This window comes from Bacillus sp. B19-2 (genome assembly GCF_022832475.1).
GTDB lineage: Bacteria > Bacillota > Bacilli > Bacillales > Bacillaceae > Bacillus > Bacillus paralicheniformis.
On the sequence record NZ_JALHKQ010000006.1, the window covers coordinates 57672 to 113688 of the forward strand.

At 42.7% G+C, this 56017-nt stretch carries 45 protein-coding genes, 9 tRNA genes, 1 rRNA gene and 1 pseudogene (1 of these 56 running past the window's edge); 39 read left to right on the forward strand and 17 right to left on the reverse strand.

All coding sequences use genetic code 11. The features are described from left to right. On the reverse strand, positions 1-215 hold the 5' end (the start) of the coding sequence (locus MST20_RS19270; protein ID WP_165426112.1) for a TetR/AcrR family transcriptional regulator. Its footprint begins 343 nt before the window's first position; the window shows 215 of its 558 coding nt (coding positions 1-215); its start codon is at positions 213-215; its stop codon lies beyond the left edge, outside the window. Between the two features lie 153 nt (positions 216-368). Between MST20_RS19270 and MST20_RS19275 the strand changes: the two genes are divergently transcribed. Then, positions 369-992: a GNAT family N-acetyltransferase gene (locus MST20_RS19275; protein ID WP_243944269.1), complete on the forward strand. Its 624-nt coding sequence runs from the start codon at positions 369-371 to the stop codon at positions 990-992. A gap of 130 nt (positions 993-1122) precedes the next feature. Then, a complete protein-coding gene (locus MST20_RS19280; RefSeq protein ID WP_243944271.1) occupies positions 1123-4242 on the forward strand; it encodes an MMPL family transporter in 3120 nt (1039 codons plus the stop codon). A gap of 166 nt (positions 4243-4408) precedes the next feature. Here MST20_RS19280 and cmpA read toward each other — a convergent pair whose 3' ends face one another. After that, positions 4409-4519: a cortex morphogenetic protein CmpA gene (gene cmpA / locus MST20_RS19285; protein WP_023857852.1), complete on the reverse strand. Its 111-nt coding sequence runs from the start codon at positions 4517-4519 to the stop codon at positions 4409-4411. 111 nt (positions 4520-4630) lie between these two features. Between cmpA and MST20_RS19290 the strand changes: the two genes are divergently transcribed. From MST20_RS19290 to MST20_RS19330, 9 genes are all read left to right on the forward strand, one after another. Beyond that, positions 4631-5092, forward strand: a complete 462-nt coding sequence (locus tag MST20_RS19290) for a SprT family protein (RefSeq protein ID WP_165426114.1) — start codon at positions 4631-4633, stop codon at positions 5090-5092. 116 nt (positions 5093-5208) lie between these two features. Next, positions 5209-5283, forward strand: a tRNA-Asn gene (locus tag MST20_RS19295). A gap of 2 nt (positions 5284-5285) precedes the next feature. Then, positions 5286-5376: transfer RNA gene (locus MST20_RS19300), tRNA-Ser, on the forward strand. 28 nt (positions 5377-5404) lie between these two features. Beyond that, positions 5405-5476: transfer RNA gene (locus tag MST20_RS19305), tRNA-Glu, on the forward strand. 13 nt (positions 5477-5489) lie between these two features. Next, a tRNA-Gln gene (locus MST20_RS19310) sits at positions 5490-5564 on the forward strand. Positions 5565-5572: 8 nt separating this feature from the next. Further along, positions 5573-5648: transfer RNA gene (locus MST20_RS19315), tRNA-Lys, on the forward strand. A gap of 12 nt (positions 5649-5660) precedes the next feature. After that, positions 5661-5743, forward strand: a tRNA-Leu gene (locus tag MST20_RS19320). 20 nt (positions 5744-5763) lie between these two features. Then, positions 5764-5847 (forward strand) — tRNA-Leu (locus tag MST20_RS19325). Between the two features lie 470 nt (positions 5848-6317). Further along, positions 6318-6959: a glycoside hydrolase family 11 protein gene (locus tag MST20_RS19330; protein ID WP_243944272.1), complete on the forward strand. Its 642-nt coding sequence runs from the start codon at positions 6318-6320 to the stop codon at positions 6957-6959. A gap of 881 nt (positions 6960-7840) precedes the next feature. On the opposite strand, the gene desA is transcribed toward MST20_RS19330, so the two are convergent. Continuing rightward, positions 7841-8869, reverse strand: coding sequence for a Delta(5) desaturase DesA (desA, locus tag MST20_RS19335; RefSeq protein WP_243944273.1), 1029 nt, complete (start codon positions 8867-8869; stop codon positions 7841-7843). Between the two features lie 590 nt (positions 8870-9459). On the opposite strand from desA, the gene cspC reads away from it, so the two are divergent. Then, the gene (gene cspC, locus MST20_RS19340; protein WP_065643234.1) at positions 9460-9663 is read left to right on the forward strand and encodes a cold shock protein CspC; all 204 of its coding nucleotides are present in this window, start codon (positions 9460-9462) and stop codon (positions 9661-9663) included. A 254-nt stretch (positions 9664-9917) separates the two neighbouring features. Here the strand turns inward: cspC and MST20_RS19345 are convergent, their stop codons facing one another. Further along, the gene (locus MST20_RS19345) at positions 9918-10904 is read right to left on the reverse strand and encodes a zinc-dependent alcohol dehydrogenase family protein (RefSeq protein WP_243944274.1); all 987 of its coding nucleotides are present in this window, start codon (positions 10902-10904) and stop codon (positions 9918-9920) included. Between the two features lie 486 nt (positions 10905-11390). Here MST20_RS19345 and MST20_RS19350 point away from each other — a divergent pair, with 486 nt between their 5' ends. From MST20_RS19350 to MST20_RS19375, 6 genes are all read left to right on the forward strand, one after another. Beyond that, positions 11391-12776, forward strand: a complete 1386-nt coding sequence (locus MST20_RS19350; RefSeq protein ID WP_243944275.1) for an aminotransferase-like domain-containing protein — start codon at positions 11391-11393, stop codon at positions 12774-12776. A gap of 96 nt (positions 12777-12872) precedes the next feature. After that, the gene (locus MST20_RS19355) at positions 12873-14171 is read left to right on the forward strand and encodes an MFS transporter (RefSeq protein ID WP_243944321.1); all 1299 of its coding nucleotides are present in this window, start codon (positions 12873-12875) and stop codon (positions 14169-14171) included. Between the two features lie 694 nt (positions 14172-14865). Continuing rightward, positions 14866-15540, forward strand: coding sequence for a response regulator transcription factor (locus tag MST20_RS19360; RefSeq protein ID WP_243944276.1), 675 nt, complete (start codon positions 14866-14868; stop codon positions 15538-15540). Next, complete coding sequence (locus MST20_RS19365) at positions 15537-16916, forward strand: sensor histidine kinase (protein WP_243944277.1); 1380 nt, start codon at positions 15537-15539, stop codon at positions 16914-16916. The genes MST20_RS19360 and MST20_RS19365 overlap by 4 nt, the downstream gene beginning before the upstream one ends. Before the next feature lie 100 nt (positions 16917-17016). Then, on the forward strand, positions 17017-18120 hold the full coding sequence (locus tag MST20_RS19370; RefSeq protein WP_243944278.1) for an ABC transporter permease: 1104 nt from the start codon (positions 17017-17019) through the stop codon (positions 18118-18120). Further along, positions 18117-18797, forward strand: coding sequence for an ABC transporter ATP-binding protein (locus MST20_RS19375; protein WP_243944279.1), 681 nt, complete (start codon positions 18117-18119; stop codon positions 18795-18797). The genes MST20_RS19370 and MST20_RS19375 overlap by 4 nt, the downstream gene beginning before the upstream one ends. 169 nt (positions 18798-18966) lie before the next feature. On the opposite strand, the gene MST20_RS19380 is transcribed toward MST20_RS19375, so the two are convergent. After that, the gene (locus MST20_RS19380; RefSeq protein ID WP_243944280.1) at positions 18967-19611 is read right to left on the reverse strand and encodes a YczE/YyaS/YitT family protein; all 645 of its coding nucleotides are present in this window, start codon (positions 19609-19611) and stop codon (positions 18967-18969) included. Between the two features lie 109 nt (positions 19612-19720). Between MST20_RS19380 and MST20_RS19385 the strand changes: the two genes are divergently transcribed. Genes MST20_RS19385 through MST20_RS19395 form a run of 3 tightly spaced genes read left to right on the forward strand, consistent with a single transcriptional unit; the run spans position 19721 to position 21363 of the window. Further along, a complete protein-coding gene (locus MST20_RS19385) occupies positions 19721-20173 on the forward strand; it encodes a MarR family winged helix-turn-helix transcriptional regulator (RefSeq protein WP_243944282.1) in 453 nt (150 codons plus the stop codon). 25 nt (positions 20174-20198) lie between these two features. Then, positions 20199-20717, forward strand: coding sequence for a spermidine/spermine N(1)-acetyltransferase (gene paiA, locus MST20_RS19390; protein ID WP_243944283.1), 519 nt, complete (start codon positions 20199-20201; stop codon positions 20715-20717). Positions 20718-20739: 22 nt separating this feature from the next. Beyond that, positions 20740-21363 (forward strand): FMN-binding negative transcriptional regulator, encoded by a 624-nt coding sequence (locus tag MST20_RS19395; protein ID WP_243944284.1) that lies wholly within the window; start codon positions 20740-20742, stop codon positions 21361-21363. 298 nt (positions 21364-21661) lie between these two features. Here MST20_RS19395 and MST20_RS19400 read toward each other — a convergent pair whose 3' ends face one another. Next, positions 21662-22576, reverse strand: coding sequence for an arginase family protein (locus MST20_RS19400; protein WP_243944285.1), 915 nt, complete (start codon positions 22574-22576; stop codon positions 21662-21664). Between the two features lie 105 nt (positions 22577-22681). Here MST20_RS19400 and MST20_RS19405 point away from each other — a divergent pair, with 105 nt between their 5' ends. Further along, entirely contained in the window at positions 22682-23017 is a 336-nt protein-coding gene (locus MST20_RS19405) for a winged helix-turn-helix transcriptional regulator (RefSeq protein ID WP_065643224.1), read from the forward strand. Between the two features lie 294 nt (positions 23018-23311). Continuing rightward, entirely contained in the window at positions 23312-24184 is an 873-nt protein-coding gene (locus MST20_RS19410; protein ID WP_025810048.1) for a YitT family protein, read from the forward strand. 121 nt (positions 24185-24305) lie between these two features. On the opposite strand, the gene MST20_RS19415 is transcribed toward MST20_RS19410, so the two are convergent. Continuing rightward, entirely contained in the window at positions 24306-25418 is a 1113-nt protein-coding gene (locus MST20_RS19415) for a Gfo/Idh/MocA family protein (RefSeq protein WP_243944286.1), read from the reverse strand. A 110-nt stretch (positions 25419-25528) separates the two neighbouring features. On the opposite strand from MST20_RS19415, the gene MST20_RS19420 reads away from it, so the two are divergent. Beyond that, complete coding sequence (locus MST20_RS19420) at positions 25529-26395, forward strand: LysR family transcriptional regulator (RefSeq protein WP_243944287.1); 867 nt, start codon at positions 25529-25531, stop codon at positions 26393-26395. Positions 26396-26473: 78 nt separating this feature from the next. Here the strand turns inward: MST20_RS19420 and MST20_RS19425 are convergent, their stop codons facing one another. Then, the gene (locus MST20_RS19425) at positions 26474-27184 is read right to left on the reverse strand and encodes a MerR family DNA-binding transcriptional regulator (RefSeq protein ID WP_243944288.1); all 711 of its coding nucleotides are present in this window, start codon (positions 27182-27184) and stop codon (positions 26474-26476) included. Positions 27185-27336: 152 nt separating this feature from the next. Here MST20_RS19425 and MST20_RS19430 point away from each other — a divergent pair, with 152 nt between their 5' ends. Beyond that, the gene (locus tag MST20_RS19430; protein ID WP_243944290.1) at positions 27337-28215 is read left to right on the forward strand and encodes an alpha/beta fold hydrolase; all 879 of its coding nucleotides are present in this window, start codon (positions 27337-27339) and stop codon (positions 28213-28215) included. A 122-nt stretch (positions 28216-28337) separates the two neighbouring features. Here MST20_RS19430 and MST20_RS19435 read toward each other — a convergent pair whose 3' ends face one another. From MST20_RS19435 to MST20_RS19450, 4 genes are all read right to left on the reverse strand, one after another. Continuing rightward, positions 28338-28910, reverse strand: coding sequence for an RBBP9/YdeN family alpha/beta hydrolase (locus MST20_RS19435; RefSeq protein WP_243944292.1), 573 nt, complete (start codon positions 28908-28910; stop codon positions 28338-28340). A gap of 83 nt (positions 28911-28993) precedes the next feature. Then, positions 28994-29323 (reverse strand): winged helix-turn-helix transcriptional regulator, encoded by a 330-nt coding sequence (locus MST20_RS19440; protein ID WP_243944293.1) that lies wholly within the window; start codon positions 29321-29323, stop codon positions 28994-28996. 483 nt (positions 29324-29806) lie between these two features. Next, the gene (locus tag MST20_RS19445) at positions 29807-30595 is read right to left on the reverse strand and encodes a cyclase family protein (protein WP_243944295.1); all 789 of its coding nucleotides are present in this window, start codon (positions 30593-30595) and stop codon (positions 29807-29809) included. 129 nt (positions 30596-30724) lie between these two features. Continuing rightward, the gene (locus MST20_RS19450; protein WP_243944296.1) at positions 30725-32107 is read right to left on the reverse strand and encodes an amino acid permease; all 1383 of its coding nucleotides are present in this window, start codon (positions 32105-32107) and stop codon (positions 30725-30727) included. A 98-nt stretch (positions 32108-32205) separates the two neighbouring features. On the opposite strand from MST20_RS19450, the gene MST20_RS19455 reads away from it, so the two are divergent. From MST20_RS19455 to MST20_RS19465, 3 genes are all read left to right on the forward strand, one after another. Beyond that, positions 32206-32406, forward strand: coding sequence for a glycosyltransferase (locus MST20_RS19455; protein ID WP_243944298.1), 201 nt, complete (start codon positions 32206-32208; stop codon positions 32404-32406). Positions 32407-32533: 127 nt separating this feature from the next. Next, complete coding sequence (locus MST20_RS19460; RefSeq protein ID WP_243944300.1) at positions 32534-33166, forward strand: DUF2306 domain-containing protein; 633 nt, start codon at positions 32534-32536, stop codon at positions 33164-33166. 203 nt (positions 33167-33369) lie between these two features. Next, entirely contained in the window at positions 33370-33729 is a 360-nt protein-coding gene (locus MST20_RS19465) for a putative zinc-binding protein (protein ID WP_243944302.1), read from the forward strand. Positions 33730-33862: 133 nt separating this feature from the next. Here the strand turns inward: MST20_RS19465 and MST20_RS19470 are convergent, their stop codons facing one another. Next, a complete protein-coding gene (locus tag MST20_RS19470; protein ID WP_243944304.1) occupies positions 33863-34687 on the reverse strand; it encodes an alpha/beta fold hydrolase in 825 nt (274 codons plus the stop codon). Positions 34688-34819: 132 nt separating this feature from the next. Then, positions 34820-35083, reverse strand: coding sequence for a CD3324 family protein (locus tag MST20_RS19475; protein ID WP_243944306.1), 264 nt, complete (start codon positions 35081-35083; stop codon positions 34820-34822). A 346-nt stretch (positions 35084-35429) separates the two neighbouring features. On the opposite strand from MST20_RS19475, the gene MST20_RS19480 reads away from it, so the two are divergent. From MST20_RS19480 to MST20_RS19495, 4 genes are all read left to right on the forward strand, one after another. After that, on the forward strand, positions 35430-35927 hold the full coding sequence (locus MST20_RS19480) for an RNA polymerase sigma factor (RefSeq protein WP_243944307.1): 498 nt from the start codon (positions 35430-35432) through the stop codon (positions 35925-35927). After that, positions 35927-36787, forward strand: a complete 861-nt coding sequence (rsiV, locus tag MST20_RS19485) for an anti-sigma-V factor RsiV (protein WP_243944309.1) — start codon at positions 35927-35929, stop codon at positions 36785-36787. Before MST20_RS19480 ends, rsiV begins: the two co-directional genes overlap by 1 nt. A 228-nt stretch (positions 36788-37015) precedes the next feature. After that, positions 37016-38914, forward strand: a complete 1899-nt coding sequence (locus MST20_RS19490) for an acyltransferase family protein (protein WP_243944311.1) — start codon at positions 37016-37018, stop codon at positions 38912-38914. A gap of 184 nt (positions 38915-39098) precedes the next feature. After that, positions 39099-40304: a Bcr/CflA family efflux MFS transporter gene (locus tag MST20_RS19495; RefSeq protein WP_243944323.1), complete on the forward strand. Its 1206-nt coding sequence runs from the start codon at positions 39099-39101 to the stop codon at positions 40302-40304. 40 nt (positions 40305-40344) lie between these two features. Here MST20_RS19495 and MST20_RS19500 read toward each other — a convergent pair whose 3' ends face one another. From MST20_RS19500 to MST20_RS19510, 3 genes and pseudogenes are all read right to left on the reverse strand, one after another. Then, positions 40345-41517, reverse strand: a complete 1173-nt coding sequence (locus tag MST20_RS19500) for an iron-containing alcohol dehydrogenase (RefSeq protein WP_243944312.1) — start codon at positions 41515-41517, stop codon at positions 40345-40347. Between the two features lie 200 nt (positions 41518-41717). Then, positions 41718-42803: a response regulator gene (locus MST20_RS19505; RefSeq protein ID WP_347880876.1), complete on the reverse strand. Its 1086-nt coding sequence runs from the start codon at positions 42801-42803 to the stop codon at positions 41718-41720. 93 nt (positions 42804-42896) lie between these two features. Then, positions 42897-44444 (reverse strand): annotated as a pseudogene (locus tag MST20_RS19510) (sensor histidine kinase); the annotation flags it as partial. A gap of 521 nt (positions 44445-44965) precedes the next feature. On the opposite strand from MST20_RS19510, the gene MST20_RS19515 reads away from it, so the two are divergent. The 7 genes from MST20_RS19515 to MST20_RS19545 form a co-directional block, all read left to right on the forward strand. After that, positions 44966-46042 carry a response regulator gene (locus tag MST20_RS19515; RefSeq protein ID WP_243944313.1) on the forward strand — a complete coding sequence of 359 codons (1077 nt, stop codon included), beginning with the start codon at positions 44966-44968 and terminating at the stop codon, positions 46040-46042. 278 nt (positions 46043-46320) lie between these two features. After that, positions 46321-52224: a SpaA isopeptide-forming pilin-related protein gene (locus MST20_RS19520; RefSeq protein ID WP_243944314.1), complete on the forward strand. Its 5904-nt coding sequence runs from the start codon at positions 46321-46323 to the stop codon at positions 52222-52224. A gap of 98 nt (positions 52225-52322) precedes the next feature. Further along, positions 52323-52955, forward strand: a complete 633-nt coding sequence (locus tag MST20_RS19525; RefSeq protein WP_243944315.1) for a class A sortase — start codon at positions 52323-52325, stop codon at positions 52953-52955. 570 nt (positions 52956-53525) lie between these two features. Further along, positions 53526-54947, forward strand: coding sequence for a sugar porter family MFS transporter (locus tag MST20_RS19530; RefSeq protein ID WP_243944316.1), 1422 nt, complete (start codon positions 53526-53528; stop codon positions 54945-54947). Positions 54948-55543: 596 nt separating this feature from the next. Continuing rightward, positions 55544-55620 (forward strand) — tRNA-Arg (locus tag MST20_RS19535). Positions 55621-55632: 12 nt separating this feature from the next. Continuing rightward, positions 55633-55706 (forward strand) — tRNA-Gly (locus MST20_RS19540). Between the two features lie 94 nt (positions 55707-55800). Then, positions 55801-56017 (forward strand): 16S ribosomal RNA (locus MST20_RS19545); the annotation flags it as partial.

Here is a 56017-nt window from a genome sequence, read left to right on the forward strand (position 1 = left end):
TCGTAAAATCTCCCCAGCTGATCAAACAATTCATTTTCTATTTGTTCATACAAGTCAAAAATATCTTTATAATGAAGATAAAAGGTTCCGCGTCCTAAATCCGCGCGCCTCGATAAATCGGAAACGGTGATTTTATTGATTTCTTTCTCATGGAGCAGCTTTAAAAAAGCCTCTTTTATCGCTCTTTTCGTCTTGATTGATCTTCTGTCCTCCATCGTTTTGCCCTCCGTTTATAGACAAATTTTCATGTGTTGTTCATTAATGAACAGCTCAATCACGATTGCCGATTGAACATCGCTTTTGCTTCAAATTATAATGAACATGTGTTTATTAATCAATAGCTGTTCATATTTTTGAGGAGGTTTTCAATGATTCAATATCGTCTGGCTTCAGCTGATCATTTGGACGAGGTGGCACAATTGTTTCATGAGTCTTTTGACAACTATCCGTTTATGGAGTTGCTTGTAAGACCCGAAAAGAAAAACCCCGAATTCTTTTATGAACTGCATAAAGTCATCACTCAGGCATATATCAATAGGCAGGGGTGTTTTATCGGTGTTGTAAAAGGTGAAATCGTCACCGCGGCCCTCTTAAAACATCGGGATGATCCAGACGTTGGGGTGATGGATTATATATCAGCCGGAGGAATAAAGTTATTCATAAAAGGGGGTCTTTCCGCGGTATGGAATATGGTGAATGTGGCGGAAGAGGCCAAAAGATCGTACAAGGCCATCAAAGAGCAGAAATGGTATTTGGAGGTGTTAGGGGTCTCCCGCTTCCATCAGGGCAAAAGTTTCGGCAGCAAGATGATCAATGACTGCCTGATCCCTTTCATACGAAGAAACGGAGGCGGAATCCTGACTTTAATCACCAACACGAATTTAAATCGATCGTTTTACAAAAAGAACGGATTCGATGAATTTAGTGCATTTCCCCTTAAGCGATTCGGCCGTGAAATAGGAAATTGGAGTTTTAAAAGAACGATTTACTAATGTATTAGAAAGCCGCGACGGCTTTCTTGTTGATCAGCAAAACACGATGGTTTTGTCTGACGGCAGCAATCAGCCGTCTTTTTTTAAAATGAAAAACCCGCACAGCTCATAGAGGAGGAATAAAACGTCAATGAGAAAGATTATAAAGGCGAGATGGATCATTGCGGCGCTCTGGCTTGCAATGGCCGCCGTCTTATTCATCACGGCGCCCGATATGGGCCAATTAACAAAGGAGAAGGGCCAGATAGCGGTCCCTGAAGGCTATCCGTCTTCTTACGCGAACAAGCTTCTCGAACAAATGTCAAAAGACGGGGATACGGACAAAGCGATTGTCGTCGTATTTCAGGACAAACAGCTCCTGCCGAATCGGGAAGCAGCTTTAAAAAAAGCGATCACCATTTTAGAAAAGGATTCCTCCCTCCACGTCTCAGATATCACATCATACTTTGACGCGGATGAGGATATTCAAAAGCAGCTGTTGTCAAAGGATCGAACGACGCTGCTTGTACCTGTCACATTTGATGCAAACAAAATCAGTGCGGCTGATTTTAAAGCAAAGGTAAATGAAAAGCTCAAAACTTTAAACCTTGACTACGAGATGACCGGACAGCCGCTCATTGATGATGATGTTATAACAAGCTCGCAGGAAGGCCTGAAGAAAACCGAATATATTACGGTCGGTTTTATTTTAATCGTATTGATTCTCGTCTTCCGTTCTGCGGTTGCGCCTTTTGTACCGCTTTTGGCGGTCGCGCTTTCCTACCTTGTGAGCCAGTCCGTCGTCGCCTATCTTGTCGAATACGCTGATTTTCCGCTGTCCACGTTTACGCAAATCTTCATGGTGGCGATCATGTTCGGAATCGGGACGGATTACTGCATTCTTCTTTTGAGCCGTTTTAAGGAAGAGCTTGCCCACGGGAAAGACAAGATTAAAGCTATCCTGACAACGTATAAAACGGCGGGAAAAACCGTTCTGTTCAGCGGATTCGCCGTTTTGATCGGTTTTACTTGCATCGGCTTTGCTGAATTCCAGCTTTACAAGTCTGCGGTCGCAGTAGCGGTTGGTGTCGCGGTCTTGATTTTGGCGCTTTTGACGATCGTGCCGTTTTTCATGGCTGTTTTGGGAAAAGTGCTGTTTTGGCCCGTCAGAGGAAATATCGGGCATCCGCAGTCAAAGCTATGGGAAACCGCCGGCCGTTTCGCTTTCAGTAAGCCGCTGATCAGCCTGTTGATCGTAGCGGCCGTAGCCGTGCCGCCAATCTTGATGTATAAAGGAACACTTTCCTATAACAGCCTTGACGAAATCGGAGATCAATACGAATCCGTCAGCGCTTTTAACACCATCTCCGACAAGTTCGGGCCCGGGGAATCATTGCCGGTCACGGTCGTGCTCAAAACATCGGATGCGCTCGATACCAATGACGGGCTGATCGCGATTGAAAAAATCAGCCGCGCCATTGAACAGACAAACGGCGTCAGCAAAGTCCGCAGTGCGACCCGTCCGGTCGGAAAAGGGCTGAGCGACCTGTACGTCAAAACACAGGCGAATGAGCTGAATAAAGGGCTTGAGAGCGGCAATAAAGGTCTGAAAAAGATCAAAGACGGGCTCGCCGAAGCGAGCAAGTCGATCGCGGATCAGAAGCCGCAAATCGAAGCGTCCGGAAAAGGAATCAACCAGCTGATCAAAGGAACCGAATCGATCCAAGCCGGCATCAGCGACGTTGAAGCCAATATGAGAAAGCTGAAGGACGGTACAGACAAAAGCAAACAAGGCGTCGCTCAGGCGAAAAAAGAAATTCAAACTGCGAAAAAACAGCTGACGGCGCAGGTCGATCAATTAAATGAACAAATCGAAAGTTACAAAGAAATATCGAAAATCTTGAAAGCGGCATTGTCTCAAGCCGAAAATGCCCAAGGCATAACGGCTGACGTGCAAAAGATGATCAAGCAGACAAATCAACATTTCAAAAATCTTGAAAGTGAAATTCCCGAAGTGAAGGAGAATCCTTCTTATTTAGCGATTAAAGGCTCTTACACGGAGCTTGCATCGGCAATCAAGCAGGGATCACAGAAAGCGGCCGTTTACACGAAGCAGGCGGCAAACGCGAAAAAGCAGCTTGAAGCAGCAGACGCATTTATCGCAAAAGCGCAGGAAGAGCAAAAAGTGTACACAAGCAAAATCGATGCTCTGATCAACGGCCTCGGCCAAATCGAAAAAGGGCTTGAAGAGACATCGAAGGGGCAGGGACAGCTCGCCGATTCGCTGCCTAAGCTCGAATCAGGCGCGGGTGATGTCGCCGAAGGCCAAAGGCAGATGAAGGAAAAAGTCGGAGAATTCGCCGGACAGCTCGATCAATTAACAAAAGGTTTGAATTCAAGCGTGGACGGCCTCGAAAAAATTTCAAGCGGTCTGATGGGGGCAGGCGACTACCTGGATCAGCTGAAAAACGCATCAGATCAAGAAATGTCCGGCTGGTTTGTCCCTAAAGAAGTCCTGAAAAACAAGCAATTTCAGCAGGTGTTTAATTCCTATATGTCAGACGATCGCCATATCACGACGATCGATGTGATATTGGAAGACAATCCGTACGGAAACGGAGCGATTGTCAATGTCAAAGACATTGAAGCGTCCGTAAAACGGGCTCTTCCCGACACGCATTTGAAAGATACATCGTTTGGCGTCGGCGGCGTTTCCAGCATCAACGCCGATCTGAAGCAGCTGTCAGACCAGGATTTCAGCAATACGGTGATCTATATGATGATCGGTATCTTCCTGATCCTCGTCCTGCTGTTCCGTTCTATTGTCATGCCGGTGTATTTGGTCGGATCGTTGATCTTGACGTACTTTGCGTCCATCGGTGTAACCGAGTTCATTTTCACGGCGTTTTTCGGCTATCCCGGCCTCAACTGGGCGGTGCCTTTCTTTGGATTCGTGATTTTAATGGCGCTTGGTGTGGACTATTCGATCTTCCTGATGGAACGCTTTAACGAGTATCGCGGAACGGATATTAAAACGGCGATGACGGAATCGATGAAAAATATGGGGTCCGTTATTATTTCAGCCGCTGTCATCTTGGCGGGAACCTTTGCGGCGATGCTGCCGTCCGGCGTTTTATCGCTTCTGCAAATCGCCACCCTTGTATTGACGGGGCTCTTGCTGTACGCATTCGTCATGCTGCCGCTGTTCGTCCCTGTGATGGTTCGGATCTTCGGCTCAGCCAACTGGTTTCCGTTTAAAAGAAAAGGATAAACGGCTCGTCCTTCCGCGGAAGAATCATTCGCCCATGCTCCCCGAAATCGGGCGGTCAGCTCCATTTGGGGAGTAACGGGCGCCATTGTGTGAGATGATAAAAGGACCGGTGAAGATGATGAGGAAACAGAAGAATGACCATTCGGGCTCCGATGAACACTGTCTATCAGCAGTGTTTTTTTCTGTAAAAATACCAGCACTGATTCAGCAATTTAATCTGGTAATGATCTTTTTCATAAAAAGCTCTCTGCATCTGGCTTTTGAGCCAATTCGGCATTGCTCATCCCTCCTCAGGCTCTTATCATAAGAGTATGGGTGTCGTGTATTAGTTTATGCCGCCCGGAATTTGTCCTGTTCAATGTTTTTAAAAATGAGGTGGACCGAAGCAATGGACGAACAACAACTGCAGCAGCTGACAGAACAGCTTTCGCTCACATACTTTAAAAAACCGTTCCGGCACCGCGCTTACTTCAACAGCCGCCTGAAAACGACCGGAGGCAGGTATTTGCTGAATTCCCACAATATCGAGCTGAATAAAAAATACCTGACAGAGCACGGGCAAAAAGAGCTTGAAGGCATCATCAAGCATGAATTGTGCCATTACCACCTCCATCTGGAAGGGAAAGGCTACAAGCACCGCGACAAGGATTTTAGAACGCTATTAAAGGAAGTCGGTGCGCCGCGATTCTGCACGCCGCTCGCAGGAGAGAAAAAGCCGCAAAGAAAAGTACGCACATACAAGTGCGACGCATGCGGACAAACGTTTCTCAGAAAGCGGAAAATGGATACAAGCCGTTATGTTTGCGGTAAGTGCGGAGGGAAAATAAAAGAAATCATAAAAAAGGGTTGACTGATCAGGCTTGTCTATGATAAATTATAAAAGCCGTCGCAAGACGAGCCATAAAGACAAATTGTTCTTCTTGACACATTTTGTCGACATATTTATAATAAAATGAGTCTGATCATTCCACAGTAGCTCAGTGGTAGAGCTATCGGCTGTTAACCGATCGGTCGCAGGTTCGAATCCTGCCTGTGGAGCCAATGGAGAAGTACTCAAGTGGCTGAAGAGGCGCCCCTGCTAAGGGTGTAGGTCGCGTAAGCGGCGCGAGGGTTCAAATCCCTCCTTCTCCGCCATTAGGAAAATATGATGCTGACTTCATATGGCCCGTTGGTCAAGTGGTTAAGACACCGCCCTTTCACGGCGGTAACACGGGTTCGAATCCCGTACGGGTCATTTCTCATATCTTTGGGCTATAGCCAAGCGGTAAGGCAACGGACTTTGACTCCGTCATGCGTTGGTTCGAATCCAGCTAGCCCAGCCATTATATTTGAGCCATTAGCTCAGTTGGTAGAGCATCTGACTTTTAATCAGAGGGTCGAAGGTTCGAGTCCTTCATGGCTCACCATTGTTTTTTTACGCGGGTGTGGCGGAATTGGCAGACGCGCTAGACTTAGGATCTAGTGTCTTTACGGCGTGGGGGTTCGAGTCCCTTCACCCGCACTTTAAAAACAACATATCATGCGGTCGTGGCGGAATGGCAGACGCGCTAGGTTGAGGGCCTAGTGGGTGAATAACCCGTGGAGGTTCAAGTCCTCTCGGCCGCATCATAGGAATACCAAGGGTTTTGACGCCCTTGGTATTTTTTTGTTTCTTTTTCATTTATTTTTTTACTCCACATTTACTCCAGTTACTGTAAGTCATCTAAACGGTCAGCAGTCTCTTTTTGTTTGTTTGGGAAAAGGCGCCCGTAACTTCACAATCCCTAATGTATATCTCCTTCATACGAAATGGTTCGAATGGGAATTAACCGCAGATATTACTCCATCAGATTTAGAAACAAGAATTGTGATTCCGCGAAAAGAGGATAAGGCTATGGTGTTACAAGAACACTTTTAATGTGAATTTTTAGGCCTTTGTAATTATTTTACAGATATTATTAATATTCACTCATCAATTCGTGATATTATATTGAAGGGGACGATCAAAGGCTTTGGCGTTGCAATTAATAATGTTTTAAATATATAGGAGTGCTACCTCATGTCAAAGTCAGAAAAATATTAATAGGAGGTAACATATGTTTAAGTTTAAAAGGAATTTCTTAGTTGGATTAACGGCAGCTTTAATGAGTATTAGCTTGTTTTCGGTAACCGCCTCTGCAGCTAGCCCAGACTACTGGCAAAATTGGACTGATGGCGGCGGAACAGTCAACGCTGTCAATGGGCCTGGAGGGAATTACAGTGTTAATTGGTCTAATACCGGAAATTTCGTTGTTGGTAAAGGTTGGACTACAGGTTCGCCATCTAGGACAATAAACTATAATGCCGGAGTTTGGGCGCCGAATGGCAATGGATATTTGGCTTTATATGGTTGGACCAGATCACCTCTCATAGAATATTATGTAGTGGATTCATGGGGTACTTATAGACCTACTGGAACGTATAAAGGTACTGTATACAGTGATGGGGGTACATATGACATATATACAACTACACGTTATAACGCACCTTCCATTGATGGCGACAAAACTACTTTCACGCAGTACTGGAGTGTTCGCCAGACGAAGAGACCAACTGGAAGCAACGCTAAAATCACTTTCAGCAATCATGTTAAAGCATGGAAGAGTCATGGAATGAATCTGGGTAGTAATTGGTCTTACCAAGTTTTAGCGACAGAGGGTTATCAAAGTAGTGGAAGTTCTAACGTAACAGTGTGGTAACAGATCATCTTTAATCAGGGGTAGCGGCTGCTGAACGTTTCCTTGAGAGATTTTATCATCATTGTTATTGTGATTTACTAAGAGGCGACGGTCTTTTAGATGGAATTCCAATATATTCCTCATGGTGAGGAGAACGATCGTTTAGGCCTTGATAGGAAAACACCCGATGATGAAAAGGATAAAGGGAAAGAAACAAAGTCAAAGAATTTGAACGGATTTAAATTTTAAAGCAGGCATAGGCCTGCTTTATTTTAATGCGTGATTTTTGGGTATATTCCATCAGATTTGTACCCTAAAATTATTTCCTCAGTTGCTTCATTCGTAAAGTGAAGTATTCCTTTTATTTCGGCTAATTATCTGAAATCTTCTTTAGATGGGTTTAATTTTTTCATAGGAACATCAAGTTTGTCGAATTTTGAAATTTGTTCTTCTGGAAAACCATGTGTTAAGAGAACTAAATCTCTTGTTTTGAAGTCAGGTGCTAGGTGTTCGTGTAAAGAAGTAATAGCATTTCTCATTAAGGTTACGCGCGGTACTGTTTTTTATTCCGGTATTAAGCGCGCTGGCAATTTGCCCTTCTAAAGTTCCCCAAGCCAATTCTTCATATGTCAGAAGATCATTTAAAGCAGGTTTTACATACTTATCAAATCTTAGTTCAAGAGATTTTCTTGCCCGTTTTCCTTAAATACCTTCTATCATTCATAAAAAACAATGAAATTTTTTTAAGTGGTGTAAAGAGATACAACGAAAACAAGCTTTCAAAATCGTGATAAGCTTCCACTTTATTGAGGGTCTAGTGGATGAATAACCCGTGGAGGTTTAAGTCCTCTCGGCCGCATACCAATAATATCAAGGCTTATCATCGATGATGGGAAGTTTATTTAATCCGTTCTTAGGTGCGCTGATATTTGGCTTTTAGAAGCTTTTTTTAAGTGGCTAAAACCGACAAATTTTTTGCTGTCTTCATCCCATAGACGGAACTTTAACGACTTTAGACTTGTTGCCAGTGTAATGGTCGGTACGTTTTGCAATGGTTTAATGTTGTTATGCACTTCTTCAAGCTTATAGTTTGGGACTCTCGGGCTTAAATGATGAACATGATGGAAACCGATGTTGCCTGTTAGCCATTGCATGACTTTTGGAAGCTTATAAAAAGAGCTTCCTTCAACTGCTGCTTTTACATATTCCCAATGCTCATCTTTTTCAAAATAAGAATCCTCAAACGTATGCTGAATATAAAACATCCAAATTCCGAGAGATCCCGATATCATAAAAATTGGCGCTTGAACCAGCAGGAAGTTTTGCCAGCCGATAGCCCAGCATAAAAGTGCTGTCAACGCGACGATTCCCAGGTTCGTTACATACGTATTTATCCGTTCTTTGCGTTTTGCCCCTTTACGATTAAAACGATTGGTAATCCCGAAGACGTAAATCGGCCCAATCATAAACATAACAAACGGATTTCTGTACAAACGGTACATGATTTTTGTCTTAGTTGAGGCTTCCTTATATTCTTCAACGGTCAGTACCCAAATATCGCCTGTACCGCGTTTGTCCAGGTTGCTGCTTGTCGCATGGTGGATAGAATGGTCGCGTCCCCAATGATCAAAAGGATGCAAAGTCAGAATTCCTGTAATTGTTCCAAGGATTCGATTCGCCTTTCTGTTCTTAAAAAAGGAATAGTGGCAGCAATCATGAAAGATGATGAAGGTTCTCACTAAAAAACCTGCCGCAACGAAAGAAATCGCTAATGTAAGGAAATAAGAAATCGACAAGCTTTTATATGCCAAACACCATAACAGGAAAAATGGTACCAATGTGTTAATGATTTGATAAACACTTTTTTGTAAATCGGACTTTTCATAAGGTGTAACCAGTTTTCTCAAAGTCCTTAGGTTTTGCTCATTCATTTTTTAATGTTTCCCCTCCTATGATGATCTAGAGAACGTTTTATTGCCTTTGAAGTCCCTGCGTCATCCACCATATATAACAAGTATCTTTCCTATTCTTCTGTAAAATTATTGGGAATGAGAAGCTGATTTCCAGCTCGATTAAATGTTTATTAGCAGAGCCAGCCGGGATACAAAGGCGTATGAAAATTATACCCGGCTCTTTATCGGGCCAAACGCTCTCCGTGCTCCCCTAGAGAATCGGTTTATTTAGTCCGTGAGCATTGATTGTTTGAGGACAAACATTACAAGTAAGGTTTGAAGACACTCTGATTCATTCACGGTGTTTTTAAACGATGGTTATTAGACATGTTATAAATTCAATGCAGAATGATTGAGACTCCGCTTCTGCATTAATATCCATATTTAGTCAATAATGCCATGAATAAAACAAAAATATGAATTGCAATTATTTCCGTTTCCTGTTATGATAAAGAAGAATTATTTTTGTTCGGTGTAAAGGATAGTATGAAGATTGACTTTTCGTCTTGATGATACTTTGGGCAAGGATAGTAATACAATGTGCGGTAACGCACTAGGAGGCAACAAAAATGGAACAAGGTACAGTGAAATGGTTTAATGCAGAAAAAGGTTTTGGATTTATCGAACGTGAAGATGGAGACGATGTATTCGTACACTTTTCTGCAATCCAAAGTGACGGATTCAAATCATTAGACGAAGGTCAAAAAGTAACATTTGACGTTGAGCAAGGTCCTCGCGGAGCTCAAGCTGCTAACGTTCAAAAAACTGCTTAATCTTCAATCGTTTATACAAACAGGCTCTTTATATAGGGCCTGTTTTTTTATGTTCTCTGTATAATGCTTAACAAAAAACCCTACTCAACGTTCGAGTAGGGAGGTGGTAAAAGGTAATAGAAAAAGATTTAACGCTTCAAAGGTTGTTTACAGTATAACATACTGGATTGACAATATGCGGAATGTATCTCAATTATTTATTTTTCTTTTCGAATACAACGACTTCCTATTCTTTCTTTTTGGTTACATCTCCTTCATGCAAAGTTCAACAGTATTTTTCCATTCAAACCCGGCTGTTCATAATGCTTCAAGGCATCATAAAAATCTTCAAAATGATATATTTTTTCTGGGGCATTGATGACCATTCTTCCGCTCTCAACAAGCTTAAATACCTCCGAGAAGCGATTGCGATATTCAGAAACGGAATGTCTCTCGTTCCAAAGTCTTAAGGCGAATAATTGCGGTGACACATGGTATACTTCGTGAAGCTTTCTCCAATCGTTTGGTATACCTGACAACAGACCATAACTGACAAACGTCCCTTCAGGTTTTAACGCTCTCGCCAGCAGTTCGCCGCTTTCTCCTCCCACAGAGTCAATTGCATGGTCAACACCGATGTCGCAAGCATCAGAAATCTGTTCATATATAGAACCGTTGGAAGCGTCGATAACTCTCCATGCCCCAAGTTTTTGAAGTTTCTCTATCTTGCGGCTGTTTCTTGTAATGACAATTAAACGGAATCCCAGTATAGTAGAAATTTGCGCAAACAAACCTGCAATAGATGTACCTCCGCCATTCATTAACACAATTTCATTCGGTTGAACACGCAATGATTCCGTACAAATTAGCCAGGCTGTTAATGGATTAATATACAGTTGACTGGCGTCGTGATCACTTATTGATGGAGGCAGCTCTATTGCATAATCAGCTTTTGTGGTTACATATTGTTGCCAAGTTCCCTCTCCTCTTACAGGGAGAACCCTTTTTCCAATCAGTGATGGTGATACATCTTTGCCCTGATCGATAACAATTCCCACACCATCATATCCTGCAACCGCCGGCAGCTTAATTCTATGAGAATAGGCTCCTCTAATTGGAAGCAAATCTGAAGGATTAATTGGACTGGCAATCATTTTGACAAGAATTTCATTTGGCTGAAGAGGAAGCTTTTCTCCGGTATATAGCTGTAATTTTTGAAGCGGATCTCCAAATTCCTTATATATTAATGAAACATTATTCATGATTTGTTATTGGCTCCTTAGGTTAATACTTCTATAAATAAACTTGCACTCTTTTGAGATTATGTCAATATTGTCTTTGTTTTTAGCTCCTAGTGTAAGTGCAGCTTCTACTACAGCGCAGACACAACAAAGAAATATCACCCAGACTGTTAGCTATCCATCTGTAGGACAACTATCTTCCATACTCAGCTATTGAAGAAACAATTGATACCTTGGAAAAAATAAAAAGTCTGGGGAAAATGAAGTCATAGGTGTTTCTAATTTGGATGTTGAAGACTTAGAAAAAATAATGAGATTACCTGATGGAATAAAATGTGCAACAAATCAAGTATGTTATAATCTGCCTATGCCCCATAATGTTTTACTCCAACTTACTTCAAGTCGTCGTCTAACTAGTCCGCCATTTCTTTCCGATTCAGAATATAAATGATAATTGTTTTATAAACACCACAACCATATAATAGAGTGAAAAAAGGATGGCGTATCATGCCGATCAATTCTTTTGAAAACTATCCGATGAGTTGGAAGCCATCGATTGATAAAACTGAAAAGCCCATTTACAAAGCACTTGCAAGGCAATTGGAGCAGGATATCGTAAACGGAGTTTTATTGCCTGGAACAAAACTTCCTCCTCAGCGGGAACTGGCTGATTATTTGGATTTAAATTTGAGTACCATTTCAAAGGCGTTTAAAGTCTGTGAGTTAAAGGGATTGTTAAGTGCAACTGTTGGGAGCGGCACATTTGTATCGTATGATGCGTTATCGAATGCGTATTTACTTGAGGATACAAAGCCAAAGCTCATTGAAATGGGCGCAACACTGCCGGATCATGCTTCTTACGAGCCGCTCATGCTCCATTTGAGCAGTATGCTGCAAGAGACAGATTATGAAAAATGGTTTGGTTATGGCCGGGCGGGCGAAAGCCTTTGGCAAAAGGACGCGGCTGTAAAGCTAATCCGAAGAGGCGGTTTTGAAACTACTGTTGATCACATTTTATTTGCAAATGGGGGACAAAATGCGATCGCTGCCGCGTTGGCGGGTCTTTGTAAGCCTGGAGACCGCATTGGTGTTGATCATCATACATATCCCGGATTAAAAACCGTTGCATCAATGCTAAGTGTGCAGATCGTACCGATAAAATCCGAGAACGGTGAAATGAAGCCGGAGTCACTTGAATATGCTTATAAAAATGAAAACATTGCAGGCATTTATTTGATCCCGGATTATCATAATCCGACAGCGTCCTTTATGTCTGTAGAGAATCGAAAGATCATTGCAGAAATTGCAATGAAGTATAATCTGTTTGTTATTGAAGATGCATCGTACCATCTTCTTGGTAAAAATCCACTTCCAGCACTGGCATCATTCGCGCCGGAACAGGTTATCCATATCGCAAGTTTATCTAAATCATTGGCACCGGGGCTGCGACTGGCGTATGTTGCAGTGCCGTGTCAATTTAAGGAGCCGGTTTCGAGGGCGCTTTATAATTTAAATATAACCGTTTCTCCGCTATTAGCAGAACTTGCTGCGCGCACGATTGTATCAAATCAATTTGAAGTCTTAATTGAGGGGCATCGTGAACAAACGATTCGCAGAAACCAAATCGTAAATCGATATTTTGCGGACTATACGTGTTTAGGTGTTGAAACAGGCATCTTTCGGTGGTTGTTGTTACCGGGGGGAATTACAGGTGCTGAATTTGAAAAATTAGCTGCGGAACATGGTGTGCAAGTGTATGCGGCTGAACGCTTCGTCGTTGGAAATAGTTGTCCAGAAAAGGCGGTAAGGGTTTCCGTATGTGCACCAGAAACGCTCGAAGAGCTTGAAAAAGGATTAATCATCCTTAGGCGCTTGCTAAATGATCTTGCCTAATATTGTTCGCCATACAATTGCAATATTGTATGGTTTTTTTGCGCGTGTTATGATGATTCAAATCTAGTTGGAGGTTTACTAAGAAAGGCAGGTTAGATCATGCTGCACAAAGAAAGTGTAAAACCGTCAGACGTTCAATCAGCTTCATTGCAAAGCTACATTGGTTCCCCGGAAAAACAAAAAACGTTATACAAGCGTACATTATTCGTTGTAAGTGTTTCACAAATTTTTGGCGGTGCAGGGCTGGCGGCAGGAATCACAGTCGGTGCTCTTATTGCTCAGCAAATGCTCGGAACGGATGCTTACGCAGGGGTCCCGACAGCTTTATTTACTTTAGGATCAGCGGGGGCGGCCTTATTTGTAGGCAGACTTTCTCAACGCTATGGTCGTCGTGCAGGTCTTTCAGCCGGTTTTATGATTGGCGGACTTGGAGCAATAGGCGTCATCATTGCAGCAATCATAAATAGTATTTTCTTGTTATTTGCTTCATTGCTTATTTACGGTGCCGGGACAGCGACAAATTTACAAGCTCGTTATGCAGGTACAGACTTGGCAAATCGTAAGCAGCGGGCGACTGCTGTCAGTGTGACGATGGTTATGACAACATTTGGCGCGGTGGCAGGTCCGAATTTAGTGAATGTGATGGGGGATTTCGCCCATTCTATTGGTGTTCCGTCACTAGCGGGCCCTTTCATTTTAGCCGCGGCGGCATATATCTTAGCAAGCGTTGTCCTTTTCATCATGCTTCGTCCAGATCCATTAGTTATAGCAAGAACAATCGAATCGAGCAAGCAAGAGCCAAGTGATGAAGGCCATTTGACAACAACTGAACACATAGAAAACAAAAGAGGCGTAATCGTTGGTGCAGCCGTTATGGTTCTTACCCAAATTGTAATGGTCGCTATTATGACAATGACACCGGTTCATATGAGACATCATGGACATGACTTGGGTGCAGTTGGTCTTGTTATTGGTTTTCATATAGGCGCCATGTATCTTCCTTCACTGGTTACAGGTGTTCTTGTTGATAAGTTGGGACGTACTGCAATGGCGATTGCATCTGGAACTACGCTGCTTCTGGCAGGCTTAATAGCAGCATTTGCACCAGGAGATTCTATGGTTCTTATTGTAATTGCTCTTTCTTTACTTGGATTGGGGTGGAATTTTGGTTTGATAAGCGGGACTGCGCTGATTGTTGATTCAACTGAAACGGCCACACGGGCGAAAACACAAGGTACGGTGGATGTTCTGATTGCGTTGTCAGGAGCTGCCGGCGGAGCATTGTCCGGAATGATTGTGGCAGGCTCAAGTTATCTAACATTATCACTTATCGGAGGGGTTTTATCCTTATTACTCATTCCTGTGGTAGCATGGTCTCGTGAAGGTAAAAGATAAGCCAGGTTGTTTTATGAAAACCAATTCGGGAGTCCAAGACAAAATGGCTTACATGTGGTATGGCATGTACATCAATAGAGATCGATTGAATAACGGAAGATAAACATTGAGGCTGAATCAGGCGTTTATTTCCAAAATGACGGCTATTTTTCGCGGCCATTTAGCACCCAAAGTGTACATGAAATGATACAAATGAGTCTAATGCACAGCAATGCCTGAAATGAGGGGGCTGGAAATATGGCTCCGCTTTATTGAGGGAAACCCAGTGAAGGTTTAAGACTTATCGGCCGCATCATAGGAATACCAAGGGTTTATGAACCCTTGGTGTTTTTTGATTTATTGCGCGTGTGTTGTATCTCGCCCCCCCCCCCCCTCTTGCAGCTTTAGCTTCTGGTATCAGCTCTCTTTATGAATATGATGTAACCTAATGTTCATACTCCGTTCATATTTCATTTCTATACTTTTTGGGGATTCCTAATTCGTAACAGGCCCTTTTTTCGAAAAAACAAGCACCCCTTAATTTGCCATCAACAAATTTTTAAAGCGCTGTTTTACTAACGGTTATTTACGTATATGATGGATTTACTATCGAAAATAAAAACAACAGTGACTGCGATATCATATGGTTAGCTCCCGTAAGAGCTTTTGAAGCTTCACTGTTAAATCAACATTCTTACTGGATAGGAGTCTCCAAATGATTAACATACTCATTGTCGATGATGATGAACATATTCTTGAATTGCTCAGGCATTACCTTCAAGTCGAAGGCTACGGTGTTTTTGAAGCTTTTGATGGTGAACAAGCTTCTTCCATTCTTGCGAAAAAGCAAGTTCATTTAGCTGTGGTCGATGTGATGATGCCCAATAAGGATGGATTTCAACTATGTGAAGAAATCAGAAAATATTATGATTTTCCTGTTATTCTGCTGACAGCAAAAGACCAGTTGCCAGATAAGGAAAAAGGCTTTTCTGCCGGAACGGATGACTATTTAACTAAACCTTTCGAGCCGACGGAATTAATATTTCGCATAAAAGCATTACTGCGTCGATATAAAATGGTGAATTCCGAAAAAATTCGCCTCAATGATACTGTAATAGACCGGAAAAGTTATGAAGTGCATTGTAACGATAAATTGTTGATGCTGCCGATGAAAGAATTTGAACTATTGTCACAGCTTGCAAGCTATCCAGACAGAATTTTTACACGGGATGAATTAATCCAGTTGATTTGGGGAGCGGACTTTGATGGAGATGATCGAACAGTAGATGTTCATATTAAACGGCTGCGCAGCCGTTTTTCCACTACCGATGATTTTAATATTAGAACGATCCGCGGTGTCGGTTATAAATTGGAGGTGGCAAAAAAGTGAGGACACTCTATTTAAAAATTGTGTTGACTACTATTGTTGTCATGATGTTCAGCAGTGTGGCCGCTTTTTTCATTTCCAATGCATATTATCAATACAACCTTAAACCTTACAATGACAAAAAATTAACCCGTATGGCTGAAGATGTAAAGACATTTTATGAAAGCAGTCCAAATGTCAGACTTGATCACTATTTAAGGAATATCGGTGATTTAGGTTATCAAATTTATTTAGTCGATGAACAGGGGCGGGGTTCTTTTTTTGGCGGATCATTTAGAGAAAAAGAGTTAAGCGATAAAGTGATTCAATCTGTATTAGATGGTCATGTATATCACGGTATTTCCCAATTTTCTTCAAAAGGTTTTATTACAGGATTTTTTGATAACGTACTCATCAATACGATTGGAATTCCAATTACGGACAATGGTCATCAATACGCCCTTTTTTTCCGTCCTAATACGGAACTTCAATTTGGAGAGTTACGGATTTTTTTTGCGTTGATCCTTCTTCTCACCATTTTCATCAGCATTCTTTTAGTTTTGGTTAGCACCCGTTACATTGTGAAGCCAATCACTAAGTTAACTCAAGCTACAAAACAAATCGCCGAAGGAAAATACAATATTCAATTAAACACAACATTGCGCGATGAAATCGGTGAATTGACCAACCATTTTTCGCGCATGGCAAAAAATTTGGAGCAGCTGGAAGCCATGCGTCAAGAATTTGTTTCTAACGTTTCTCATGAAATTCAATCACCGCTTGCTTCTATACAAGGCTTCTCACAGACATTGCAATCGAAGAAATTATCTGAAGACCAGCGTCAACATTACTTGTCCATTATCGAAAAAGAGAGCCGACGCATGTCGCAATTAAGTAAGCAATTATTAACACTTGCTTCCTTGGATAAAGAGAAGGAAATATTGAGTAAAAACACCTTTGATGTTGCTGCTCAAATTAAACAAGTGTTATTTATGACGGAATGGAGCTGGAATGAAAAAGACTTAGCTTTGGAATTGGAACTTCCTGCTGCTTTCATTTATGCGGATGAACAATTGCTCCATCAAGTTTGGACGAACCTTCTTGTGAATAGTATCAAATTTACTGAAAACGGCGGCTCCATTTCCATCAAGCTGATGCAAAAAGATGATGAATATCACATAGAATTCAAGGATACAGGCATTGGTATTTCCCAAAACGATTTGCCTTATATATTTAATCGCTTTTATAAAGCGGATAAGGCAAGGGGCCGTAAAGAAGCCAGCAGCGGTTTAGGGCTTGCTATTACTAAAAAAATTATTGAGCTGCACGACGGGCAAATTTATGTTGAAAGCCAAATAGGAAAAGGAACAATTTTTCATATTTGCTTGCCTAAAGAGTAATGTAATTTGCCGTTCATGTTCTGTTCATATTCCCCGTCTATATTTTATCTAAGGCAATAAAGCTGTTAAGAATAAAGGATATCGATTGGAGGAATAGACGGTGTTTCTTGCTTTACGAGAAATTAAATACGCAAAGTTGCGTTACTTTCTAATTGGGTTCATCATGGTGCTTATCGCATGGCTTGTTCTTTTTGTTTCAGGACTTGCAAAAGGGTTATCTTCTGATAATGCGTCTTCAATTCAAAAGATGGATGCGGACTATCTTGTGATTCAAAAAGAAGCGGATAATCGCTTGGTCCGTTCAATATTGTCTGAGGATAAACTGAAAGACATTCGAAACAATACCAACAATAAATCGGCTGCGCCTTTAGGCATACAGATGACCACATTTACTCAGAACGGGTCTTCTAAGAAGGTTGATGCAACATTTTTTGCCGTAGATATGAAAGGGTTTTTGGCTCCTGATGTTGTCGAAGGCCGTATGATTAACAACAAGACCAAAAATGAAGTCATTGCAGATCGCTCGTTAAAAGAAGATGGATTGAAATTGGGGGACTATATAAAAGAGCCGTTCTCTGGTAAAACGTTTAAAATCGTGGGGTTTACTAAAGGAGAATCATTCAGCCACGCACCTGTGATTCACATCAACTTCACAGAGTGGGGAGATATTCATCAACGTTCTGCGAATCAACAATTGTTTTTTAATGCAATCGCATTAAAGACAAGTCAAGATACCGCAGAGCAAATTGGCGAGAATGTAACAGGGGTTGATATCATTGACAAAAGCCAGGCTCTAAAAGGTATTCCCGGTTATGCTGAAGAGCAAGGCTCACTTATCATGATGATTGCATTTCTCTTTATTATTGCAGCTTTTGTGTTAGCCGTATTCTTTTATGTGATGACCATACAGAAAATCAATCAATTTGGAATATTAAAAGCCATTGGTGCAACGACCGGTTATTTAGCGCTTCATATTGTTTTACAAGTTTTATTGTTAACATTGATCAGTCTCTTGATCAGTATTGCATTAACATATGGTGTAGCAGCTATATTACCAACCAACATGCCATTTGATCTTACACCGCAATTGGTTTTAAGTTGTTCAGGTCTATTTCTGGTTGTTTCTCTGATAGGATCATTACTTTCTCTATATAAGGTTTCAAAAATTGATGCTATTGAAGCGATTGGGAGTGCTGCACAATGAGTCAAAAACTGATTTTTGATCATGTCGATAAAGTATTCGGAGATGGCGATTCATCTGTAAAAGTTCTTGATAAAGTGTCTTTAGAAGTGAAAGCCGGGGAATTTGTTGCTGTGGTCGGACCTTCTGGGTCTGGTAAAAGTACGTTCCTCTCAATTGCCGGTGCATTGCTTTCTCCGACAACAGGCCGCATTCTGATTGATGAAAACGACATAAGCCAGTTAACTGAAAAAAAGTTGAATCGTATTAGATTGGAAAAAATCGGATTTGTATTCCAATCATCTCATTTAATCCCTTATTTAACAGTTCACGATCAGTTGTTGCTTATTTCAAAGCTGGCCGGAAATGATCATAAAGAAGCGAAACAAAGAGCAGTTGATCTGCTTGAAAAACTTGGATTGAAACATCGTATTCATCGTTATCCGCAAAGTTTATCCGGTGGAGAACGTCAACGAGTTGCAATCGCTCGTGCCTGGATGAATGACCCGGAGATTATTCTTGCGGATGAACCGACAGCGAGTCTTGATTCAGAGCGGGGCCGGCAAATTGTAAAAATGTTAGCAGATGAAGTGAAATCCAGAGAAAAAGCCGCTGTAATGGTGACTCATGATAAAAGAATGTTAGATTTATGTGACCGTGTGGTGTATATCGAAGATGGCAAACTTTCAGAACTAGCATAAGACATTTAGATCAAAAGGTTGAAACAATGGGATTTTACAGCTGATCAAAAGCATTCGCTAAGGGACCGAGTGGTTGAAGTCTCTCGGCCGTACCAGAGGAAAACCAAGGGTTTTGAGGCCCTTGGTATTTTTTTATTCATTTACTTGTGCCCCTTACTTAAAATAGATTTTATATTGAATACGTATTATCTTGATCATCATTTGGTGATGTACTGGAAATTGTTATTAAGCGCCCCAATACTCTTCCAGCAAACGGCATAAAAAAATGAAGGATCAGTCCGCCTAAACAAACGGTTAATAAAGTTCCGATGCCAATCGGTCCTTTTAAGATGACGGCCGCTGTCAAAAAGAGGAGGTAAATGATGGTTCTCGAAACAAATATGTTGGTTCTCGTTAATTCTTTTATGATGAATGTGAATCGATCAATTGGCATCGGTGCAAAATTTGTGTATAAGTATGTCGCGGTTCCTAATCCTGTAACAACCAAGCCGATTCCAAAACAAATCATTTTGCTCCACCATTGTTCTGGTGTTACAAAAAAGTGCAGCATAAAAAGCCACATATCAATACCGATACCCGTTATAAACGCCGTTAGCATCCCCGAAACTTCCGGTCTTTGTCTTTTTAAAAAAGAATTGCAGCCTATCAATAGCAAAGCAATGATGACTTCCCAACTTCCCACAGTAAGACCCGCATGTATGGACAGCCCCACCAAAAGTGCGTCAAAAGGTGAAACGCCAAGATCTGATTGAATCGTGAAAGCAATCCCAAAGGTTAAGATTAAAATTCCGAATACATAAAAAGCATATTTCACTTTAATCGACCTCTTTATTTTTATTGCAAATACAACAAAAATCCGATATATTTAATGTACGGCATTTATATTGCATTTGCAACAAAAACATATTCGAAAGGAGTTTATGATGAAGGATATTCTTCGTGAAATTGGAATGATTGCCCGGGCATTGGATTCTATAAGCAATATCGAATTTAAAGAACATGACCTGACAAAAGGGCAATATTTGTACCTTGTCAGAATATGCGAAAACCCGGGAATCATTCAGGAGAAATTAGCTGAGATGATTAAAGTAGACCGGACCACCGCAGCCCGCGCTATAAAAAAACTTGAAATGAAGGGCTTTATTGAACGGAGAGATGATGAATATAACAAAAAAATAAAAAAACTCTTTCCGACGGAAAAGGGGAATGAGGTATTCCCTTTTATAAAAAGAGAAAATGATCATTCGAATCGCGTGGCATTAGAGGGGTTTTCCGAGGGGGAAGCGGAGACCATCTTCAATCTTCTTCAAAGAGTAAGAAAAAATGTAGAAAAAGACTGGGAGTTCGTGAAAAAGGGGAACAAGAGAAATTATTGACGGCATAAAGGAGCGGCAGATTGAAATGACAGTACAGATAAAAAAGTGCACCCTTGAAGACTTACTCAAACTTCAAGAAATGAGTTATGAAACGTTTAATGAGACATTTAAGGATCAGAATTCTCCAGAAAATATGAAAGCCTATTTGGAAAAGGCGTTTCACTTAAAACAATTAGAAAAAGAACTGTCCAACAGCGATTCGCAATTCTTTTTTGTTTATTATAACAATGAAGCCGCTGGATATTTAAAGGTCAATACTGATGAGGCCCAAACTGAAAAAATGGGTGATGAATCACTTGAAATTGAGAGAATTTATATCAAGAACGAGTTTCAAAAACATGGGCTTGGCAAATATCTGTTCAATAAAGCTTTGGAAATGGCAAAGGAACTGAATAAAAAGAAAATCTGGCTTGGCGTATGGGAAAAAAATGAAAATGCGATTGCTTTTTATAAGAAAATGGGGTTTGTGCAAACTGGGGCCCACTCTTTTTATATGGGTGATGAAGAGCAAACGGACTTTATCATGACCAAAACACTCCTATAACTTTTTTAAAAGGAGGATGATGATGTATATTCCAAAATATTTTAAAGTCGAAAATGTTGATGAAATTTTGGGTTTTGTCCAAAAAAACTCTTTTGGTACGATCGTTACGACAGAACAGGGGAAACCAATTGCCACTCATTTGCCCTTGGGGTTCAATAAAAAAGGTGATGATTACTATATCACCGGCCATGTCGCTTATGGAAATCCGCAATGGAGAACTTTTGAAACCTGTCAAGATGTACTTGTTATGTTTCAGGGACCGCACGCATACATTTCTTCTTCCTGGTATGGGCATGAAGAGGTTCCAACATGGAATTATCAAGCCGTCCATATATACGGTCAAGCAAGCATTTTAGAGAGAGATGAATTAATAGAAGAATTAACAATCATGATGGAAAAATACGAAAAGCATCGGGAACATCCAATTTTATGGGATAACCTTTCTCCTCAACTATTAGAAAATCAACTGAAAGCGATTGTCGGGTTTAAGATTCGGGTGGAAGACATTCAGGCTGCATATAAATTAAGTCAGAACCGAAATGATACAGACTATATGAACATCATTGGTCAATTGCAAAATGAAGGAGATCCCAATGCGGAGCAATTGGCGGCAGTGATGAAAAAGAGGCTTGAAAATGAAATATAGACCTTCAACCCCATGCAGAAATTAAAGGTCGAAATCAGAGCCGTCTTTTATGCAGCAACTTAAAGATCGAGCGGCGGGAAATAAAAAGGCAGGCCGAATGGTTTGCTTTTTTGATGTCGTGCAGAGTTGTCTATTGTGAAAAGGTCGAATCATCTTTGTCGAGGACGCAATAGGGCGCAGCCCTGCGGAAGTTCAAGTCTCTTGGCCGATCATAGGAATACCAAGGGTTTATGAGCCCTTGGTATTTATTTATGGAGAGTTTCGACTGCATGATTTTGTTGTTGTCCCGTTTATGAAATTATTGGTTTAAAATGGGGATCTCACTAAGCAATTTCTTCAAATGAATAGAATCCCACGGCAAATGCTCGGTTATACCTAATCCAACTACATCCGTTTCGGAAGAGAGTTCTTTCAGAAGATGAAGCAGGTGCGGCATTTGCATTGTTCCCTCAGGAGAAAAATATACAGGTGCTTCAGGATTGGCGAATAATAAAGAACGAAACGCCTTCGGATCAAGTACGTCTAAATCAAGGTGTATTGCCAGATACTTGATGTTGCTTTCGTTTATCCATTCTTTTATAGATTCGGTACTGGTCATTAACTCTTTAGTTCCGGCAGTTCTAATCCCAAGTCTTTGAATCACTTCAGTGTCTGATTCTGTGAAAACTATACCCTGTCTTTGAAGTTCTTTTGATATCACGTTTGTTTCTTCTTCTGTAGGAGCTGCTAATCCCGCAATAAAGACATTTTCAGGTTTAAGAGGAATTTTCACATGTTTTGCGAACTCCTCATCTCCTTCCCCCAAAAGATTTCCGAGCGGTAATGTATGACCGTTATCGTATCCGACATATCTAACTAAATCGCTATGAGCGTCAATCCAAATTAAACCCAAGTCCCCGCCGTATCGTTCGTTTAAATAAGCAAATGGTGCTTGTTCGACTAAGCAGTCACCGCCAAACATGACAATGCGATCCGGCTGATGAGCATGAATGAGATGCTGAGCAGCCTCCAATTGTTCCAGCAGTTGTTTTCTCCCGTTTATCCCGTTTTCGTTTTCAAGCGGAGTCCCATCATAAGCTTGAACCGGAACATGAATAAGGGGCTGATCATTTTCAGGAGCCAGCCAAGCAAGCAGTTCCGCTCCAAAAGAATAGTTGGGATTGTTTCCCCCTTGCCATTGCGGCATCAACAGACGTATCGTTTTTTTAGCCATGTTATCGTCTCCTTTACTTCAAAGTAAGGTTAGTATAAAATGAGCGCAAACAAAAAAATAGTACGCACTTTAATGACAGGTACTATCCAAAAGGAGAGCGTAAATATGAGTATGGCTGAATATAAAGGCAAAGTTAAAAATATTCAAGATACACCTTTTGGCTACACATTGTCCGTGATCGGCGGCAAATGGAAAATGGTTATTATTTACCTCCTCGCGGAAAATCAACCGGTTCGCTTTAATGAGCTGAAAAGACAAATAGGGGCTATTACTTATAAAACATTGAGTTCACAACTTAAAGAATTGGAAGCAGATGGTCTGGTGAAACGGAAAGAGTACCCTCAAGTTCCCCCTAAGGTCGAGTACAGTCTCACTGGTAAAGCGGAATCATTATTGCCGGTTTTAGAAGGATTATGTGAATGGGGTTTAAAAAACCAATAAAGTTAAGGTTTTATTCATCTTGAAGAGGGAGAATCCAAAAGCTTCGTTCGATTGCTGACAATCCTTTTGCCTGGCTGGAAATGTCCATAAATATTAGGGCCTTTATTTGTTATTCACCAGTTGCTAAAACGGGGTGTAACCGAATGTTCCAAGTCTAAAAGGGTTACCTTAATTCAAGGCAAAGAGCGGTTTTGCAGCAGCCGGAATTACCAAAATGACATGACTGAACTTTTTAACTGAAAAATTTATTATGGTATATTTAAATATAACGTAAAATTTGAAATGAGGAATGGCATGAATAAAATCGAAAAACATAAGAAATTTAAAGCGAAAATGATTTTCAAAGTTATAATGGTCATGATCGGAGGAATCATAGCGGCATATGGATTGGAAACAGTGCTGATTCCAAACAATGTATCTGATGGCGGAGTGACAGGACTCAGCATTGTTGGTTCACAACTGTTTGACTTGCCGCTTGGCATACTTATCGCGGCTTTAAACATCCCGTTTGTCTGGCTGGGATATAAGCAAATCGGGAAAAGCTTTGCGTTATTATCGATTATCGGAATCGCATCACTTGCAGCAGGGACAAGTTTTATGCACCACACTCCGGCTATAATCGAAGGGGACACCTTGTTAGTCACTGTTGTCGGAGGGATCATCCTTGGTTTTGGAATGGGGCTGGCGCTGCGTAATGGCGGAGCATTGGACGGAATTGATATGCTTGCTGTGCTGTTATCGCGCAAATTGCCATTTGGAACGAGCGATCTCATTCTATTCTTTAACCTTTTTGTGTTTATTTTTGTTTCTGCTGTATTTGGCTTGCAAGGGGCATTGCTATCAGTCATCGCCTACTACATTGCGTCCAAAGTCATTCATGTTGTCGAGGAAGGGTTAAGCGGTTCTAAAACCTTTCAAATTATTACAACAGAACCTGAGTTGATGGTGGAGACAATTCGCGATCAATTGGGCCGAAGTGCTACATATAAAGAAGCTTACGGTGGTTTTTCCCACGAAAAGTTCAAAGAAATCACATGTGTCATCAATCGCTTAGAAGACACCAAATTAAAGGAAATCATTAATGAAGTTGATAAAAATGCTTTTGTCACTGTGTATGACGTAGCTGAAGTTAAGGGCAGTAATTTTAGAAAACCTAATATTCATTAATTAGGGATTTCCTCAGAAAAAACATACCAAATTTTGTTGGTATGTTTTTTTATATCATGTGGGTTTCCGGACCATTTGCTAATGCTGGATAGGCATGTGCCAGGGCAAAGATATACGGTTCCTACTCATTTTTTAAGAGTACTTTTTTACCGGTCTTTGCCGATTTCCGAACGGCGTCCAACAAGCGGTGCAGTTTGACAGCGTCATGAAAGTTTGGGATTTGCCTTTTATGTTCAAATATATCTTCCGCTAAAATATTATATGCAGTTTCAAGATAGCCTCTTGCACCATTATCCGTCACTGGGGATATTTTTACTTCTTCAGAATATACATCTTCAGTATTTAACAAATCATGAGGATGTGTAATCTTTTTGACTTTGAGATTGCCGAATTGTACGTGTCCTGAGGAATTATGCTGTGTTAAACGCAAAACACCTTTTTCCCCTCTAATCTCCAATTGAAAAGCTGGATAAACTCCGCCCTGAATATGGACAGAGGCCGAAGCGCCATTAACGAGCGTCCCCTGTATTAAAATTTGGTCAGCTGTGTTTTTTGGTATCTTTATCCCTGTTTCTTGTATGACGGCTTCTGTATAATGGCTGTTCATTGCAGCTGATAATTCTTTAAAATCACCCAGGATATAACAAAGAACATCAAGCGAGTGACCCCCGTTGATTGTAAGAAGGTTCGCCCCATTTTCTCTTTTTAAAAGGTAACTGCTTTTTTCATCTGTTATTCTTCCCTTTCCTTGTGTTGCTACCTGCATCGTGCACGAGATGACTCTGCCGATCTCCCCCTCGTTGATTGCCCGCTTTAAATAATTAACTTCTGGAGATTGCCTTCCCTGTAATCCAATCGCATGATGAATGTTCGCGTCATCTGCCAATTTTGCCAGTTTTTCAGCCTGCACAGTATCTATGCCTAAAGGCCATTCACAATATATATGTTTATGTTCTTCTATGGCTGCAAGCGAAGCTTCATAATGGAAAGGAACCTTTATACTAACGACTACCAAATCAACATCTTTTGATTGTGCTAATTCCTTATAATCTGTAAAAGCAGAGGAAGCCTTAAGCATCAAAGCACTTTTTTTTGCGGTTTCCATTTTTGATGTTCCAATCGCCGTTATTTGATAAAAAGGATTTTTCTTCAATACCGGAATATGTGTTTGACTTGCCCATTGATTATTCAAAGATCCGCCTATAATCCCTGCTTTTATCACGTCGTTCTTCATTAGCTATCCCTCCCAAACTCTTTAAACCGAGTATAATTAAAATTAGAGATCATTTTAAATGTTAAGTTATGATGGTTATATCACTTTTTTTGATGGGGGTTGAAATATGAATGGATATTGAAAACATGAAAGCTTTTGTTTCAGTGGCGGAATTAAGAAGCATATCTGCTGCTGCAATTAAATTGAATCACCTTCAATCCAATATGACTGCAAAAATAAAAAAAATCGAAACTCATTATCATCAACAACTGTTTATCAGAAATTCAAAAGGCGTAAAACTAACGAAAGAGGGAGAAAAATTATATCATCAATACAAGAAAATATTGTTCGTTTGGGAAGAAACCGAAAACATCATGAAAAAACAAGATGAAAAACTTCGTATTGGGACGATGATATCTGTCGGTGGAACTCAATTCTCAAGCGCTTTAAATAAACTTTATCATACATATCCTGATTTATCGGTAACATTAAAAACAGGTTCAACAGAATATATTGAAAATCAAGTTCTTCTTGGGAAAATTGATGTTGCTTATACGATTGGATCGCTAAACAATAAAAAAATAAGTTATAAAAAAGTGGGATATGAAGAATTGGTTATCATAGGCCAAGGTATAGATCAATATACGAGATTTGATGATTATATAAGCGGAAAAAACGTACTTGTATTATCAGATAAGTGCTTGTATCTCTCATTATTACGTAATATTTTTAAAGATTTGAACATTCAACAGGGAGAAATCATTGAAGTGGGCGATCCAGAATCCTTAGTGCAATTTGCAATGATGGGTATGGGGATTTCCTTAGTGTCAAAGCGCATAGCAAGCCGCTACAATATCCATCATTATTTAGAAGTTCCATCACCTTATAGATACGTCGATTTATATTTCATTACACGACTAAATCATAAATTTACGCCTATAGAAAAACAGTTTATTGAATTAAATAACTCGTTTAGCGACATTATTGAAGGAATGTAATGTTGATAAAAAAGTTACGCTCTCTTCAAAGCCGATTTTCCTTGCACTAAGGAATCGGCTTATTTGCTTATCACATTTTCAGGTATTGGTTTCTTGGTAAAATTGTATATATTTGATCAGTTCTGCGATGCCTTTTAATTGATTTAATAGTTGGTTATTCAAATTTTGTAAAGCCAACTGAAAGGAATGTTCGATTTTGCCATAGTTTTGTGTGTCCAATTCATATAATAAACTCTTCATATTTTCTATATAATAAACGGTTTTTCTCAAGCTGCTGATAACCAGTATTTTACGCAGTTCAGATATTGAAAACATTCTATAGCCGTTTTCTTTATTTCTTTCTGAATGGACTAAACCTTCATGTTCCCAATGACGGATCGCTGAAGTATTCACGCCCGCTATTTTTGCAGCCTCTCCAATATTCATGTATTCTTTTAATTTTACATTTTTATATTTAGTAAAATCGGCATTTTGTATCATTGTTAGTATTTCTTCGACCCTCTGTTTCTCCGCTTGAATATGAAATTGCTGTTCATTAACCAGCCAAAGGGCTTCTTCAAATTTTGCATTTTTACTCATTCTCATGACTTCGTAAACAATGGGTATGTCATATCCTTTTAATAAAGCTCTAATGGTGGTAAAAGCTTGGAAGTGTATCGGTGTATAGAAACGGTGATTACTTTTTGTTCTTGGGACAACAGGAATAAGACCTTGTTCTTCATATCTTCTCAAAGTTGTGGTGCTAACCTTTAAGATATTTGCCATTTGTTTAGGGGTGTATGTCTTCATTTACTGTTAGCTCCTTTTTAAAGTAAAACTTTCAAGTGCTACAATAACATACTTCAAACGAATCCCCCATATGTAAAGGGCGGGAAGCAGAAATCCGAAAGATTGCATGAATGTTATATGATGATTGTATAAACTGTTCAGGAGTGGTGAAAATGGAAAAAAACATAAAACTGACCGATCAATCAGAGATAAACGTTGGCTTAGTCGGGAACACCGACTCTCCAACAATCATGCTTCCTGTTGCTAAAGAATCTGTATATGGACAAGAAGCTGAAAACTTAAAGTTATGGGGAGTAGACCCTGAATCAGGAAAACATTTTGTTGAGGGACTCACGGACAAGTTTCAGGTTTTATATTTCGACTACGAAGGACATCGTCTGCAACAGCCGAATCCAGAGAGCCTCACACCTGAAAGCATAGTGAAAGATCTACTCACTATTGCTAATGAAATGAACGTTAAAAAGTTTAGCTATTATGGATACTCTTGGTTGGCTGTAGTAGGGTTGCAATTAGCCCTTCGGACAGACAGGTTAGAAAGCTTGATCATGGGTGGGTTTCCGCCAATAGATGGTCCATATCAAGAAATGATGGTAGTGACAAATCAAACATACGATCAAACTTTAAGTAAACAACATTCTTCTGTTATTGATGAACAAAACCTTATCAGTCCAGAAAAGGTTGATTGGGATAACATACAGGTAAGAATCGGCACGAATCAAACAAAACAGTTTGTTACAATGTACGAAAATTTGATGGAATTTGATGATCGGAGCATTCAACATAAATTAGAGATTCCGAGATTGGCGTTTGCTGGGGAAAAAGACACAATTGTTTATGGAGAAAACTTTGGTAATGTAACAGTTGATATTATCGGTATACTTCAAAAAAACAAACAAGAATTAGAACGCCTTGGATGGGATATAAAAATCTTAAGCGGGAATGATATGGATCACACCAAAGCTATGCAGCCTGTAACCGTTCTGTCATTGATAAAACCCTGGTTGGTTGAAAATTTGAATATAACCCGTTAAATGACAGACCTCTTCAAGATAGGGAACTTTGGAGCTGATTTTTTCAAGACTTATTAAGAAATTGGAGAAGGGCGGCTTCTAAGCTCTTTGCCGCCACAAAATCCGAATATCCTTTACTGTTTTTAGCAAGTTTCTTTTGAGAAATAGGAGTTTAAAACATCATAAACAATCGGCAAAGAAGTAAATCCGTCAGTTTCTAAAAAGTGACCCCCGTGTTGAACTTCGTAAAGCTTAGCGTCAATTTGTTGCGCCAGATCGTTGCTCCATGCAAATGGCACAATTTGATCGTTTCTAGAGGCAATGACAGCACGATGCTTAGCTGACTGAATGATGTTTTGAAAATCAAACGATTCCTCGGTAAATTCATCTAACATCTTTAAATTGGGCAGTGACTTGGCAAAGCCGGAAACGAGCAGGATTCCGCCAAGTGGTTGCTGCAATTGCGTTTGTTCCAAAAACTTCAAAACGGCGGCGCACCCAAGGCTGTGGGCAACCAGATAAGTATGTTCATTTAATGTGTGCTTATTTAAAGAGAGCGTATCAAGCCAATCTTTAAGCCTTGGCTGGTGAGGATCAGGCATATCTAAAACTTCTGCGTGTATTCCATCTGCAAGCAGACGTTTTTTCAGCCAAGGAAACCAGTGGTTGGTTGAGGAAGCTCTGTAGCCATGAATGATATAAATTTGTTTTGTCATCCTGTTCTCCTTATCAATGATTTTTATTCAGTATAAAATCTCTCCCGTCGGGAAACAAGTACGCACTTTTTTGTAAGTATTTTTTACTCATAAGGCAAGCCTTCTCTTTGTCCCCACCTGCACATTTCTTCTATGAGAGGGTACAAAGACAGTCCTCTGTCTGATAACGAATACTCCACTCTGAGGGGATTTTGAGAAATCTCCGCCCGGTTAATCAGACCGTCAGTTTGCAACTCCTTCAGCTGGGAGCTTAACATTTTATGGGTGATTAACGGCATAGCCCGTCTAAGTTCCCCGTATCTCATCGTTTTTTCACACGCCAGCTCATAGAGGATTCTCATTTTCCATTTACCTCCTATAAGAGATAAGGTGTATTCAAACGGAGCTTGTTTGCTGCGGCATAAGGTATTCATGGGAATCAAACCTCCTTTTTTAAGATCATAACAAAAATAAATATTGAGCCTGGATTCAACATGAATAGCAAAAGATTCACTTGATTTCCTTATTTTGTTGATGAGATATGATATGATACAAAAAAAGGGAGCGGATTTCTTCTGAAGCAAGGGCGGGATTACTTTTGCGCGAATTTGCACCTCAAGTTTTTCAAACGATAGGGATTATTGGTTTTATTTTAGCTTTTGTCCAAATCCCAATCGGCTGGTTTATCGGTTTTTTCTTTTCCGGTTTGTTCTTCATGATGTTGAAATCAAACAATGAAAAATCGGGAACCTTCAACGTGATGGCTGGAGCCGCGTGTTTCTTGTATTCATTTCATTGTTTGTTTACGCAAGTATTATGACTGAATATAAAACAAAAATAAAAGCAGGCTGATGTCTGCTTTTATTTTGTATATATGTCTAACCGGCATCCCCACAAACGAAAAGCGGCTGACGTTCTTATACGTTTTCACCGCTAAGAATCGCAACCGGACGCGCCCACCCGGCAGACGCTTTTTCAACTTTTACCGGAAAAGCCATGACATAAAATCCGGTGGAAGGCAATTGATCGAGGTTGGCGAGCTTTTCGATTTGGCAGTAAGGAATGGTGCTTCCTGAATAATGACCTTCCCAAATAATCGATGGGTCTTTTTCCTGTTCAAAGCGCTTGGCGGTCATGCTGAATGGAGCGTCCCAGCTCCAAGCGTCAGTTCCGACAAGGCGCACGCCGCGTTCCGTTAAAAAGAGCGTTGCTTCGCGCCCCATCCCGCAGCCGCTGTGCAGGTAATCGTTTTGTCCGTATTTGGCGCCAGCCGATGTATTCACAAGAACAATGTCGCCGGGCGCGAGTTTATGATTGATGCGGTGAAGCTCTTGTTCGATTTCTTCAGGGGTCACGATATGCCCGTCTTTCAAATGTCTGAAATCCAGCTTAACGCCGGGGCCATGAAACCAGTCAAGCGGTACTTCATCAATCGTCATCATCCGCTTGCCGTCATCAGTAACAGAACGGTAATGGTATGGAGCGTCTATATGCGTTCCGGCATGCGTGGACATCTTCACTTTTTCCAGCGACCAGCCTTCTCCCCCGGGAAGATCTTGCGAAGAAAGGCCGGGAAAGCTCTGGACCATCTGTTTGGCTCCTTGCTTATGATCCGCATATTCGATTTCAGGGACAAATCCCGGCGGGTCAGACGGAATATCACCTTTTAACGATACGGACAAATCTACAATTTGATTGACTTTCATCTGTTTTCCCCTTTCTGCCTAAGCGGCTGACCATTGAAATTGTAGGCGATCAAGCTGTTATCTTTTTTATTTTACATGATGAGCCATACAAAAAGCCTGCAGAACATTCTGCAGGCGATTCGCATTTTTCTATACTTGCTGTGACTTAGGTTTCCTCAGCTTGTAAATCGCGATCAGCATGATAAACCAAACCGGCGTGACAAATAAGGCAACCCGGGTGTCTTGTGCCAGTGCAAGCACAATGAGGATAAACGCAAGAAAACCGAGAATCACATAATTTGAAAACGGGTAAAGCGGCATCTTGAATTTGTTTGTTTTCGCTAAATCCGGTCTTGTTTTGCGGTATTTTAAATGACAGATGACGGTGATTCCCCAAATAAAGATGAAGCAGATCGTCGAGATGCTCGTAATCAGCGTAAACACTTGTTCAGGAATGATATAGTTCAGCATGATGCCAATCAGAATCACAACCGCTGAGAAAAACAACGCATTGCTCGGCACTTTGCGGGAGGTCAGTTTGGTCATAGCGCCGGGTGCATTATGTTCTTTCGCAAGCGAGTATACCATCCGGCTCGTGCTGAAGACCGCGCTGTTGCTTGCTGAAGCCGCCGATGTCAGCACCACAAAATTGATGATGCTTGCAGCTGCAATGATGCCGACCGCTGCAAAGACTTGGACGAACGGACTCTCATTAGGATTGATGACATTCCACGGATAGATGCTCATGATCACAAGGAGCGCACCGATATAAAAAAGTAAAACACGGACGGGGATATTATTGATCGCTTTAGGAATGACCTTTTCCGGATCTTTCGTTTCCCCCGCTGTCAGTCCCACAAGTTCGATGCCTAGAAACGCAAAGACAACCATCTGGAATGAAAGGAGAAATCCGTGCAGTCCATTTGGAAACATGCCGCCGTGGCTCCACAGGTTGTGAAATGCGGCAGAGCCCGAATGGGTAGAAAATCCTTTGAAGATCATGAAAAGGCCGATCGCGATCAGCGCCAATATCGCAATAATTTTAATTAATGCGAACCAGAACTCCAATTCTCCAAAAAGCTTGACGGTTGCCAGGTTCGTGATCAGCAAAATGATCAGGGCGATCAATCCGGGCAGCCATTGCGGTACATCAGGCAGCCAGTATTGGGTATAAAGCCCGACCGCGGTTAAATCGGCAATCGCGAGCGAAATCCAGCAAAACCAGTATGTCCAACCCGTTATAAATGCCGCCTTGTCGCCTAAGTAGTCCCTGACAAAGTCGACAAACGAATGGTATTCCAAATTGGATAAAAGCAGTTCTCCAAGAGAACGCATAATGAAAAAACAAATGATTCCCGTAATCAGATAAGCAAATAAAATCGACGGTCCTGCAAAATGGATCGATTTCCCCGAACCAAGAAACAGCCCCGTTCCGATCGCTCCGCCGATGGCGATGAGCTGGATATGCCTGTTTTTCAGGCCTCTCGATAATTTTTGTTCGTGTATATCGTTGTCAGTTACATCTTCTGTCACTTTATGTATGCCTCCATTTTTATTTTTAAAGCCCGATCCCCGCATGTTTTAACATTAAAATTTGAAGTAACAGATAAGATTCGGCTGATGCGTTTGTAATGAGTTTGGACAGCGTGCTGAGGCAAACCTTTGAAATTGTTGAAGCCATTGTCATCGATGACGGTTCTCGCGATTCCAGCAGAGACATCATTCAAAAGTATGCCGCAAAAGATGACAGAATTATTCCGGCTTTCCAGAAAAACGCAGAAATCGTACCCGGCCTGTTTTTAATGGGAAAGGTTTTGTCATTGAAGGCTTGATACGCCAAGCTGCTGCGCACGTCCGCTTTCATGATACAATATAGGTATTTCAGAAAGCATGATGTTTTAGGAGGAACAAAAGCTGAACAAAAGGAAATTTCAACGCAGTCAATCGGTTTTTTTGGCAATGATGATCGTAATCGCGTTGTATGTTCTGTATACCTTGTTTGAAAATTTAATTCTTGATCCGCAATCAACAGCTTTTCTCAGCCATAAATCTCACCTGCGGGACTCCTTTCATCTCCCGGTCTGGCTGAAGGTGATGTATGTTCACGTTGTTGCCGCTTGTTTAGCGATGGCTTCGGGCGCTGTCAACTTCTCCAGCGCCTTGTTGACCAAAAACCGCAACATCCACCGTTTTAACGGCTGGCTCTACATCATTTGCGTGATGATTGTGACGCTGTCGTCAGGCTATATGGCACCGCATTCTACCGGAGGGAGAGCCGTCAGCATAGCCTTTAACATGGTGAATATGTATTGGCCTGCCGCCACGGTTATTTCCGTCATTAAAGCCCGGCGACATCAGTTTAGCAAGCACCGGAGTTGGATGATTCGCAGCTATCTATTCTGTTTTACCAATCTGTTCATTCATTTGATCACTTTCATGTGCCATAAAGGACTCGGCCTGATATATGACATCAGCTACACGATAGGCGTTTTCGGAGCAATTGCGCTCTGCATCGCGTTGGCTGAATGGATCATTCGGTTCGCCTTTAAAAAGCCGGCGCAAATTTCTCCTGCAAATCACAGGGGCTTTTAAGCCCCTGATCTTTTTCTTGAGGACCCCATATATTGACTGAAATACGGGAAAGGAGTGTGGAATTTTGGCATGAGCTGTTTGATTCAGCTCATAGAGCAACAGAAAAAGTGATCTGGCTCACAGTTTTCCCCATGCACCTCATGTAGAGTAAATGTTAGTTTTATGCAGGCGGAAATAAAGAAAAACAGGGGATGAGTCAACCGATGAAAAGAACAGATTTGCCTTTAGTGTATTCGTGCTCCGGGTGTTCCTCGGCCGCGCAAACGGCCAACATGATCGCCATTAAAATGGATCGGGAGAAAATGGCCGAAATGTCGTGCATTGCCGGAGTCGGCGGCGATGTGAAGCCGCTTGTCAAAACGGCAAAATCCGGTCGGGACATTATTGCGATCGACGGCTGTCCTTTATGCTGTGTCAAGAGCTGTTTAGCTAAGCATGACGTTCAGCCAAAGCATCATTTTGTATTGTCGGATTTTAACGTGCCGAAGAAAAAAGGAGCAGATCCCGACCCTGACCTTTATATGAATGCGTATGAACAAATTGTGCAGCTCTCAAATTGCTAAGCCTTTTGGAAGTGTTTATTTAGGGTGCTGTTTAGAGTATCAATGAACGGATGCAATTGATTTGAAAATCGAATGCCGATTACAGGCCATACGCTTCCTGTGAACGGCGGATTGATTAAAAATACCGAGGGTTTCATCCCTCGGTATTTTTGTTGTTAAATCTTCTAAAAACCATGTCCAGCCTTTCGGCAAATTCCTCCGGGTATAATACGCATCCCACATGATTGCCTGGAAAGTCGGCCGCATGCGTTTCCAAATGACCTGCCAATGCTTCTGCATACTTGTACGGGAGCCAGCCTTTTGAATCAATGCCGCCGGCAGGTACGACTGTAACCGATGAAGCTTTAAGCCTGCCGATGTCGGGTGAATATTCTCTTAAACCGGGCACCTCGGACAGGATAAAATAGTCGATGTTGGCCATGAACTGCTCCGGCCGGGATTTTGGACGCGCTGGCTGGGCTGTGGACGTAATGCCCATCGCTTTCGCGAATGCTTCTAAAGCCTGTAATCCGCTTCGTTTATATTGTTTTTCAAGGTTCTCCAAGCTCTCGAACCCTTTGACGCGATCACTGCCGGTCAACAATTGCGGAATCGGAGGCTCGTGTGCGACCAACATGCCGATTTGTTCAGGATGGCGGATGGCAAGATCAAGCCCGATGACCGCGCCGGAGCTGCAGCCGAATACATAGGCCGGTTCATCCGTCAGAGCGGCCAGCAGCCTGCTCGCATCATCGCCGTGTGCGGAAACCTGGTAATTTTCGTTCGGATTTTCAAGCCTGCTGCGGGAATGCCCGCGGCGATCGTATGTGACGACCGTGTAACGGTCGGATAGGCGGTCTGTAATCGGGTATGATTCTGCATCGCCGTTGCCGCCGTGAATCATAAGCAAGACAGGCCCCGAGCCGCGCACTTCGTAGTAGAGCTTTGCTCCGGGTACTTTCAATACACCGTGTTTCATGACAATATTCTCCTCTCGTTGCATAATCACTTTTACATTACATGACGGAGAATGGATAGAAAATGCAGAACTTAGCTAATAAACAAACTCGCCATATTAAAAAGCACCGATCACAAGGATCAGTGCTCCAATTTATTTTGTGTAAACGATTTTTTTCATCGTTTCGATGGAAAGATGATGTTCCGCTGCTAAGTGCTCAATCGTTTTGCCATTTTTAAAGGCCTTTTTTATCGCAGCGTTGCGATCATCGATCAGCTTTCTTGCTCCTGAACGTGCACCCCATTTTTGGTGGGCGGATTCAGTCTTGGGAATGTAGATCGTTTCCCCTTGAACATACTTTTGAATTTCCGATAGCAGCTTTTCAGGTAGTACAGCGGCAGCCTTTACGTATGCCATGTTTGCCAGCTCCTTATTCCTTTGATTGCAAAATAAGGGGCAAAGCCGATTACCAGAAAAGCTTATTCTCAGGCGATTTTATTTGTCCACCCCATGCAAAGTATCGCCTTTTCCGATAACAGGCTTTGCATGAGACGCTGCATGATCCGGCATTCTGATGCTTGCCATGTGATCACCTCCTTCGAATTTGCTATTCATTATAAATGAAATCGAGATTGGCGGCACTTGATGATAAAATATTTTTATAAAAGAATGACCAGTCCGCAAACTATTTTTCCTACTCCCGCGTCTATCCTAATGTAACAGCCGTATATACGTATATTCGAAAAAGGAGTTCTTTATTGCAATGAAGAAACAAGCAGCCAGAGCGTCTCTTGTCGCTTGCATAACAGACCGGAAAGAAGACTTTTACCGGCTGGCGTACAGCTATGTGAAAAATCAAGAAGACGCCTTAGATATTGTCCAGGAATCAATCAAAAAAGCGCTCGATTCCGTCGATTCTGTTCGCAATCCGGATACGATCAAAAGCTGGTTTTACAAAATTTTGGTGCGGACGGCAATCGATTTTTTGCGCAAACGGAAAAAACTAAAGGTTATGGATGATCAAACGATCGAGTTTTTAAGCCAGGGCAAGGAAGATACCTACCGGGATACAGATCTTCATGAGGCGCTTGACGAGTTGCCGCATCCCTACCATACCATTATTGTTCTGCGATTTTTTGAGGATCTCAAACTGGAAGAGATTGCGGAAATCACAGGCGAAAACTTGAATACGGTCAAAACGCGCCTTTACAGAGGATTGAAGCTTATGCGCATCCATTTGACGAAGGAGGATCTTTCTTAATGGAAAAGAAATTGGAACAGCTGAGAAAAGCATATCAAAACGTCCCCATTCCGAAGGAACTGGATCAGGTTGTCGAAACCGCGCTTCAGCATAAACCGAAGAAGAAGAGAAGGCTGGTGGTATGGCCCGTATCAACGCTTGTCGCGGCGGCTGTTCTATTGGCTGCCGTCGTGAATATCAATCCCGGAGCAGCCCAGGCCATGTCGCGCTTACCCGTTATCGGCAAGGTCGTTAAGGCCATCACATTCACCGAGATCAAACAGAAAGATGGAGAATCGAGTATTGACGTGAAAACACCGGCTCTGTCCGGCTTGAATAACCGGGAGCTTGAAAATGGCATTAACGAGAAATATGTAAAGGAAAGCCATCAGCTTTACCGGGAATTCATGAAGGAGACGTCCCGGAATAAAAAAGGGCATCTCAGCATCTACAGCGATTATGAGACAGTTACGGATACGAAGGATTTGATTTCGATTCGGCGAAGCGTCGAAAGAACGGAAGCGTCCAGCTATACCGAACGGCGCTATATCACCATTGACAAAAAGAATGAAATTCTGCTTACCTTGAAGAGTTTGTTTAAAGACGACCGGTATATTACGGCCATCAGCGAAAACATTAAAGAACAAATGAAACAGCAAATGAAAGATGATCCTGATAAAATATATTGGATCAATGACGAGGAAGTCGAGCCATTCAAACGAATCAAGGCCGACCAAAATTTTTATATTACAGAGAATCATAAACTGGTGATTTCGTTTGACGATTATGAAGTTGCACCCGGATATATGGGCGCGGTAGAGTTTGAAATTCCGACTAAGGCGATTTCGAGCCTGCTGATCGGCGACCGCTACATCCGCTAGTCAAAAAATCCATGATTCGCTGAAATCATGGATTTCTTACTTTTTACAACTTTGTAACACCATATTCAGCTTGAAACTTTTATACTAGAGAGACGGCATCATTCAGGAAAGATAAAATGACGATTTTTTGAAACAAAAAACCGTCCTGACTTCGTCTATAATATCGGAGCCGGAAAAGGCACGAAACATAACAGAAGAACCGTACGTACATATCATTGGAGGAATACCATGCGAGATCAGACACAACAACACCGTTACATACCGGGGTTAGACGGGCTTCGGGCTTTTGCCGTTTTGGCGGTTATCGCTTACCACCTCAACATGAGCTGGGCCGACGGAGGCTTTATTGGGGTTGATATCTTTTTTGTTTTATCAGGATATTTGATTACATCGATTATCCTGCCGGCATATGGAAATGACATTTCCCTCACATTCAGAGATTTTTGGGTGCGCCGGATACGGCGGCTGCTTCCAGCGGCGACGCTGATGATTTTCGCAACCGTCATATGGGTCGCTTTGTTTAACAGAGAGCTGATGCATACCGTACGGGGAGATGCGATCTCCTCTCTTTTGTATGTCAGCAATTGGTGGTTTATTTTTCACGACCTCTCATATTTTGATAGTTTCGGATCGCCGTCTCCTTTAAAAAACTTGTGGTCACTGGCGATTGAAGAACAGTTTTATTTCATCTGGCCGATCATTTTGCTGTTGGGCATCTACATATTTAAAAAGCGGGAGAGGCTGGCTGCGGCGGTTGTGCTGTGTGCGCTTTGTTCAGCCGTATGGATGAGCATCCTGTATGTCCCTGGCGGCGATCCGAGCCGCGTCTATTACGGGACAGATACACGCGCCTTCGAGCTGTTGATCGGATGCGCATTAGCCCTTGTGTGGCCGATGAAAAGACTGTCTGGGAACAGGCTCCCAAGCAGCCTGAAGCACGCGTTGCACGGAACTGAGCTTGCCGCTTTCGCGCTGCTTATGATGAGCATTTATTTTGTCGATGAATTCAGCCCGTTTCTCTATCACGGCGGAATGCTTCTGATCAGTATAATCGCAGCGATTTTGATTGCATGCGTCAGTCATCCGAGCAGCTTCCTGGGCTTTGTCCTTTCCGTGAAGCCGCTGCGCTGGATCGGGAAAAGGTCGTACGGCATTTATCTTTGGCACTATCCCGTCATCGTGCTGAGCACACCTGTTCAAGAGATTGGAAATCCGGTGTACTGGCATGTTGCGATTAAGGTCGCTGTTACGTTTATGCTGGCGGAACTTTCGTATCGCTTTATCGAGAAGCCAATCCGACAAGACGGTTTTAAACCGTTTGTCAGCCGGGTTTTTCTGGATAAGATCACGGAGTGGAAAACGGCCTCCGTTCCCAGCAAAATATCAATCGGACTGATGTTTGCCGCACTCCTCATTTTTGCAGGAGGCCTTTCCGGATTGGCCGACGAAAAGAAACAGCCGCAGCAGGCCTATTCAAAATCCTATGAGGCAAGCGCCTCGGCGGATCAGCCGGCTGACAAAAGTGAAGAACGGCAGGATGATAAGAAAGCGCAAGCTGAAAGCGGGAATGAGGATAAAACTGAAAGCCAGCAGAAAGCCGGCGGGGATGAATCGTCAGATACGAAAGGTGAGCAGCCTGCGGAAAAAGAGCCGGATCATATCGAGAAAGAGGTATTGGCTGTCGGGGATTCGGTCATGCTTGACATCGCTTCCAGTCTGCGTAAAAAAATTCCGGGAATCACAATCGACGGTCGGGTTGGAAGGCAAGTGAGGGAAGCGCTTCAATTGACATCAACCTACGCTTCCTTTAATCATCCGGACAAAGCCGTCGTGATTGAACTGGGAACAAACGGCTATTTTACGGACAGTCAGATGGACGCTTTGCTTGATGCTTTCTCAAACGCTGATGTCTATCTCGTGAACACGCGCGTCCCCCGCCAGTGGGAGAGCAAGGTGAATGAATCGCTTCGGAAGCAAGCGGACAACCGTCAAAATGTGACATTGGTCGATTGGCATACTGAAGCTCTGAAACATCCCGAATATTTCACCGCTGACGGCGTACATCTGATGCCGAAAGGGACCGAAGCTTTGGCATCGCTTATCGTCAAAGCGATGAAATCATCTTAAAAAAGGCCGCTCCTTAAGGAGGCCTTTTTTGTATGACAATTAAATCAAGTGGGGTAGCATTTATTTTTCATGTCAACCGTCTTTCACTGTTCGAAAAATATGGTACAATATACAAATGTTTTGCAACCTGTAACAATAGAAATAGAGATGTTAGCTAGGTTGATAGAAAGGTTTTGATATGTTTATGCTTCATAATCCTGTTGGAAAAGAGCGGTTGGCATTGGCTTTTCTGCTTGGAATGCTTGCCATACTGGGACCTCTTAATATCGATATGTATTTGCCGAGTTTCCCCGAAATAGCGGAGGACTTGGGGGCCGGCGCGTCGCTTGTGCAGCTCAGCTTAACGGCTTGCCTGATCGGGCTTACCATCGGTCAGCTCGTGATCGGGCCTGTGAGCGATGCGAAGGGAAGGCGAAAACCGTTATTAATTTCGATTTCGCTGTTTGCGCTGTCTTCACTTTTTTGCGCGCTGTCGCCGAATATCGCGACATTAGTGCTAGCCCGTTTTTTACAGGGTTTTACCGCTTCGGCGGGAATTGTGCTGTCGCGCGCCATTGTACGGGACGTGTTCACAGGCAGAGAGCTTTCTAAATTTTTCTCGCTTTTAATGGTGATCACCGCGGTTGCGCCAATGGTCGCACCGATGACGGGAGGAGCCATCCTGCTTTTGCCGTTCGCTACTTGGCATACGATTTTTTATACTCTGGCATTGATCGGATTGTTCCTAGTACTCGTTATCTCGATGAAATTGACTGAAACATTGCCGCCTGAAAAACGGATTCCAAGCTCAATCGGCTCGTCGCTTAAAACGATGGGGAGCTTGTTGAAGGATCGGTCTTTCATCGGCTATGCGCTGACTGTCGGTTTCATTCACGGAGGCAGCTTTGCATACGTGTCCGGAACACCTTTTGTATATCAGGACATCTACGGGGTTTCTCCTCAAGTGTTCAGCGTGCTGTTCGGCATTAACGGCCTCGCCATTATTTCGGGAAGCTTTATCATCGGGCGTTTTGGGGGAATCATTCATGAGAGGAAGCTCTTGCGGATCGCGGTTATTACCGCTGTCATCGCGACATCCGTTCTCCTGACAATGACGATTATGAAAGGACCGCTTGCAGCGATTGTCATTTCCATCTTTATCTACATGATCACCATCGGAATGACGTTGACAAGTACATTTACGCTGGCGATGGAAAATCAGGGACACCGTGCGGGCAGTGCAAGCGCGATGCTCGGCATGCTTCCGCTGCTGCTCGGTTCAATCGTTTCGCCTCTCGTTGGAATGAATGAAACAACGGCCGTTCCAATGGGTGCGATCATGTTTATCACAGCTGTGATCGGATCTTTCGCTTTTTTTGCCTTAACGCGGGAAAGTCAGCGGGAGCTGTAAACATAAAAGGACGGAATCTAGTGATTCCGTCCTTTTGTTGTTATAGAGAAGCTCGAAGAATGGCGAGTACGTCATCTTTGTTTAATTTTTGGAAATTGGCGAAGCCGCCGTGCTCGATTTCTTTAGCGGCGATGTCTGCGATCAGCTCTAGCTTTTCTTCGCCGATGCCGTAGTCGGCAAGACGGGAAGGAGCGCCAAGGCTTGTCCAGAACGCGGACAGTTTATCGATTCCTTCAAGCGCAATGTCTTTATCGGTTTTGTCTTCTGTGTCAATGTCAAACATGTTCAGCATAAGTGCTTTGAAGCGGCTGACATTCGTATCAAGCGTATATCTCATCCAGTTTGGGAACAAGATCGCAAGACCGCCCGCGTGCGGAATGTCGTAAACGGCCGAAACCGCGTGCTCCATCGTATGGGAAGCCCAATCGCCGAAATAGCCCATTTGCAGTGTGCCGTTCAAAGCGATTGTGCCGGCGTATAAAATGGTTTCCCGGTGCTCATAGTTTTGCAGGTCTTCCAACAGCTTCGGCGCCGTTTCGATGACCGTCTGCAAAACGGAAAAACACATTCTGTCCTGTAGCGGCGTGTTTTTGACATTGTGGAAATATTGTTCAAACACATGGCTCATCATGTCAACGATGCCGTAAACCGTTTGGTTTTCCGGGACGCTGAACGTATTTTCCGGGTCTAAAATGGAGAACTTCGGATGCGTGACATCGCTTCCCCATACGTATTTTTCATTCGTTTCCCAGTTTGTAATGACGGAATCGGGGTTCATTTCAGATCCGGTGGCAGCTAAGGTTAAAATCGTACCGAACGGCAGGGCGTCTTTTGCTGTCGTTTTTTTGCTGAAGATATCCCAAGGGTCGCCATCGTATTTTGCTCCGGCAGCAATCGCTTTCGTGCAGTCGATGACGCTTCCTCCGCCGACAGCGAGGAGAAAATCGATATCATGCCGGGCGCACAATTCGATCCCTTTTTTAACCGTAGCAAGACGCGGATTTGGTTCTACTCCGGAAAGCTCGTACGTGTCGGCGCCTTCTTCTTTCAATACGCGCGTAACTTCGTCATAAAGGCCGTTCTTTTTAATGCTGCCGCCTCCATAAACAAGCAATACATTTTTTCCGTATACCTTTAATTCTTTTCTTAACTGTTCAAGCTGCCCTTTTCCGAAGATCAATTTCGTTGGATTGTAATAGCTGAAATTTTCCATTGATGAACAAACCTCCTATGGTATATGTAAAAACAGTTTTCTACTATAACATATTGAATCGTATAGAAAAAGAGGCCGTATTCTCACGAAGGACAGGGTCAAATTGTACAGAGGGGAGGAAGCACACACCTGATTTACTGCACAAAAAAGCTCGCCGGCTTTGCCGGCAAGCTGATGAGGCCGTTCTGATTATCTTCAGGTCATGCCTTTACTGAGACGTCCGCCGATTCATTGATAGAAATGACCATTGAGACAGCGGTCCCGCTATCAGGCGCACTTTCGATATTCAGTTCGCTTCCGCAGAAATGTTTCAGCCTGCGGTTAATATTTTTCATACCGACGCTATGAGTGAAATGAGATGAAAAAATATCGTGTTGTTTTTTCGGCGGCATGCCGATTCCATTGTCTTCAACCTTGATATAATAGCGGTTTTCGCTTTCTTTTTTTGCCGTCAGCTTGATCCAGCCTCCGCCTCTTTTCTTGCTGATGCCGTGGTGAACGGCATTCTCGACTAGGGGCTGAATCATTAATGGCGGAATGGTAAAGTCAATGTCTTCGTCAATGTCGTAAATGACGTTCAGCCGATCGCCAAAGCGCGTTTTTTCAATGGAAAGATACGAATTCACAATCGACAGTTCATGTTTGAAAGAACTCATCCCTGATGTATTTTGAAAATCAAAACTCATTCTTAAGTAGTTTGTAAAATCAGCCGTTACTTCGCGCGCTTTTTCAATATCCAAATGACTGAGCGCGATAATTGTATTTAATACGTTGAAAAGAAAGTGCGGCTTGATCTGCGACTGGAGGAATGCCATCTCCATATTCGTCGCTTGGGCTGCCGTATCTTTCATCATGATCAGGTTTTTAACGCGTGCTGCAAATTCAGTGTAGTTGTACGGTTTTTGCAAAATGTCATTTGCCCCGGCGTGAAAAGCTTTGTATTTATCATGATCGATGATGGCTGCCGTAATGATGAGAACCGGAAGTTCCACCATTGAGAATCTTTCACGTATTTTCATTGAGACTTCAAACCCTGTCATATCCGGCATCATCAGGTCCAAAATCACCAAGTCAAGCTTTGAACGGGAGGCGACTTCGAGAGCCTCTTTGCCGCTTTTTGCTGCGATGACTTGATAAGGAACGCCTTCAAGCATATCGGCCAAAATTTTTAAGCTTTCGATGTTATCATCGACAATCAGAACAGTTGGAGCATCCATCTTTTTCGAGTAATACGGCGTGCTTATTGAAACATCGGGCAGACTCCTGACGGCTTGCTGTTGAGGCATGTTCTCCTTATCGTCAGGAAGCGAGTCATCCTTTGCGACAGGCAGTGTGAAATGAAATGCCGATCCTTTCCCTTCTTCCGATTCTACCCAGATCTCCCCATTTTGTAGCTGAACGAGCTGTCTGACGATGCTTAAACCGAGCCCGGCTCCGTCATCTTTATGGTTTTTTGCTTGTTGAAAAGATTCGAATATCGATTGACGGACGGCCTTTGGTATGCCGACTCCTGTATCCGCTACAGTGATTTTGACCTTCTCTTGATTGAGCCTCTCGGCAGAGAGTGTAATTTGTCCCTGCGGCGTATACTTGATTGCGTTATCTACCAGGTTGGTCATGATTTGCCGGAAGCGGTTTTCATCAGCCAAGACGAGCGGCAGTCCGGATGGAACCCGGTTTACAATCCGGACATGTTTATTTTTTGACAACAGCCGATAGAAGCCCATTTCCGTACTGATCGCCGAATGGGTATCGACAGGAACGGCTTGAATCTGCAGCATGCCCTGCTTCATTTTTTCCAAATCGAGAATGTCATTCACCAGGCTGGAGAGCCTGTATCCCATGCGGATGACCAGCTGCAGATTTGCTTTTTCTTCCTCTATCGTCCTTTTGCTTTTCCTTGCCAAAAGGGTCTGACATATATTAATCATGCTGTTCAGCGGCGTTTTAAATTCATGCGATGTTTTGGCGATAAATTCGTCTTTTAATCGATTCATTCTGAGCAATTTCAAGGATAGGACTTCATTCTCGCGGAATGCGCCTGCGAATTGCTGCGCCATCATCAGAACAACCGCCAGCAAAGCGATGATCGACGGCACGGCATAGAGCGAATTGAATGAAAAGCCTCTTTTGCCGCTGTAAGCAGAAACGGTCGTTAAAATGACGAATGCGCTCATCGAGATCGCTGCAATCGTAAGATAAAGACTGCCTTTCATTTTCCGAAGGGCAGAAATTGCAAACACGTACGTAATATAAATCAAAGTCGTGACGGCAAGAACGGAATGCAATATATATGCGAGACGGTCTGTAAAACCCCAGGATATAAAATCAATTATCAAAACCAGTGCAGAAAATGCAATCGCGGCAATTATCCATTTTTTTGAAACGATTTCTCTGTAAGCGAAATAGAGATAGAGAAAAACCGCTATACTGACAAGCACCATTGTGGTTGCCCTCATTACGCTTAAAGCCGAGAATGAAATAGACGGAAAGAACAGAAAGATCATTCGTTCTCTTCCGATTAAAAGCACAATGATCGAAAAAAGAAGACACATCGTGGAAAAAAAGAATAAATGCTTATCCTTTTTTCGATGCAGGAAAAAGCCGAGAAAGTATAAACCGGTAATGAAGAATGCCGTGATCATGCTGGTTTCATTAAAAAAAGACATTTTGCTTTGGTGTAAAATGTGCTGCTGCGTTCCGAAGGTAATCGGTTTTTCTATTCCCCATGAAGGTGTTTTTTTGAAGTTTGAAAATTGTACAATCAGCTCGTTGTCCCCGCGGTGAATGTCGAAAAAACTCGTATAAGGCCTGTTTTGTGCCGTGAAATTCGCTTTGCTTGAAGGAGTTCCGCTCTGCCCGATCAATTTGCCGTTGAAATAAATTCGGTTTGCGCTGTTAATAAAAGAGGTGCTGATTCCGAACATCTCATTGTCATGCTTTGACCGGATCGTCAGTCTGTATGTACCGTAATCTACGTTTTCTCCTGAATCGGTAAGTTTGACATTGTTAGGCACAGCGGAATAAATGGGGGCTTTTCCAATGCCTGAATGGATCGCTTTTGGCGAGAGAAGCTGGTTTCGATATAGTGTCCATTCCCCGGTAAGCGCGATGTTCCCATCTTTCTGAAAATCCCATCTTTCCAGATTGATGATTCCTTGCTTCGCTTCAGGGTAATTCTGATCGGACAATTGATTGTTAATGAATAAGAAAATAAAAAAGAATCCGGCATAGCCGAGAATAATCGAAAGGAAAACAAATAGCTTTTTCAATATCAGCACTCCTCATTCAACCTGCTGCGGTCTTGGTGAATCTTATGAATATTGTACTCTTAAATGTTAATAAACGACAAGATTAAGAAAATGAATCCAACTAAGTAGGGCCATTGACATGATATAATCATTATAATCATTTCCAGATGACTCGATGAAATTGGGGTGGATGTGTCGTGAAAGCGTTAATTGTGGATGATGAGGAATTGGCATTGCTTCATTTTAAAAATATGCTTGAACGAACAAATTGTTTTCGATCCATCGAAATGTTTCAAGATCCGGCTGATGTTCTGGAGTATCCGGATATTCAGGGTATAGACACGGTGTTTCTTGACATTGAAATGCCGGGGATCAACGGGATTGAGCTCGCTGAAGCGATTCAATCGATGAATGAAAACATTCAGGTTGTTTTTATCACGGCCTATAACGATTTTGCCATAAAAGCATTTGAATTAAATGCGATGGATTATTTGCTTAAACCCGTCGATTACGTCCGGCTCGTAAAGACGGTTGAACGGATCAGAGAAAACAGCTTGCTGAAGGCTTCCGCGGAAAATGGCGGAGGAGACTATTTCATTCAATGTTTTGGGAGTTTGCAATTTTACAAAACGGAGAAGGATGTCAAAACATATATACCCGTTAAGTGGAGAACGTCCAAAGCACGCGAAATTTACGCGTATTTGCTTCATCATCACGGCCATGTGATCAGCAAAGACGTGTTGATCGACCTGTTCTGGCCTGATCACGATGTCTCTAAAGCGAGCACCCAGCTATACACGGCGATTTATCAAATCAGAAAGTTAATCGAAAGGCTTCCTTTCGGCCAATCGATCGAGAAGACTGACACAGGATATGTCCTTCGGATTTCCGGTGTGAAAGTGGATGCTGACGAATGGGAAAAATCGCTGAAAGACGCTCCTCCCATCCATATGACGACCGTCAGCCGGCACATGGAATTGCTGCTTGCATACGAAAACCATTACTTTATGGAACACGGTTATTTGTGGGCCGAACCCGAAAAGACGCGGCTTGCCCGGATATGGATTGGGAAAGCTTATGAACTGGTCGATTTTCTTATTCATGAAAAAGACTACCGCCGGGGGCTTGATATATGTCTGCTGGTCGAGAAAATCGAACCGTGCGATCATAAAATCATCCAATACAAGATGCAGCTGTTTAATAAAACCGGGAATGTTGAAGAAGCGATCAAGGAGTATGAGCGCTATAAACAAATGAAGGACAAAATGAATTAAAAGGTGTGCACAAGGACCGGATCAGCCGGTCTTTTTTTTATGCCATTTTCAGCTTACATGCCGATGTTCAGAAATTGTATAGTTCCATCTCATACAATGTAGTTTGGTTCGGATGATGTCAGCTGACATAAAGCAAAATTCATATTACCGCCGCTAAACATACAGCAGCGAATTTAAAAGCCTGTCATTCTTCAAATAGAAAAGTATTTTCAGGGATTCATTTTCCAGGCTCAATCGATCCGTACACAAAAACATGATAAAAGGGGAGGAATCACAATTTGAGATCGAAAAAATATTCGTTCAGCCTCAGCAAAAGAAGAGGGCTGAAATCATTTTTGATCACTTGCCTGGCATTGTATTTGATCTTCAGTCAAGTTGTCGGGTTTACACTGACGGCAGTGGCTGCCGGCACATCAACAGGGAGCAGCGCGTTTTTTGATTCAGTGATAATCAAAAACAGCGAAGATCAAACGGTTGACGGCTCAAAGGGAAACGACCCGGCATTAAAACCGGGTGACAAAGTGACACTCACATACGAGTGGTCGTTAAAAAACGATGAAGAAGCCGGCGCCGAAAAAAGCTTCACTGTAGAGGTACCTAAAAGCTTCGAATTCGCTCAAGATGCCGAGGGAGATGTGAAATCGGCAGATCAGCAGATCATCGGCAGCTATGAGGTGAAAGCAGACAGCAACATTATGACCGTAGCCTTGAACAGCACTGCAGAGGCAAAAGGGTCCATCACTCTGGAAGCAAAGTTTGCCGCTGATGTGAAAAGCGGTACAAAAACGGTCACCGCTCTTTTTCAACTCGGAGCAGGCAAGACGCAGCAAGCAGTCATACCCGTAAATACAGGCTCCGAATCGGAAACGGCGAAAAACGATTCTCCGTCATCTGAGGACGATCAGGCAGCAGCGGACGATCAATCAAAATCTTCAGGGGAGCAGGACGAAGAGGAAACGAAGACAAAAGCTGCCGACGCTGAGAGCAGCGATTCAAAACCGCCAGCATCTTCAAGACTAGCGGCAGCCGGGAGCCTTGCGTCCGGAGGCAATCAAATCACCCAAAATATTTTAACTGGTGTGACGCTGACGGATGAACACGGAAAGCCTTATGACAAAAGCAACCGAGCCAACACGAATTCTCCGGCAAAAATTTCAATCACTTGGGACATCCCGGATGAGCTCGGAAAGACGATAAATGACGGCGATCGCTATGAATTTGATCTGCCTGAAGCTTTCATTATGTACAACGATATTACGAATCAGCCATTAAGCTCAGGCGGCATCACGTACGGCTATTTTTCAATTGATACAAAAGGCCATGTTGTGATGACGTTTAATGGTGAAGTGAAAACAGATTCGAAAGTCAAAGGGACGTTGTTTGTCAATACGCAGTTCAACGAACAAAAAATAAAAGGTTCAACGACTCAAAAGATTCCTTTCCCGGTGAAATCAGACACTCCGGAGGTAACGGTTTATTTTAAACCAAACGTAAGCAAAACCATCGATAAATCCGGAACTTTTGATAAAGGCATCAATCCGGGGCAAGTCACATGGACAGTCGACCTCAACAAAAAATTGGATCAAGTCAAAAATGCCAAGCTGACCGAGAACTTTCCAGAGGGGCTGATCTATCGTTCTGTCAAAGTTTATCAACTAGATGTCAACATAGATGGTTCAGTCAGCCAGGGAGATGAAGTTCTTTCAGGATACACCGTAGACGCAAGTGGAAATGTCACATTTGACGGTGAGATTGATTCGGCTTATCGCCTGATCTATGTGACGGACATCGATGACTCCGCAAAGCCGGACGAAGGCGGAAACGCTGCATTTACGAATAAGGCGACATTCGGCGGAGACAATCTGGAACCGGCTTCCGCAGAGGCCTCGGTCACAGCCAAATACGGGAAAATGATCGAAAAATCGTCGACAGGTTATAAAAGCGATTCACAAACTTTCAGCTGGACGATTTTATATAACTACGGAGAGAAAAAGATTGACGAATCCAAGGCGAGTATAACGGATTCGTTTGGTTCCGATGATTTGCAGCTTGTTTCAGATTCCTTGAAGGTGATTCCGATTACTTTCAATCAGAACGGAAGTGAACAGGCGGGAACGCCTCTAACAGAGGGCAAAGACTATACGCTCTCCAATAGTGGAAGCGGGTTTGAAATCAAATTTAACCAAAATGTTACCGGAGCTTACAAAATCACGTATCAAACCGAGGTCAACAGCGGAGTGATCATTGATAAATCAACAACGTATACGAACACCGCAGTGACCGGAACAGGGGAATCAAAGAAAGCTTCAGGTACAGCCATTCAGCAGAACTTGATAAAAGGCTTTTCAAACATTGATTACCAGAAGAAAACGGTCGATTGGACGATCGCAATCAACAAAAACAACTACACGATGAACAATTGGAAGTTGGACGACAGTTTCGAAAGCGGCGGGCTCGCGCTCCTCGACGGATCATTCCGTCTTCAGGATGTGACGAATAACAAAACGCTTGAAGAAGGCAAAGACTATACATTGACAATAAAACCGGATCATGAAGGTTTTCTCCTGGAACTCATCGGAGATTATGCAATAACAAACAGCCAGTTTAAGATCACGTATACAACGAATATGAATGCCGACTTTTCAAACGAAAATGTCAAAAACACGGCTGAATCAACCTGGACTGATCACAGCAGCACTGAACGCAGAAATAAGGAAGCGAGCAGTTTTACGCCGAATCGCCAGACATCCCACAACGGCTTCAAAAACGGCTCATATAACGCTGTTTCAAAAGAAATCACGTGGAAAATCGGCATCAACTATAATGGAGAGCCGTCAAAGAATCCTTATATTAAAGATGCTTTAGCAGATGATCAGCAATTTGTTAAAGGATCGGTTGTCGTCAAGAGCTATGCAGTCAATAAAGACGGTTCCATCACAGAAGGAGACATCCTGCCCGCTTCACAATATGATGTGGAAGAGCCGTCGGCTGACAATAAACAAACGCTGACTGTCCATTTGAAAACGGACGATTCCGTCCCGTATCTTATTGAATTTAAAACATCGCTTAAAGGGCAGGTCATTAAGCGTGACCCTTACACCAACAAGGCGACGTACTATAATGCCGGATATTCAGAGCGTGAGTTGACGGCATCCGTTTCGGTCGCCGACGGAGGAAGCCTCGTTTTCAAAGGAGGCAAACAAAACGGAGGTTATGTCGATTGGAGCATTAATGTCAACGCGAGCCAGTCGGTATTAGAGGACGTAAAAGTCACCGATACTCCGGATACCAATCAAATTTTAGCTGAAGATTCTTTTAAAGTTTATCAGGCTAAATACGATGAAAAAGGTGCAGTCAAAGACAGTGGCGGAAATCTTGTCCCGGATGATGTTCAGCTTCAAAAAGGCGAGGACTATACACTGGACATCAAGACCGACAATGCAACCGGTGAACAATCATTTGTTCTGAAATTTATAGGCGATTACAAAAAAATCGACCGCGCCTATGTTATTCAATACCAATCATTAATCAATATTGCCGGCACGAGCGGTCATGTTCACAACAAAGTGTCGATTTCGGGAACGAATGTTCAGGAACAGACCCAGGAAAACAACAGCTCGGTCTTTGTTGCCGTTTCAAGCGGCGGCGGTTCAGGCTCAGGTGAAAGAGGAAGCCTGACAATTCTTAAAACGGGGGAAGGCGGCACACCGCTTTCCGGAGCAGATTTTCAATTGCGGACAAAAGATAATGAGCAGCTTCTGCGGACAGGAACGACTGACGACGACGGCAAGCTGACGTTCGGCAATATCCGCTACGGCACTTACGTTTTAAAAGAAATCCAGGCGCCTGACGGATATACGATCAGCGACGCCTACGCAGACGGGGTCTCCGTTGAGATTAACAGCAGCTCTTCCAGCGCCGGAGCGCTTTACAAAGTCGTGAATGAGAAGAATAAGGTGACGCTTATCAAACAAGACGAACAAAAGAATCCTTTGGGAGGAGCCGTGTTCAAGCTGGAGAAAAAATCCGGTGATGGCACCTTTACGACAATACGTACGAATATTAAGAGCGATGAAAACGGGAAAGTTGAAATCAACGGTTTACCGCCCGGTGATTATCGTTTGCTGGAAACGAAAGCTCCTGAAGGATATCTCTTAAATACAAAAGAAATCAGCTTCTCCGTCAAAACGAATGATAAGAATCAAGTACCTGACGTTGATTTAGGAACATTGATCAACTATAAAGGCAGAGCGCATTTAACGAAAGAAGATGCAGAAGGCCGTCAGTTAGAGGGGGCTGAATTCAAGCTCATCGATCATGAAGGCAACACCGTTCATGAAAAGCTTACTTCCGATCAAGACGGGAAAATCGCAGTATCTGATCTTGCGCCTGGCCGCTACGCATTTGTCGAAACCAAAGCGCCCGAGGGCTTTGTGTTAAACAGTAAGGCAATCGAGTTTACCATATCTGAATCGGCAAAAGAAAAACCGGAATCCGTGGACGCAGGCAAAGCCGTCAACTATAAAGGCTCGGTTTATTTGACAAAAGAGGATGCAGAAGGCCATACGCTGAAGGGCGCTGAATTTAAGATCGTTGATCATGAAGGCAACACCGTTCATGAAAAGCTCACTTCCGATGAAGACGGGGAAATTGCAGCTTCAGGCCTTGCGCCTGGTCGCTATGCTTTCGTGGAAACGAAGGCCCCCGAAGGCTTTATGTTAAACACCAGTCAAATTGAATTCACCATCCCGGGCTCAGCTGAAGGGAAACCGGAGCCGGTTGATGCAGGCGCCGCCGTTAATCATAAAGGTTCGGTTCATTTGACAAAAGAAGATGCGGAAGGCCGCAAGCTTGAAGGAGCCGTCTTTAAGATCGCAGATCAAAACGGGAATACCGTGCAGGAGGAACTGGTCTCAGATCAAAATGGAACCGTTACGGCTTCAGGCCTGGCTCCTGGGCGATATGCCTTCGTAGAAACGAAAGCGCCCGCTGGATTTGTATTGAACAGCGGGAAAATAGAGTTTGTCATCCCGGATTCCGCTGAGGGAAAACCTGTACATGTAGATGCAGGAAAAGCGGTCAACTACAAAGGTTCGGTTTATTTGCAGAAAAAAGATGAAGACGGCAATGGATTAGAAGGAGCCGTGTTTAAAATCATTGACAGCGAAGGCAAAACGGTCAAAGACGATTTGATCTCTAAAGAAGGCGGCAAAATTGAGGCTGGCGGTTTGGCGCCGGGAAGCTATCAATTTGTTGAAAAACATGCGCCTGACGGCTACCTGCTGTCAACAGATCCGATTCCATTTTCCATTACCGGGGAACACGAAGGTGAGCCGAAACAGGTTAAACTGACGGCTCTCAACAAGAAAAACAGCGTTGTCCTCACAAAAGTCGGCCAGGATGACAAGAGCGCCGGACTTCAGGGGGCGCAGTTCGATTTGAGAGATGAAACCGGCAAGGTGCTGAAAACCGGTTTGGCAACAGACGCAGACGGCCGGATCACAGTGTACGGCCTTAAGCCTGGTAACTACCAGTTTGTCGAAACAAAAGCACCTAAACATTATCAATTGGATGAGACGCCAATATTGTTCACAGTCAAAAATACGGATACAAAGCCAATTGAAATGACTGTAGAGAACCAATTGACACCGGGCGATGCGAGACTGACGAAAGTGGACCGTAACGATAAAAAGGCTGTTTTAAAAGGAGCCGAATTCAAGCTGCTCGATGTCGATGGAAAGCCTGTTAAAGCCGGAGGCAACGGGAAAAAGCTGCCGGCATTCTGGACGACAGATCAAAATGGGCAGTTCACAGCGGAAGGATTGGCACCTGGGCGCTATCAATTTGTCGAAACGAAGGCGCCTGACGGCTATAAGCTCGATGAAACGCCGATTCCTTTTGAAATTAAAAAAGGACAGACAAAACCGGTCGAGATCACAGCGTCCAATGAAAAGCTGAAAACGCCGGCTGTTGACAAAGGCACACCGAACCGGAATTCGGGAGACCCTAAAACAGATAACAAAGGCACACCGGACCGAAATTCGAACGGAGATCCTAAAGGTGATGCGCTTCCGAAAACCGGTGACACAGACAACATCATGCCGATCATGATCGGCATCCTGCTGATTTTGTCTGGAGGAGTCTTCGCTTTCTTCACAAGAAAGAAACATAGAAAGGCTTAAACGAATCATTTATGCACCTGATCATGAAACCGGTCAGGTGCTTTTTTGAAAAACGGCATTCGTTCATTTGACATTAAGGTTAGAAAGGACTGTGAGACATGTATAAAAAAATGATCGTTGCCGTGCTTGTCATATCAGGTATATTCTTCGTCTTGTCTCCTTTTATTAAAGAAAGCATCATCATCAATCTCAACAAGAATAAAAGTTTTGAATTGACTGCTGAACAGGCGGAACAAAACAATGCGCAAAAGGCGTCATTTGATTTTGAAGCGATTCAGCCGCCTTCTTTTATGGAAACAGTAAAAGCCGGTCTCGATCCTGAGCCGAAAGCGGTCATCGGCCGGATCACCATAAGCAGCGTCAATATCAAGCTGCCGATATTGAAAGGCACAACCAATCAAAATCTTCTTTACGGAGCGACAACAATGCGTCCCGATCAGAAAATGGGCGAGGGCAACTACCCGCTGGCCGGACATCATATGAAGCGGGAGAACCTCTTATTCGGTCCTCTTATCAACATTAAAAAAGGGGACACCGTTAAAATCACAGACTTTAAAAAAGACTATATATACACTGTGACATCCAAACAATTCATTTCTGAAACGGACACAGATGTGATTCAAGAGACGAAAGAAAAAGAAATTACGCTGATGACATGTGACAAAGCCGTGAAAACCGAAGGGCGCCTTGCGGTTAAAGGAAAGCTGATTCATGTTGCTGTTCACAGATAATTGAAATGTCCGCTGCAGGCAGGAAAAAATACTGAGGGGAAGCCCCTTGGTATTTTTTTATTGGGACTAAAATTCCACACATCACAAAAAAGTGACAAAAAGATCACTATGAAATGACAAGAGTGAAAAAATGCTGATAAATAATAAAAAAAAGAAATGAAATCATGTGAATTGGATGGAATTCCTATCATGACACCATTAATAGCGCTTTTTAAAATAAAAAAAAGATAAGTTTTCTGAAATTTATGTTGACTGAAAGCGCTTTTAAAATTATGATAATATCAGACCTAACAAAGATGTACCAAAAACATAACTATAATCTAACAATGTATTTAAACGGCATACAAATGAAAGCGATTCCAAGATATGTCATGGTAGGTAATTGGTTGTGCGGAAGCTCCGGCTTCCATCAAAATAAAATTTTCAATTTTCTGTTAAGGGGGTGGCTGGCGAGACTTTCGAAAGTTAGATATGAGTCTTTTAGGAAAAGAAATGAGCTCCTATTAAGGATGTTTTCGAAAACCTTTGGAAATAAATCAATTTTTTAAAACAAAGGCGGGGGAAATCAATATGAATGAACAGGGAAATCAGAAATCATTTTTGCGTACTATTATTTTAGTCTCGACGTTCGGCGGACTTCTATTCGGATATGACACCGGAGTGATCAACGGTGCCTTGCCTTATATGTCTGAAGGAGATCAGCTGAACCTGACTGCATTTACAGAAGGGCTTGTCGCAAGTTCGCTTCTCTTGGGAGCGGCATTGGGGGCGGTATTCGGCGGAAGACTCTCCGATTATATCGGGCGCCGCAAAAACATCATTTTTCTAGCTGTGCTTTTCTTTTTCTCGACGCTCGGATGTACGCTTGCGCCTGATGTGACGATTATGGTCATCTCTCGGTTCCTGCTTGGAGTTGCTGTAGGGGGAGCATCTGTTACGGTACCGACTTACTTGGCTGAAATGTCTCCTTCAGAAAAAAGGGGACGAATGGTTACCCAAAATGAATTAATGATTGTCTCCGGACAGCTCTTGGCATTTACTTTCAATGCCATCCTCGGAACCACAATGGGGGATAGTTCCCATGTTTGGCGTTACATGCTGGCGATTGCCGCAGTACCGGCTATATTCTTGTTCTTTGGTATGCTGAGAATGCCCGAAAGTCCGCGCTGGCTTGTCTCTAAAGGAAAAAATGAAGCGGCGCTGGGCGTTCTGAAAAGAATCCGCGAGGAAAAAAGGGCGCATTCGGAAGTTGCTGAAATCGAAGCTGCAGTCATGAAAGAATCTGAAATGAAAAAAGCGAATTATAAAGACCTGGCTGTTCCGTGGGTGCGCCGAATCGTATTTCTCGGAATCGGGATCGCCGTCGTTCAGCAGATTACCGGCGTAAACTCTATCATGTATTACGGTACAGAAATACTCAAAAATGCCGGATTTGAAACAAAAGCTGCACTTATCGGAAATATTGCAAACGGTGTCATTTCAGTTTTAGCGACATTCGTGGGGATTTGGCTTTTAGGGAAGGTTGGGCGCAGACCGATGCTGATAACCGGTTTAATAGGGACGACATCAGCTTTGCTGCTGATCGGCATCTTCTCAAACGCCCTTCAAGGCTCAGCTGCTCTTCCGTATGTCGTACTTACGCTGACTGTAACCTTTCTTGCATTCCAGCAAGGCGCCATTTCTCCTGTAACATGGCTCATGCTTTCTGAAATATTCCCGCTTCGCGTTCGCGGCCTCGGGATGGGCGTCACCGTGTTTTGTTTGTGGATCGTCAATTTCTTTGTCGGATTTTCGTTCCCGATATTGCTTGATGCGATCGGGCTGTCCTCGACATTCTACATTTTTGTCGGACTTGGACTTCTTTCCATTGCATTCGTGAAAAAATTCCTTCCTGAAACAAAAGGTCTCACACTTGAACAGCTTGAGCATAATTTCCGCAACTACAAATCGGAAAAAGCACCAAGCGACGCGAGCGCTAAAATCAGCGGATGACAATTTGAATTGTTAAGGGGCAGGCAGGTGGGGTTATAGATAAAACATTTGCAGTTTGCAGGCAGAAATCTTCCTATAACAAAGATTTCTGCCTGTATTTTTGTAAACGATGCGTAAAAGCAGCCTATTTGAGGCACCCTTAGGATATCTTAAAAGCCGTTCATAAAATAAAAGCTTCATTAAATGACCGCGTAAGAGTGATGTCAAAGTTAACGATTTACAGCTTCGGTTCCATATATAACTTGATGAAGCGGGGAACATTCAATAAAACATCACATAAGATGAAAAGGTCCGGTAAACGTCATCTATTATGAATGGCTGTAAGCCTAATTTTTTTAGAGGTATAAAAAAACGAAAAAAGTGTTGACGGATGAATTGAAAGCATGATATATTATTATTCGTCGCTGAGACAACGAAGTTACAACTTCGAAATGCCGATATAATATTCATCATTTAAAGGGTGTACAAAATCCTCAAAATGTGTATAATGGATAAAGTCGAAACAAAAAAGCTTCATCCTTTTCGGCAGAAAAGCTTCAAAAAACTTCTTGACTTCAACTGATATTCATAGTATTATAGTTAAGTCGCCTGATGAAGCGCCCGTAGCTCAATTGGATAGAGCGTTTGACTACGGATCAAAAGGTTAGGGGTTCGACTCCTCTCGGGCGCGCCATATATTTGCAATGCGGGTGTAGTTTAGTGGTAAAACCTCAGCCTTCCAAGCTGATGTCGTGAGTTCGATTCTCATCACCCGCTCCAATTTTAGAATGATCTTTGAAAACTAAACAAGACAAACGTACCTGTTAATTCATTAAATAAATCGCACATTTGTTGTGCGTAGTCATTATCAAACTTCATGGAGAGTTTGATCCTGGCTCAGGACGAACGCTGGCGGCGTGCCTAATACATGCAAGTCGAGCGGACAGATGGGAGCTTGCTCCCTGATGTTAGCGGCGGACGGGTGAGTAACACGTGGGTAACCTGCCTGTAAGACTGGGATAACTCCGGGAAACCGGGGCTAATACCGGATGCTTGATTGAACCGCATGGTTCAATTATAAAAGGTGGCTT

What these genes read in the sequence shown, in the direction of transcription:
- MST20_RS19275 (WP_243944269.1), top strand. Translation starts at nt 369, where the DNA reads ATGATTCAATATCGTCTGGCTTCAGCTGATCATTTGGACGAGGTGGCA.
- MST20_RS19280 (WP_243944271.1), top strand. Translation starts at nt 1,123, where the DNA reads ATGAGAAAGATTATAAAGGCGAGATGGATCATTGCGGCGCTCTGGCTT.
- cmpA (WP_023857852.1), bottom strand. Translation starts at nt 4,519, where the DNA reads ATGCCGAATTGGCTCAAAAGCCAGATGCAGAGAGCTTTTTATGAAAAA.
- MST20_RS19290 (WP_165426114.1), top strand. Translation starts at nt 4,631, where the DNA reads ATGGACGAACAACAACTGCAGCAGCTGACAGAACAGCTTTCGCTCACA.
- MST20_RS19330 (WP_243944272.1), top strand. Translation starts at nt 6,318, where the DNA reads ATGTTTAAGTTTAAAAGGAATTTCTTAGTTGGATTAACGGCAGCTTTA.
- desA (WP_243944273.1), bottom strand. Translation starts at nt 8,869, where the DNA reads ATGAATGAGCAAAACCTAAGGACTTTGAGAAAACTGGTTACACCTTAT.
- cspC (WP_065643234.1), top strand. Translation starts at nt 9,460, where the DNA reads ATGGAACAAGGTACAGTGAAATGGTTTAATGCAGAAAAAGGTTTTGGA.
- MST20_RS19345 (WP_243944274.1), bottom strand. Translation starts at nt 10,904, where the DNA reads ATGAATAATGTTTCATTAATATATAAGGAATTTGGAGATCCGCTTCAA.
- MST20_RS19350 (WP_243944275.1), top strand. Translation starts at nt 11,391, where the DNA reads ATGCCGATCAATTCTTTTGAAAACTATCCGATGAGTTGGAAGCCATCG.
- MST20_RS19360 (WP_243944276.1), top strand. Translation starts at nt 14,866, where the DNA reads ATGATTAACATACTCATTGTCGATGATGATGAACATATTCTTGAATTG.
- MST20_RS19375 (WP_243944279.1), top strand. Translation starts at nt 18,117, where the DNA reads ATGAGTCAAAAACTGATTTTTGATCATGTCGATAAAGTATTCGGAGAT.
- MST20_RS19385 (WP_243944282.1), top strand. Translation starts at nt 19,721, where the DNA reads ATGAAGGATATTCTTCGTGAAATTGGAATGATTGCCCGGGCATTGGAT.
- paiA (WP_243944283.1), top strand. Translation starts at nt 20,199, where the DNA reads ATGACAGTACAGATAAAAAAGTGCACCCTTGAAGACTTACTCAAACTT.
- MST20_RS19395 (WP_243944284.1), top strand. Translation starts at nt 20,740, where the DNA reads ATGTATATTCCAAAATATTTTAAAGTCGAAAATGTTGATGAAATTTTG.
- MST20_RS19400 (WP_243944285.1), bottom strand. Translation starts at nt 22,576, where the DNA reads ATGGCTAAAAAAACGATACGTCTGTTGATGCCGCAATGGCAAGGGGGA.
- MST20_RS19405 (WP_065643224.1), top strand. Translation starts at nt 22,682, where the DNA reads ATGAGTATGGCTGAATATAAAGGCAAAGTTAAAAATATTCAAGATACA.
- MST20_RS19410 (WP_025810048.1), top strand. Translation starts at nt 23,312, where the DNA reads ATGAATAAAATCGAAAAACATAAGAAATTTAAAGCGAAAATGATTTTC.
- MST20_RS19415 (WP_243944286.1), bottom strand. Translation starts at nt 25,418, where the DNA reads ATGAAGAACGACGTGATAAAAGCAGGGATTATAGGCGGATCTTTGAAT.
- MST20_RS19420 (WP_243944287.1), top strand. Translation starts at nt 25,529, where the DNA reads ATGGATATTGAAAACATGAAAGCTTTTGTTTCAGTGGCGGAATTAAGA.
- MST20_RS19425 (WP_243944288.1), bottom strand. Translation starts at nt 27,184, where the DNA reads ATGAAGACATACACCCCTAAACAAATGGCAAATATCTTAAAGGTTAGC.
- MST20_RS19430 (WP_243944290.1), top strand. Translation starts at nt 27,337, where the DNA reads ATGGAAAAAAACATAAAACTGACCGATCAATCAGAGATAAACGTTGGC.
- MST20_RS19435 (WP_243944292.1), bottom strand. Translation starts at nt 28,910, where the DNA reads ATGACAAAACAAATTTATATCATTCATGGCTACAGAGCTTCCTCAACC.
- MST20_RS19440 (WP_243944293.1), bottom strand. Translation starts at nt 29,323, where the DNA reads ATGAATACCTTATGCCGCAGCAAACAAGCTCCGTTTGAATACACCTTA.
- MST20_RS19445 (WP_243944295.1), bottom strand. Translation starts at nt 30,595, where the DNA reads ATGAAAGTCAATCAAATTGTAGATTTGTCCGTATCGTTAAAAGGTGAT.
- MST20_RS19455 (WP_243944298.1), top strand. Translation starts at nt 32,206, where the DNA reads ATGAGTTTGGACAGCGTGCTGAGGCAAACCTTTGAAATTGTTGAAGCC.
- MST20_RS19460 (WP_243944300.1), top strand. Translation starts at nt 32,534, where the DNA reads ATGATGATCGTAATCGCGTTGTATGTTCTGTATACCTTGTTTGAAAAT.
- MST20_RS19465 (WP_243944302.1), top strand. Translation starts at nt 33,370, where the DNA reads ATGAAAAGAACAGATTTGCCTTTAGTGTATTCGTGCTCCGGGTGTTCC.
- MST20_RS19470 (WP_243944304.1), bottom strand. Translation starts at nt 34,687, where the DNA reads ATGAAACACGGTGTATTGAAAGTACCCGGAGCAAAGCTCTACTACGAA.
- MST20_RS19475 (WP_243944306.1), bottom strand. Translation starts at nt 35,083, where the DNA reads ATGGCATACGTAAAGGCTGCCGCTGTACTACCTGAAAAGCTGCTATCG.
- MST20_RS19480 (WP_243944307.1), top strand. Translation starts at nt 35,430, where the DNA reads ATGAAGAAACAAGCAGCCAGAGCGTCTCTTGTCGCTTGCATAACAGAC.
- rsiV (WP_243944309.1), top strand. Translation starts at nt 35,927, where the DNA reads ATGGAAAAGAAATTGGAACAGCTGAGAAAAGCATATCAAAACGTCCCC.
- MST20_RS19490 (WP_243944311.1), top strand. Translation starts at nt 37,016, where the DNA reads ATGCGAGATCAGACACAACAACACCGTTACATACCGGGGTTAGACGGG.
- MST20_RS19495 (WP_243944323.1), top strand. Translation starts at nt 39,099, where the DNA reads ATGCTTCATAATCCTGTTGGAAAAGAGCGGTTGGCATTGGCTTTTCTG.
- MST20_RS19500 (WP_243944312.1), bottom strand. Translation starts at nt 41,517, where the DNA reads ATGGAAAATTTCAGCTATTACAATCCAACGAAATTGATCTTCGGAAAA.
- MST20_RS19505 (WP_347880876.1), bottom strand. Translation starts at nt 42,803, where the DNA reads ATGCCTCAACAGCAAGCCGTCAGGAGTCTGCCCGATGTTTCAATAAGC.
- MST20_RS19525 (WP_243944315.1), top strand. Translation starts at nt 52,323, where the DNA reads ATGTATAAAAAAATGATCGTTGCCGTGCTTGTCATATCAGGTATATTC.
- MST20_RS19530 (WP_243944316.1), top strand. Translation starts at nt 53,526, where the DNA reads ATGAATGAACAGGGAAATCAGAAATCATTTTTGCGTACTATTATTTTA.